The sequence below is a fragment of the Melioribacteraceae bacterium 4301-Me genome (assembly GCA_041538185.1).
Taxonomy (GTDB): Bacteria; Bacteroidota; Ignavibacteria; order Ignavibacteriales; family Melioribacteraceae; genus Pyranulibacter; species Pyranulibacter aquaticus.
Genome location: JBGORM010000007.1, coordinates 57,672 through 115,342 on the forward strand (window position 1 = coordinate 57,672; position 57,671 = coordinate 115,342).

Here is a 57,671-nt window from a genome sequence, read left to right on the forward strand (position 1 = left end):
CTATTCGCTCAGCTTTGTTGAAAGACAGAAAACTTTATGCATTTGCGGGCTGCGGTATTGTTGATGGTTCAGACCCGCAGTCTGAATACTTTGAAACTGAGCTTAAATTAAAACCAATCCTTTCGCTTTTCGATATAGACAAAAACTTTGTTAACTAAAAATGAATGTTTCTGTAAATCGCAATACAATCTGGTGCGAGCTTTTTGTAAATATACTTCAACAAAATTCTATAAAAAATGTTTGTATTTCACCGGGTTCAAGAAGTACGCCTTTAACTTACTCAGTTGCTATAAATAATTACTTTAAAAAGTACGTTTTAACAGATGAACGTAACAGCGGCTTCTTTGCTTTAGGCTTGGCTAAAAGTATTAATTCGACGGTAGCTGTTATTACTACATCAGGTACTGCTGTAGCTGAATTGTATCCTTCCATTATCGAGGCTTTTTACCAGCGCATTCCGCTTTTAATTTGTACTGCAGATAGACCTTTTTATTTGCGAAATACAGGTGCAAATCAAACAATCAACCAGGAAAACATTTTTAAAAATCATATACGTCATTTTTATGATGCTAATTTGCCTAATCTGCAAATGAAAAATTTGATAAGATTTCAGGTTAATCTTCAAAAAGCAATAAAAATTGCATGTGAACAAAAAGGACCTGTCCACATTAACTTCCAGTTTGAAAAGCCTTTTGAGCCTGATAGTTATACTGATATAATAAGCAGCAGAACCATTAAAAAAATTTTTCAATTGAATAATCTTGTACAAAACTCGGCGGGTAAAAGAACAACGCTTAAAAAAGACACACTTAAGCTGATAGAACATGTAGAGAGAGGTTTGATATTTTGCGGCTTTGCTAATTATAGTAAAGATTTTTTTTATCATTGCGTAAGACTGTCAAAATACTTGAACTTTCCAATTGTAGCTGATGGCGCTTCGGGCTTAAGATTTGGTCCCCAAGTAAATGAAAACATAATTGAAAATTTTAATTCACTGTTAAAATCAAAAAAGTTTCTCGAGAACATTAATCCTGAACTAATTATCCAATTTGGCGGTGCACCCACTTCAAATGCAATGCTTGATTTTTTTAAAAATGTTAACGCTGAGAAAATAATTGTAAATGAATTTGGTGATAAGAACGACCCTTCTCTTACAGCTAAACATTTTTTAAAAATTCATCCAGCTGATTTTATTTCTGAAGTGCTTAATAAAATTGAAAAGAAAAACAGTAACTATTGGATAACAAAATTAGAGTTCTTAAATCAACTTGCAGAAACACATAAAGTAAATTTTTTATCACCCATCGAAGAGTTTTTTGAAGGTAAAGTGATAACAGAGTTAATTGATGCCCTGCCAGATAAATGTAATTTAATGGTATCTAATAGTTTGCCAATTAGGGATGTTGATTTCTTTGCACAAAAAACAAAAAAGAAAATAAATATTTTTGTTAACCGCGGTGCAAGCGGCATTGACGGGATTATTTCTACGGCTTTGGGAATTAAAGCTGACAGTAGAAAATTGCCAACATATTTATTGATAGGCGATTTAGCTTTTATGCACGATTTTAATTCGCTTTTTAATTCAATTAAGCTTTCACTGCCAATAACAATAATTTTAATTAATAACAACGGCGGTGGAATTTTTAAATCGCTTCCTATCTCAAGTTATGGTAAGACATTTAAGAATTATTTCTTAACGCCGCATAATATATCTTTTGCACAATTAATAAACGGGCTTGGGTGTAATTATCATCAAATAAAAAATTGGAATGACTTTAAAAAACAAATTTTAACTTCTTCTAAAAAACAAAAGCTTTCCGTTCTTGAACTTAGAACTAATGCCCTTGAATCCAAGCTGATAAGAAATAAATTCTGGAAGTCAGTCGCCAAAGAAATCGATAATCAGTTCGATGAAAATTAAAGTAGGTAAATTAACTTTCAACTTGATAATAGGAAAACGAAGCAAAAAAAATTTAATTCCTGTTATCATGATTCACGGTTTTGGCGGCAATGCAAATGATTGGAATTTTATTTTTAAAAAGCTTCCAGATAATTTTTTTTACGTTGCTGTTGATTTAATTGGACATGGCAAAAGTGCTTCCCCTAAAAACCCAAAATATTATTCCGCTGAGGCAATTGTAAATCAACTAAAAAGTATTTTCGACATTTTACAATTAGATAAATTTATTTTGATAGGATATTCTATGGGGGGACGCGTTGCATTAAGTTATGTTTCTAAATACCCTGATCAAATTATTGCTCTTATCTTAGAAAGTACTTCGCCTGGCATTATTAATAAGAACGAACGAATTAAGAGATTAAATTTCGATAAGCAGCTTTCTAAAAGCATTACAAAAAATAATCTAAAAAACTTTTTTGCTGATTGGTATAAGCAGCCAATTTTTAGTTCACTTGCAAAAAATACAGCAGTTGATTTAAATAAATTGATTAGTGGAAAATTAAAGTCATCTGCTACAGGTTTAAAAAATATTTTAACTGAATTTTCTCCTGGAACAATGCCGAGCTACTGGAGTTTACTAAAAAAAATTAATTTTCCAGTTTTATTATTGAATGGTTCGATCGACAAAAAATATAACTCAATTAATAAGCGTGCTTTGAAATTATTAAAATACGGTACACATAAAGTTATTAAAGGTGCCGGGCACAATTCTCATTTAGAAAAACCTGAGGATTTTATTAAGTTTGTAAACCAATTTTTAAAAAAATATGAAAGAACTAAGAAATGAAATACAAATGGCAAAAAGCAAAAGACTACACCGATATCATCTACGAAAAGATGGATGGTATAGCAAAAATTACTATTAATCGTCCAGAAAAGAGAAATGCCTTCCGGCCTGAAACCGTTTTAGAAATGCACGATGCTTTTAACGATGCACGCGAAGACTCTTCAATTGGTGTGATTTTGCTTACTGGAAAAGGTCCAGCTAAAGATGGCAAATATGCATTTTGTTCGGGTGGTGACCAATCAATCCGGGGTGATAAAGGGTATGTAGGAAAAGATGGCGTGCCAAGACTTAACATACTTGATGTGCAAAAGCAAATACGAAGTATTCCGAAACCAGTTATTGCGTTAGTTGCCGGCTATGCAATTGGAGGCGGACATGTTCTTCACGTTGTATGCGACCTTACTATTGCTGCCGAAAATGCAGTGTTTGGTCAAACCGGTCCAAAGGTTGGAAGCTTCGACGGCGGATTTGGTGCAAGTTATTTGGCTCGGATAGTTGGACAAAAAAAAGCAAGAGAAATTTGGTACTTGTGCCGTCAATATAATGCTCAAGAAGCTTTGGAAATGGGATTGGTAAATAAAGTTGTACCTTTAGAACAATTGGAAGATGAAGGAATTGCCTGGGCAAAAGAAATTTTACAGAAAAGTCCCCTCGCAATTAGACTTCTTAAATCTGCTTTTAATGCAGAATTAGATGGACAAGCAGGCATTCAAGAACTTGCCGGCAATGCAACCTTGTTATATTATATGACTGATGAAGCGCAAGAAGGCAGAAATGCTTACAACGAAAAAAGAAAGCCAGATTTTTCTAAGTTTCCTAGAGTACCTTAAAAATGTTACGTTCAACTGCTAAATCACTTAGTAAACTCGATAGCTGGGTGTTAGCAAGCAGACCCAAAACTTTACCTGCTGCTGTTGTACCTGTGGTTGTTGGTAGTGCACTTGCAATTCACGATGGCAAATTTAACGCCCTCGCTTCTCTAATTGCCTTAACTTGTTCGTTATTAATTCAAATTGGGACTAACTTTGCAAATGACCTTTACGATTTTTTAGCCGGTACTGATAAAAAAGATAGAGTTGGACCAACTCGTGTCCTTGCCTCCGGCCTTATTAAAACTGCTGAAATGAAAATTGCAATAGCCTTAGTTTTTGGTGCTACATTTCTCTTAGGATTATATTTGGTTTATTTGGGCGGCTGGCCGATTCTAATAATTGGTATTTTGTCAATTCTGGCGGGACTTGCATACACGGCCGGGCCATTTCCATTAGCTTATAACGGCTTGGGTGATATCTTTGTGTTCCTCTTTTTTGGGTTCGTCGGTACCGTCGGTACTTATTATGTCCAAACATTAACAGTTACAACCCTTTCTATTCTTTCTTCAATTCCTGTCGGCGCATTAATAACTAATATTCTTGTCGTAAATAACTACAGAGATATCGAAGAAGATTTTAATAACGGGAAATTTACTTTAGCTGTAAAATTTGGTGAAAGATTCTCACGTGTACAATACGTAATTTTTATGATTTTATCTTATGCTGTACTATTTTTTGTTTACTTTTTCCATAAACAAAGTTTAATTGTTTTCCTCCCAGTATTAACCCTGCCAATGTCTTTAAAACTCGTTAGAATGATTTACACACATAAAGGAAAAGAGTTAAATAAAACCTTAGAATTAACTGCCCGCTTATCAGCTATTTATGGATTTTTATTTGCCATCGGAATTTTGATATGAAAATAAAAGAAGTTAAATACACTCAATATTCATTGCCCTTTGCAAAATCGTTCTTGACTGCAAAACAAGAAATTACAAACAGGGAAGGAATAATTTTACAATTAAAAGATGACAACAATAACATTTCTTATGGCGAAGCTGCTCCACTTCCTGAATTCAATAAAGAATCAATTTCACAAGTAATCGACCAAATTTCGTTAATTACAAAAAAAATTAAAAACATAACTTTCGATGAATATTTTTCTAATACTGTTAATTTTATTGATGAATTAAATTTGTTCCCTTCGCTTCGTTTTGCACTTGAACAAGCTCTGCTTGGCTTATATTTCAATATTGAAAAAGACTTAATGATTCACCAGCTGAAAATTAAAAATAATTCCTTAATACCTGTCAACGCTGTTTTTGGAATTGGAAATGCTGAGAGCGTCTTTAAACAAATATCCAAAGACGTTGAATCGGGCTTCGAGACAATAAAATTAAAACTAAGCAAAAATAATTTTAGTGAAGAAGAAAAACTAATTAAAATGATTCGCAATGACTTCGGCGGAAGTATAAAAATTAGATTAGATGCCAATAGTTCTTGGACGTACGACCAGGCTTATGCAAATTTAGAATGCCTTGCCGAATTTGATATTGAGTATATTGAAGAACCCTGCATTAACGTTGAGGATTCACTAAAGTTAATTAAAAATTCACCCATCCCCATAGCATTGGATGAAAACGTAAAATCATTCGACTTGTTAGACTTGTTTGTAAAAGAAGGTAAGGTAAAATTTCTTGTATTAAAACCAATGACGCTTGGCAGTGTTTATAATTTGCTTCAATTTATTCATAAAGCTTCTCAAAACAATGTTGTAGTTATTATTTCCTCTTTGTTCGAAACAGTTGTGGGAAGAAGTGCACTTGTTTTTTTATCTTCTACAATAACACACGAACATGCACATGGAATTGGAATAGCAGAATATTTTGAAAAGGATATTTATCATGATCCTTATGAAATAAAAAATGGCTTGATAAAATTTGATGCTGAATCGTATCCACCGACTTTTAATTTAGAAAATCTTTTTGAATGATTAATATCTGTCCAATATATTTTTTATTTCGTCCCTAAATGGAATCTATTTCTTTGTTCTTTATCCTATAAATATTTTGTCCTGAGGGGACAATAAAGCTTTGATTATCCTTAAACCAATGTAACCCCTTTAGGGATTATATAGTTATAGAATAAATAAATATCAAACTAAAGTTAAAAGTCCCGTATGGACGAGATAGGGTTTGATTTACAAGACAAGTAGAATAGTCCAAAATCATGAAGTTTTCTAAATTTATTTGGCAATTCATCCCTTTGGGATTTGATTTCAAAATTATTTTGGACAGCAGAGTGGAATGATTAATATTACTAACAACAAATTTTGGCTGGAAGAACAAGCTAAATTAGCCGCAAATAATATCGCTGTTGCCACTAATTCAAAAAACCTTACTTATAAAGAACTGCTTGCCAAAGTAAATAAAGTATGCACTTTCCTAAGAGAGATAAAAATCTCACATAACGATAAAGTGGCTCTACTTTATGAAAATAACTTGGACTTTATTCTAATTACCCTTGCATTATGGAAAATTAATGCTGTCCCAGTTCCAATGAATATACGTCTTACCATAAATGAATTAAAAACTCAATTAGATTTTTTAGGCCCGAAGTATGTCCTAATTCAGCCTAAATTGTTTGCTTCTTTCGAGAAATTTCCTAATTCAATTGAATTTAAAGCCGATGAGAATTCACCACTTCGTGGTTTGTATAATCGATTAAACGAAAAAAAATCTCCGCTTGTTTTTAACAAAACTAATACAGCGTTAATTATGTTCACTTCAGGCTCAAGCGGCAGACCAAAAGCAGTTGTTCATACATTTGAGAGTTTGTATAACTCTGCTAAAGCCTCGGATTCAATTATTAATCTTCAACCAGACGATAAGTTCTTAGCATCCCTTCCTTTTTATCACATCGGCGGATTTATGATTTTTGTCCGCACCTTATTAGCAGGCTCCACTGTGGTTCTGCCTAAATCTTTTTCTTCAAATGTTCTCTTAAGATACATAAACAAATTTGGTGTGAACTACCTGTCAATAGTAGGTAAAACCTTAAAAGAATTTGTAGAAAGAAAAGTGAGCTTGCCCAAAAGTCTAAAATATCTTTTTGTAGGCGGGGGACCGGTAGATGAAAATTTATGCTTAGATGCAGTAAAAAAAGGGTGGCCTGTAATTAAAGTCTACGGCTCAACTGAAACCTGTTCAATGTGTACTGCAATTCTGCCGAATGATATATTGTTGAAACCTTCCTCTTCGGGTAAGCCGTTGTTAAAAAATAGAATCGTTATTAAAAAGTACAATCCCTCTGAAGCCTATGGTGAAATTGTTGTTAAAAGCAACAGCCTTTTTAAAGAATATTACAAGAACAAAAAGCTGACACAGATTAAATTGCAAAATAAGTTTTACTTTACTGGAGATTACGGCTATGTAGATGAGGATGGATACGTGTATATTAAATTTAAGCGTGAGGACTTGATTGTTACCGGCGGAGAAAATGTTGACCCGAACGAAGTTAAAACAGCAATTGAAAAAATTAACTGTGTAAAAGAAACCTATGTTTTTGGAATAGATGATAAAAAATGGGGACAAAAAATCTGTGCAGCCGTCGTTTTAAAACGAAATAGTACAATTACACAAGAAGAATTGAAAACATTATTAAGAAAAAAATTAGCAGGCTATAAAATTCCTAAAGAGATTTTTTTCCTTAAAAAATTACCAAAGACTGAACTTGGGAAAGTTATTAAGACTGAACTATTAAATTTGGCAATTCTAAAAATTGTTTAGTTGTCCGTCTTTATGTTAAAGATTGCTTCGTCCCGATAAAAAGCATTGGAACTCGCAAAGACAGTATTTTTTTGTTTTGTCAACCGTGAAAACAGATGAGAGGGCAAGGGGACCTTGCCCCTACATCGATAAAACGGTGAATCAACGGCTGTAGGGTTGAGGTCCCCCCATGAAGTAGTGCATTTGCACCGACCCCACACATGGTTATCAGAGTAATGAATAATGGATGAATCGAACGTTGTAGGGTCGGGGTTTCCCCGACCCCACGTGTGGAAATGCAAACAGAAGAATCAACGGTGTATTTGCATCAACCAATCACGTGGTTAATTGCACGTTAAACAAATTACAGACGAGAGGGCAAGGGGACCTTGCCCCTACATCGATGAAACAGTGATTCAACCGCTGTAGGGTTGGGGTCTCCCCACGAAGTGGTGCATTCGCATCGACCCCACACATGATTAGCAGAGTGATGGATAATGGATTAATCGAAGGTTGTAGGGTCGGGGTTTCCCCGACCCCACTAAAAATTTTGTTAGATAATAAATTCATTTTTTTTATTTTGCCGTAAAAACATTTTTATCAAAATTACAGTATTATGAAACACGAAAGAAAAAGAACACGATTAATTGACTATGACTATTCAAGCCCTCATTATTATTTTGTGACTATTTGTACTAAAAATAAAAAAAATCTCTTTGGAGATGTAATAAATTCAAAGGTTGTATTAAATAAAAATGGGATAGTAGTAAAAGAGTTATGGTTAAGAATAGTTGAACATTTTACAAACGTTGAACTTGATGAATATATTTTAATGCCAAATCATTTTCATGGGATAATAATTATATATGACAAAGTTGGATTGAGGTCTCCTCAGACGGAAATAAAAACTAAGAACTTTTCTTTAAGTCAAATCATAGCATATTTCAAATATCAAACGACGAAGAGGATAAATCTAATAGAAGGGGTTGAAGGAAGGGTTATTTGGCAGAGGTCATTTTATGATAGGATAATACGAAATGAAAAGGAACTTGAGAAAATTCGGCATTACATTCATTACAATGCGATTAAATGGGATGAGGACAAAGGGGATGGAAATTTAGAAATATAATTGGGTTTTCTCCAGTTCATTAATTAAAACAGTGAATAGTAAACAATCGCATCAAAAAACGACATGTGTTATTCCTCAGGTTGTAGGGTCGGGGTCTCCCCACGAAGTGGTGCATTTACACCGACCAATCGTGTTGTAACAGCCGATGAAAACAAATGATTTAAATGATGTAGGGTCGAGGTCTCCTCGACCCTACATGTAAAACTGTAAACAGATGATTCAACGGTTGTAGGGTTGAGGTCCCCCCATGAAGTAGTGCATTTGCACCGACCCCACACATGGTTATCAGAGTAATGAATAATGGATGAATCGAAGGTTGTAGGGTCGGGGTTTCCCCGACCCCACGTGTGGAAATGCAAACAGAAGAATCAACGGTGTATTTGCATCAACCAATCACGTGGTTAATTGCACGTTAAACAAATTACAGACGAGAGGGCAAGGGGACCTTGCCCCTACACTGGTGAATCTGATGGGAGGGCAAGGTAACCTTGCCCCTACATTGGTGAAACCTATGTTTGGACGGGATGACCCCGCCCCTACAAATTTCATATGATTGGTGTCCCTCGACCATTTATGTTGCCTAATATGTAAATACCGTTTTCTACAGGTAATTATTGCCGGTGTGTTAACTTTTAATTACTGCACTTAAATATTTAATAAATTTTTTATTTAGAAAAATCAATCAAATTCATATATTCCTTTTGTTGATAAGGAAAAATTTACTTTTTATTACTTTGGTTCGTTATTTGGTTAGTATTAAACGAGCTTAAGTATGATGAATTTTTCTAGATGATTGTAAAAATTACTTGCTTATATTTAGGAGAAATGTGTGGGACAGCAGCAGCTACTTTTAATTGTATTGGGTGTAATAATTGTAGGAGTAGCCATTGTGGCAGGAATAAATATTTTTAGAGCAAGTGCAATTACATCAAAACGAGATAATGTTCTTAATGAGTGCATTAATTTAGCAGCTATGGCACAACAATATTATATGAAACCAACTTCGCTTGGAGGTGGCGGAAAATCTTTTATAAATTGGACTGTACCTGCTGAACTGCAAATTACCGCTAATGGAAATTATAAAGCAGTTGTCTATTCGGATTCTATTATCATTACAGGCACTGGCAACGAAGTTGTTACTGCTAACGATTCTGTCCAGGTGGAGGTTACTGTTTTACCAACTTCTTTTCGAACTAAAATTATTCATTAATAATAAATGAATTCAGCTTTGCTAATTAATAAAAAAGTGTTCTTGTTATCCTTAAATTAATTAACATTATATAACAACATAGGAGAAATACTATGGGACAACAACAGTTATTACTCATCGTTCTTGGCGTTATCATTGTTGGTATCGCCATTGTAGTTGGTATTAATGTATTTACGGCAAGTTCTGAACAGTCTGCAAAAGATACAATTGTTTCACAAGCAACCAATATTGGCTCAATGGCGCAGCAATACTATAGAAAGCCAAAAGCATTAGGTGGTGGTAATAACTCTTTTGTAGGATTTACAATTCCTGCTAAACTTGCAACAGATTCAGCAGCTCAGGTAACCTTCTCATTAAGCGGCGTTACTGATTCATCTGCAACAATTACTGGTACGCCCTTTCCTTCTACTGGTTATAGTTGGACTACAATAACAACTGTAACTCGAGACAATATTACAACAAAAATCCAGTAGCGGGTTTGTTATAATTTATTATTCTTCATGATTAGGCGGGCAAAACCCGCCTTTTTATTAAACCGAGAGCTTTATTGTGTCGCTAAGGACAACGCCCTCGTAATAGCGTTTTTTCATGCTTGTTAGAGATTGCTTCGGTCGTTCTAATGAAGAATGCCGTGACTCCCTCGCAAGGACAGTGGTTTTTTGTCAACCGATGAAAACAGGTGTGAGGGGCTGGATGACCCAGCCCAAACATCGATTGGCAGTGACGTTTGGGCAAGGAGACCTTGCCCCTACATTGGTGAACCAAATGAATCAACGGTTGTAGGGTCGAGGTCTCCCCACGAAGTGGTGCATTCGCACCGACCCAGCATGTGGTTAATCGCACAGCAAACAACAGATAATTTAATGTGTTAATCACAGATGAGAGGGCAAGGAGACCTTGCCCCTACAGTGGTAAAACAAATGATTCAACCGCTGTAGTGTCGGGGTCTCCCCGACCCCACATGTAGAAATGAAAACAGATGATTCAAAGGCTGTAGGGTCGGGGTTTCCCCGACCATTCACCTGCAATTGCATCAACCAATCACGTGGTTAATTGCACGTTAAACAACGGATGGTTTATTGCGCTAATTACTGACGTTAGGGCAAGGAAACCTTGCCCCTACAGTGGTAAAACAAATGATTCAACCGCTGTAGTGTCGGGGTCTCCCCGACCATCACTGGTAAATCTGACGTTAGGGCAAGGAGACCTTGCCCCTACATCGATAAAATGGTGAATCGAAGGTTGTAGGGTCGGGGTCTCCCCACGAAGTGGTGCATTTGCACCGACCAATCGTGTTGTAACAGCCGATGAAAACAAATGATTTAAATGATGTAGGGTCGAGGTCTCCTCGACCCTACATGTAAAACTGTAAACAGATGATTCAACGGTTGTAGGGTTGAGGTCCCCCCATGAAGTAGTGCATTTGCACCGACCCCACACATGGTTATCAGAGTAATGAATAATGGATGAATCGAAGGTTGTAGGGTCGGGGTCTCCCCACGAAGTGGTGCATTTGCACCAACCATCACACTTGAATTTATATTTTACTTTTTCTATATAATAACTATAATAATAAGGGAGTTGTAAAATGAATTCTAAGAACATTATAAAAGATATACTTAATTTAAGTCCCGCAGAAAAGTTATACATAATAGAAATACTATCCCAGAGTTTAAACGAAGCTGATGAGAAAATAAATAAGTACTGGAAAAAAGAGGTAGAAGAAAGATATGAAGCTTACTTGAAGGGCAAAATAAAAAGTATTCCATATAACGATGTATTAAAGAAATGAAAATAGAATTTCTTCAACCTGCGTATGTCGAATTTCAAGAAGCAGTTGATTACTACAATATGCAAAATGAGAGTTTAGGTAATAAATTCATAGTTGAAGTTGAAAGAACGCTATCGATAATACAAAAGTATCCAGATGCTTTTCCTCAATATACTAAACATTCAAAAAAGGCAGTTGTGATTGCATTCCCTTATAATATAATTTATTCAATTCATAAAGAAAAAATTATTGTTATAGCTGTTGCTCACCAGCATAGAAAGCCGAATTACTGGTTGAAAAGAAAGCATTGAGATTTCAAAAAAAATTAGTAGCGCTTAGAATGTGTAAAAAATTTTGTGGATATTACTTTCATTTAGTATAGTCTATTTACCTCTAATTTATCTGTCAATTTAATTAAAGAATAGACAGCTTCATCAAGTTACTGTCTACTTCAGCTGAGGGATTAACAAAGCACTTCAGCCGCACCTGCTTATCAAAGGCAAATTAAAAATCAAATGAGACCTCAACTTAAAACTGGTTACTCTACGGTAAACAGTAGGGGGTTACTACGTCACGACAGCTTTATTTGTTTTGTCTGTTGATAAAAACAGATCTGAGACTGAATGACTTTGTTTCATACAACTCATCATTGTTATTGCGAACTAAGTAAGCGAAGAATTTCAAACAAAATGATATGATGAATTTCTTATAGTAGGAGATTGCTTCGTGGCTGTCTAATGAGAATTCACCAACTTGTAGAAAGTAATTTTTCTATTATGCAATCATGCTTGCCGAATGAATTCGTTCAGCAGGCATGCAGTGAAAATCTATCTTGGGCAAGGGGACCTTGCCCCTACAGTGGTAAAACAAATGATTCAACCGCTGTAGGGTCGGGGTCTCCCCGACCCAGCATGTGGTTAACCGCGCAGCAAACAACGGATAATTTAATGTGTTAATTACAGACGAGAGGGCAAGGAGACCTTGCCCCTACATTGGTGAAATAAATGATTCAAATGATGTAGGGTCGAGGTCTCCCCGACCATCACTGGTGAACCTGATGTTTGGACTGGAGGACCCAGCCCCTACATCGATTAACAGTAACGTTAGGGCAAGGAGACCTTGCCCCTACATTGGTGAACCAAATGAATCAACGGTTGTAGGGTCGAGGTCTCCCCACGAAGTGGTGCATTCGCACCGACCCCACGTATGGAAATGCAAACAGAAGAATCAACGGTGGATTTGCATTAACCAACCATGTGGTTAATTGGACGTTAAACAATGGATGATTTATTGTGTTAATTACAGACGAAAGGGCAAGGAGACCTTGCCCCTACATCGATGAAACGGTGAATCGAAGGCTGTAGGGTCGGGGTTACCCCGACCCAGCATATGGTTAATCGCACAGCAAACAATGAATGATTTGTTGTGTTGATTACTGATGTTAGGGCAAGAAGACCTTGCCCCTACATTGATGAGAACAAATGTTTCGAATGATGTAGGGTCGGGGTCTCCCCACGAAGTGGTGCATTCGCACCGACCCCACGTATGGAAATGCAAACAGAAGAATCAACGGTGGATTTGCATTAACCAATCATGTGGTTAATTGGACGTTAAACAATGGATGATTTATTGTGTTAATTACAGATGAGAGGGCAAGGAAACCTTGCCCCTACATCGATAAAACGGTGAATCGAATGTTGTAGGGTCGGGGTCTCCCCGACCCTACGTATGGAAATGTAAACGGGTGATTCAAAGGTCGATGTTTCCCCACGAAATGCTGCAATTGCATCAACCAATCACGTGGTTAATTGCATGTTAAACAACGGATGGTTTATTGTGTTAATTACAGATGAGAGGGCAAGGAGACCTTGCCCCTACATCGATAAAACAAATGATTCAACCACTGTAGGGTCGGGGTCTCCCCGACCATCACTGGTAAATCTGACGTTTGGGCAAGGAAACCTTGCCCCTACACTGGTGAGACAAATGATTTAACCGCTGTAGGGTCGGGGTCTCCCCACGAAGTGGTGGATTCCCACCAACCATCACACTGCTATTGTGAACTAAATGATAAATTTTCCCCTTATAAATTCTAATAAGAATTACTTAGTTTTCCATTCAAAAAATTGAACGGTTAGCTTTGAACCTCATTAAAACTTTTTCCTTAGTATTGCTTTTATTTTCATTAAGTGTCGCACAAGAAATTCGCAAGGAATATTATCCTAACGGCAAGTTAAAAGCTGTCGGCCAATATAAAAACGGCGTGCTTGACGGCTATTATAAAGAATACTACCAAAATGGACAATTATGGAAAGATTGGATTTATAAGAACGGAAAAGAAGATGGAGTTTCTGTTTGGTATTTTGAAGATGGCACAAAAAGTATGGAGTGGAATTACATAAACGGCAAATTGCAAGGAATTTCAAAATGGTATTATGAAACTGGCGAACTTTGGGCAGAACCAAATTACGTTAACGATACACTTGAAGGCTTTTGCAAAACATATTATAAAAGCGGTGCACTCGAGGCAATTTGGAACTATCACAAAGGAAAACTTAACGGCATCTCAAAAATTTTTTTCGAAAACGGTAAATTGGAAGTTGAAAGAAATTACGTGGACGATAAATTGGAGGGCATCTCACGTGTTTATTACGACTTCGGTCAAGTCGCACTTGAAGCTAATTATAAAAACGATAAGTTAGACGGAACCTCTTACCTTTATTACCCCGATGGCTCAATTAAGGTGATTGATACTTACAATAACGGTCAAATTGTTAAAAGAATCCGTTACGATATCGCTGGTAAATTTGATAAAGTGGAGGAGAATTTTAACGACTTTTACGATGACGGCATTATGAGGGCAGAACTGAAATTTAAAGAAGGCAAAAAAAACGGAGTTATTAGAAATTATTACCCAAATGGATTCTTGAAATCAGTACTTAATTACGTTGACGACCAAATTGAAGGCACAGCTTATTTCTATTACGATACGGGAATTCTTTCTGAAATTGCAGAATTTAGAAATAATAAAAGAAATGGCCGCGCTGAAGTTTATAATGAGCAGGGAGTAAAAATAAAAGAATTATACTACGAAGACGGAGTGAAAAACGGACCTTTTAAAGAATTTTACGACGAAGCGGTGAATTCTCATGATTACAGCAAAATCAAATCTGAAGGCTTCTACAAAAACGATAAACTTGACGGCAGCGTTAAAAGATTTTATAAAAATGGAAAGCTTTACGCTGAGGAATATTTTTATGAAGGATTAAAAAACGGTATTTCAAAATGGTATTTCCAAAATGGCGAGATTTCAGATTTTGCTGTTTATAAGGATAATATGCTCAATGGGAATTATTACTCTTACTACGAAAACGGAATGATTAAACGCATAGCCGAATATAAAGATGATGATTTAATCAAAGAGACTTTATACGATCAAGAAGGAAGAAAAATTTCGGAAAAATGACCCACCTTTTTTCCCTAAATAATCCTTTCTAAAATAAATTGATTCATGAACGTATGCCCTAATGCATTTGACGGTGTGTAAACTCCGGGTTCAATATTGCTGCTTAAGACTTTTACAACAGCCTCCGCTGCACTAATGGCAGTTAATTCGTATGCTTCTAAAACCCTGTAGGCTTCTTCATAAACTTTTCCGCTTTCGTCTATCGCTCGTCCCCATATAATTGTTCTTGTCTTTCTTCTGCTTTTTTCAGATGGACCATAAGTACTTTTCCGAATAACTGAGTTTATTACTTTCTTAATGTATTTATTGGAAATTATTTTTTTAATTGCAGGAATAATCCATGTCGAATAATACAATATTCTTGGTAAAGCTAAATAAAAACTTATATTTGGAATTTCTGTTGAATAATACGAAGTATAGACATCTCCCCAAGGTATTGAGATGCCGTAAAATTTAATTTTTTCGTTTACCACTTTAATTTTATATTCTCCAATTGGGGAATCAGTTAGAATTCCATCTTTTCTTATTTTTCCATTGCCAGATAAAACTTCAATTGTAGTAAGCAGCGTTCCCCTTGAAATTTTGCCATGCTTATTCAATAAGCCTAACATTAAATGTTCTGCGTTTGGCATCGTTAAAGAAATTTTTTTTGAAAGACAATCAGTTGGAACAACATCAAAACCAATTGCAGGCAAAATTACAATTTTTGATTCCTTTGCCTGCTTATCTTTTTCAAATGCTGTTTGCAGTACTTCAATTTCTCCTGTAATATCTAAATAATTAACGTTAGCTTTTAAGCAGGCTTCAATAAGTTTTTCTGCTGTGTATTTAAAAGGACCCGCACAGTTAAGCAGCGTATGAAATTCTTTGATGTTTTCAACTGTTTTATCTTCGTCATCAAGGTTAAATATTTTGTACGACAGCGGTAAGTTATATTTTTCAATCAGCTTTTTAATAGCAGATTCATTTCTTCCAGAAAGCACAGGCTTAATATTTCGTTTGAGTAACTCGTTGATTATTAAGTTCGCAGTGTAGCCGTTTGCGCCGTAAATCAAAAGACCATTTTTTCCTGAATCCATACATATACGGAAGTTTTATAAACGAAATTATAATTCTTTATAAGAAATTCTCCAAATGCTACAGATAAACAAAACTCGTTGCAAAGCAATCTCCAGCAAAGAATTATTTAATTGTCCATTTTTATGTCAGAGTGACGTTAGGGCAAGGGGACCTTGCCCCTACATTGATGAAATAAATGATTCAAATGATGTAGGGTCGAGGTCTCCCCGACCCCACATGTAGAAATGAAAACAGATGATTCAAAGGCTGTAGGGTCGGGGTTTCCCCGACCATTCACCTGCAATTGTATCAACCAATCACGTGGTTAATTGCACGTTAAACAACGGATGGTTTATTGTGTTAATTACAGATGAGAGGGCAAGGAGACCTTGCCCCTACATTGGTGAAACGGTGATTCAACCGCTGTAGGGTCGGGGTTTCCCCGACCCCACATGTAGAAATGAAAACAGATGATTCAAAGGTTGTAGGGTCGGGGTTTCCCCGACCCTACATCTTATTACACAGAGAAACACCGAGAAATCACAGAGATCAGTCCCTGTCTAGGCACAATAATTGCTTTACATATAAGTTCATTTTTTAATTAAATGAAAAATACTTTTTTAACGCCTTTGCACTTAAACAAATACTAATTTCTTATGAATTGTTACACTGCTTTAAGGTGCGAATTTTTTGTTTTACTGCGAAAGTTTTTCGCGGTGGTAAGTTCTATGTATTTAATGAGTTAATGTGATATATGTTAAGTAAAAATTAAATTGAGTATTAAAAGCAGTTTTTTTGTTGACAAGTTAATGTTAAAACTTTATTTTACTTAAGTATTATTGGAGAAGTAGGGAATTGAAAAAATTGTTACTGCTGCGACACGGAGAAAAGCTTTTCAAGGAAAAAGGAAAAAGTAAAAAGGAAAAAGGAAATAGATAAAAGGGAATAGTAGCAATTAATTTGCTATACATGTTTTTTGAAATTTTGTGAGATACACGGCGCTTATTTTCGCTGGTATGACAGGACAGCCGGCAAGTGTTTCAACTGTCATTCCCGCGCAAGCGGGAATCCAGAAGGAAAGAATGAAAAAGTGGATACCCGCTTTCGCTGGTATGACAGACAGCCGGCAAATGTTTCAACTGTCATTCCCGCGCAAGCGGGAATCTATAAAAAAATAATTTCGCTAAACATATTTATCTGTATTGGCGCTTAGAATCACAAAGAAAAAATTTAACGCAACGTACAGAACAATGAAAAACTTAATTAACAACATTAACAAACAAAACAAGGAGGAACTTTATGCCCAATTTGAAACCACCTTAGGGATGGAGAACAGCAACCCTATTTTTACTTTTTTTACTTTTCTTATAATGAAAAGAAACACAATCTTTTTTAACCAATTTGGAGTTAAACATGAATTTTAAAAACATTTTTGCAAGCATCTTTGGTGTTCTGCTATTTCTTTTATTTGCAGGCACTTCACTTGCACAAACCACGTACTACGTGGACGGCGTAGCCGGTAATGACAACTGGACAGGTACGGCATCTACGTTCCAGTCCGGTAACGTTGGACCGAAAAAAACAATACAAGCTATGCTGAATGATGTTAACGTTGTTGATGGCGATATTATAAGTATAGCCGCAGCTACTTACAATGAAACTGTAACATTGACAAAAAGAGTACAACTTTCACCTTCTGGTGCTGTTACAGTTCAAAATCTTACATTAAATACAAATTCTTCTACAGCTACTACTGTTGGAAATGCTGCTAATAACTTAACCATTACTGGCACATTATTGGTTCAATCGGGTAAATACAGCCTGACTCCTGCTAATGTTATTTTGGCGTCAGGTGGTACGCTTGAAGTTAGAGTAACAGGCTCTCTGGGATTGCAAAATCCTATAACTACCACAAGCGGGGCTTTTACTCTAACATTCTCTAATACTGGTGCAATTACTTATACCCCAGCAAATCTATATACTAGCAACCCAGGTGATGTTAATTTTAATGGCTCTGCAACTGTTACATTAGGTGCTGCAGTGACTGTAGTAGGTAATTTAACTATTGCCTCTGGTGCTTCAGTTAACTTAAACGGAAATAATATTACAGTACAAGGCGGTAGTTTTACAAATAATGGTTCTTATTATGGTAGTGGTGCTGAAAAGGTAAATATGACTACAGCAGGCGGTACTATTTCTGGAAGTGGTACGTTCCAGAACTTAACACTTACAGGTGCCTTTACTTGGAAAATTGGTTCTAATTTAACCTTCAACAACGTAAGTCAATCTGTTGCCAGCTTAATTGATGTAGGTGCTGGAGCTACTTTGGATTTCCAGAACTTTAATATCTCTACTCCAGGTAATGTTACTATTAATGGTGCAGTTGCTTATAGCGGCGCTGGCGCTACTACGCCTGGTACTCTTGAGTTCTCAGGTTCACTTGGTACAATAGGGACAGTTACTTTTACAGTACCTGGTGGTGGCTTAACAATTAAAAATCTTTCTATTACAAAGCCAAGCGGTTCTACAGTAACACTAGCAAGTGGTAATTTAACAGTCGATAAACAATTAAATTTTACAGGTGGTATATTTAATATTGGTGCGAATAATTTAACACTTTCAGATAACCATGGCGGTACTGCTGCTATTGGTGGCAACATTAACGGTACTGGTACATTTACAATTGGTGGTGGTGCTGCTGTTAACGATATTACAGTAAGCGGTGCTGGACAGATAAATGTGCCATTTACAGTAAACATGGGAAGTGGTAAGACTGTCACATTTACACAGCTGACAACAATTGGAAATAATTTTACTTTAACTTCTGGTAATATGACCACAAGCTCGTTACAGCTCATTAATGGTACTGTAACAGTAACAAACGGTATATTAACATTTAATACAAGCAACTTAAGTATTACTAATAACACCACACTTAATGGTGGGCAATTAAAAGGTTCCAGTAACATTACCGTTTCTGGTGCTTTTGCTCAAAATGCTACGTCCATAGTTAATATGACCGGTACGCTTACGGTATCATCGTATACTGGTGGTGGAAATGGTGATTTTACAGCCGGAACAACAACTACAAGCGGTGGTAATTTTACAACTGGTACAGGTAATTACACTGTAAATGGTAATCTGGTGGTTCACGGCAATTTTACAGGCAATACTGGTACAGTGCATGTAACAGGTGATGCTTCATCCGATGGTACTTTTACTGTTAGCTCTGGCAATTTAACAGTAGACGGTAACTTGAATCCTACAGGTGCATTTTCGTTTACTGGTGCTAGTGTGTTAACAGTAGGTGGTTCGTTAACAGGTGGCAGCACAGTTAATTTTACTAATGCAGCAGCTACTGCAGCTATAGGCGGCAATTTATCCTCTGTTGGACATTTAACTATCGGTGCTAATGCTGTAACTGTTGGTGGTAACTTAACAACAACAAGCAGTGGTAACTTAGTAGGCGGCGCAGGTGATTTAACTGTTACTGGAGTTGCAAATATTGCTGGTGATATTCAGGTTAATACTGGTGATATATATTTCCAAGGTAGTGGTTCTCACACTGTAGGTGGAAACCTTCTTACTGCTGTAGCAAGTGCTGGTGCCACTACAGATTTAAGGTTCGGAGGACCTGTTACCATAAGTGGTAACCCTGGTATCCAAATGACAGCCGATCAAGAATGGAGATTTGATGGTGCAGTAACTCTTAATAATGGCACTGCAAATAATATCGATTTAGCTACAACTCCAGCCAATGTTACAATAGATTTCTATGGCAATGTTAGCGCTAGTAACTTGCTTTTGGATAATAGTGCAACACAAACAGTTAATTTCCATGAGGGTTCATCTTTAATATCTCAGTTAAAAAACATTAGTGTTGCAAACACAGGGGCTGCTGCTCCGACAGTAATTACAGTTGGTGGTACAACTTCTGGAAAATCCCATGAGTTAAGAATATCTGGTGATATTACATATAATAACTTATTTACTGCTAGTGCCTTCACAGTAAATACTAACGGCAAATTAGTAATGAATGGCAGTACTGGTGATTTAAAAACAGCTGCTAATCAGCAAGTAATTACTGTTGATGCTGGTGGGCTTAATCTTGGTGCGAGCAGTACTTTAGAAATAAACAATACTCAAACTGACAGTGACCCTTCAACTAATAACTGGGGGCAATCTGCTACTAATGAAGCACAAGAAGCTGTTGCTATAACAGGCGGAACTTTAACGGTTGCAAATTTAATTCTTACTAATAATGGAATCGATGGTACAAACTTAGCTTTAGCAGCTAATGGTACTATTACAAGATCAGCTGGTTTAATTACCCCAGGTACTAATCCTAGTTTTGGTGCTAGAAATCTCGTTTATACAAATTCGTCAGATATAACAACTGGTGTAGAATTCAGTGATGCAGCTGGAATTGATGATATTACATTATCTGGTACTGGAAAAGTAACATTAGAAAGTGGATTAACAACACAATTAGTTACAACAGGTAAGTTAACTATTAATTCGGGTGCAGAATTAGCAAACAACGGTTTGAATTTAACTGTTCAGTCTAATGGAGATCCAACAGGCGATAAGGCAGTTATTAACGGTACATTCAGCGGTACTGGAAAATTAATTATTGATGTTAATGATGCTACGCCTTACAATGTAAAAGGCTCTGGCGGATCAATTTCTAACTTAGAATTTGATTTTGCAGGAGCTGCTGGCACTATAGTATATTCTGGACCAGCCACATTGACGGGTAACTTAACATCTACAGGTGGACAGGGTACAATTACGTATTCTTCAACTGCACCGAGTACAATTGGTGGGAACTTTACAATTAATGTAGGTACATGCACAATAGCACCTGATTTAACAGTTACTGGTAACTTTACTAACACAGCTGGTGCTACAACACTTTCTGGTTCCTTAACTGTAGGTGGTAATTATTCACAAGCTGCAGGAACTGTTACATTAAGTGCAACCAAAAATATAACAATAAATGGCAATTATACCTCTACAGGTGGAACTATTTCGTTTCCAGCCGCAAGTACATCAAGCATAGTTGTTAAGGGCGCTAGTTTATCAACCTCTGGCCCAACGACCTATACATTTGGAGCTGGCGCATCCGGAAGATTCATAGTAAATGGTAGCGCAGCGCAAGCTTTAACTTTAGGTAATAATACAACTATTTCAAGATTTGAATTAAACAACAGCGCTGGCTTAACAATGTCGGGGGCAGCTGTTTCATTAACTGTCAATAATCTTTTGCTAACAAGCGGCACATTCACACATAATGGTTTATTAACAATGCCTGCCGGTACTGATAGAATTATAAGAAATGTTGGTACATTAGCAAGTTTTGCTGCTGCAGGTCCTGGCGAAGTTGAATATATTAGTACATCCAATATAACAACCGGCTATGAATTGCCAAGTACCTTAAACAAGTTAATTGCTAACGCAAGCTCAGGTAATCCTTCATATACATTAGATAAAAATGTAACAGTGCTTTCCGGTGGTGAGTTGAATCTTTCAAGAGGTACTCTTGTAATTGGCTCTAATTCATTAATTGTTCAAAATAACAGTACAATTACAAGAGCAGAAGGGTTCTTAAACGGCACCCCAACTTATGGAACGGGAGAGACTTTACAGTACTTTAATACTGAAAATGATATTACTACAGGTCCTGAATTTACAAATGATGGTAGTATTACAACACTTGTTGTAAATGCTCCTAATAAGCAAGTTATACTTGGTGCAGATGTAACAGTTGCAGGTACCGTAAATGTAAACTTTGGTTCAATAAATCTTAATGGATTTACTTTTACTGAATCTGCTGCTGCTACTTTAACAAATAATGGCAATATTACTGGTACAGGAACTTTAAAGAACACAGGTGCTGGTGCTATCTTTACTGGTACAGCAACAAGCTGGCCTAATATAGTATCGAGTAATAATTTAACTATTAACCCGACAAATGCTGCTACAAATATTACATTAGCTTCACTTTCTCAAACTGCTGGTAACTTCACAGTTGGCAATAACGTTGGCACACTTACTATTACTGGCGACTTTAGTAATGCAGGTACTGGAACATTTAATGATGGCGGTAAAACTATAAACTTCAAGGGAAATGTAACAATAGGTCTTGCTGCTGGTGGTACTTTAACAAATACAGGTACTTTTGTATTAAATGGTACTGCTGCACAAACATTATCTTCTACAAAAGCAATCAACACTTTAACAATTAATAACAGTGCTGGCGTAACCTTAGCTTCCAATATCACAATTGCTAGCAGTGGAACTTTAACGTTAACCAGCGGTGCTGTTACAACGGGTTCAAATTATTTGCAAGTTGGTACTACAGCTGCTGGTACAGTAAATCGTACAAGTGGCTACATAGTTGGAAATATGTATAGATGGGTTGATGTTAATGCATCAGCCACAACAAATACTTTGTTCCCAATGGGTACGGCTGATGGTAAATACAGACCTCTTACTTTAACTTTCGGCGGTGGTGGAGGTAGTACGGGAAGTATTGTACGTGTAAGCCATACTAATGCAGCACCAAATGGCACTGTAGGCATTCCATTTACAACAGGCAGCATTACAATTAATAAATTAGCTCCTGCTTATTGGACAGTTGGAATGTATGACGTAACAAATACAAACTTACAGACACCAACCTTAAATCCAAAAGTAACAGTTGGAATGGGTGGCTTTGCATTCGGCGATATCACAAAGATACGTGCAGTTTACAGGCTAACCAATGATGGTAATACATGGCAATTACCAGGTACTTTTGATGGTGCATTTTATGATATTAATGGTGTTGCTACTGTAATACACAGTGGTGTACAAGGTTGGACTTTAGAGCCTCAGGAATTATTTACAGTAGGTTATCAGTCTAATTTTGCGGTAGCTAATCCAATAGCAGATCAAACACTTACAATTGGCGGAAATCCATTTACAAAAACAATACAAGCCTCACCAGCCGTATTTAGTGGCAATATTGGTGCTTTAACATATACTGTTACCAGTTCAAACACAGCAGTTGCAACAGCTTCGGAAGCTGGCGGTGTATTAACTGTTACTGCAGTTAGTGCTGGTACATCAGTAGTAAAATTGTTGGCAACCGATGTTAATGGTGACACAGTAAGTACATCGTTTAATGTAACTGTAAATGCATACCCGACATTTACAGCTCCGGCATTTAATACAGTTACTTTAAATGAAGGTCAAGATTCAACAATTGCACTTAAAGCAACAGGACAAGGTACAATTACACTCTCGTTGCTCTCTGGTGCTCCTGCATGGGCGACCTTTACAGCAGTTACTTCAGATTCTGGCCATTTAGCTTTAGCTCCAGATTTTGATGCTGCTGCTAACAGTCCATACACAATAACTGTTAGAGCTACAAGCACTAACGGATTGCACACTGACAAAGTATTCACAGTAACTGTAAACAATGTCAATCAAGCACCTGTATGGACTGGCACAGGTACACAAACTCATGCTTCAGATTCAGTAAAGAGCGGTAATACATTATCACTTACTTATCAAGCTAAAGACCTAGATGGCGTGATTGCAAATTATTCGGTTTCAGTAAGCCCGTCAATTGGAAGTCCAAATACATATTCAATAACTAGTCTTGGCGTATTTACATTTACACCTACCTTTGCAGAAGCTGGCAATACATATACATTTACAATAACAGCTACTGATAATGAAGGAGCAACAGCTAATACTACAACTCAAGTTAAAGTATTATATCCATTAGCAAAAGGTGATTTAAGTGGAGATAACGCAATTGATGCAGGTGATGCTTCCTTAGTATTGCAGGCAGTAGTAGGTAAAATAACATTAACTCCAGAACAGCAATATGCTGCTGACGTTGATGGTACGCCTGGCATAACAGCTTATGATGCATATTATATTCTCTTTTATTCTGCTTATGGATATTGGCCATCATCAAGTCCAAAAGCAAGTGCAGTAACTGGTACTGTTGAATTTAACAGCTTATCCAGTGGTGAAAATGGTATAATTAATCTGCCATTGAAGTTGACAAATACAAGCGGTGTATATGCAGTAACTTCAGTAGTTAATATAGATGCTAACGCAATTGATATTGTAAGTGTAAGTAAACATACTCCTGATAACTGGACGATGTTCTACAATGTCGATAACGGTCAATTGAAAGTAGCTATGGCAGGTACTACACCGTTGACAGATGGTGATGTTTTGGTTATCGGCTTAAAGTTAAAGACTCAGGAATCAGTAGTTAACCTTACTGGTAGCGCTCAATTAAACAACGAAATACAAGCTAACTTAATGGCCAATGTAAGAGAAGTACCTACTTCATTCTCTATGAGTCAAAATTATCCGAACCCATTTAACCCAACAACTACCATTAAATATGCAATTCCTGAAAAGGCTCAGGTTAAGTTGACAATTTACAATATGCTCGGTCAACAAATTAAGACCTTAGTTAATACTGAACAGGATGCCGGTTTCTATAAGGTTACTTGGGATGGAACAAATGACTTTGGCAGTAGAGTAGCTTCAGGTATCTATATTTATAGAATTGAAGCAGGTAAGTATGTCTCTACGATGAAGATGAATTTATTGAAGTAGTTAACTTAAAAATGGGGGCGGTTTATTTGCCGCCTCCTAATTTTGAGTTATTGTTATTAAAATGTCAATTCAATAATTAGAGGTGATAATGAGAAGTTTCAAAATAAGCGTTGTAAAGTTTCTGACGATATTCGCTGCAATGCTTATGCTAGGAACGATGAGTACGTTTGCACAGGTTAGTGTATCTTTACCTAATGTATCTGGTTTAGCTGGCTCTGAGAAGTTAGGTGCCATTAATGTTGGTAACTTAACGGGACAAAATGTACACGCGCTACAGTTTACGGTTACATATGACAAGAATATTGTGTATATAACCGGCGTCGACGTTAGTGGGACAATTATGGATGGCAAAACACCAGTCGTTAACGCAGATACAGCAAACGGAACTATTACTGTAGCATGGGCATCTCCAGATAGTGTAGCGTTATCGGGAGAAGGAACTTTACTTAATTTAGTCTTTTTATTTAGGAATCTCGGAACATCCGCATTACAATTGAATAATTCTTTCTTGTTTAATGCGGGGAACCCGTCAGTCTCACCTACAGACGGTCAAGCTATTACAGCTAAAATTATGGTTGCTCAAGCACCAGCTGTCTCGGCTACTGCAGGTGATGCTATTATGATTCCTATTACTGTAACAACAATTGAACCTGCAGATAGTGTTCATGCATATCAATTTTCTGCTACGTTTGATAAAAACGTATTTACTATAAGTGGCTACGACGTTTCTAGTACGATAAGTGATGTTAATGGTGGCTCTGTTGAAGTAAATCCAGATAATACAAACGGAACAGTATCTGTTGCTTTTGCAAGCACTACAGCTGTTTCAGGCAGTGGTAATTTACTTTATCTCACAGGTACAGCTGTAGCTGCAGGTGTAAGTGATTTTAAATTTACTTCATTTATGTTCAATAACGGAACTCCTACAGCTGGTACTATAGATGGACAAGTTGCTGTAGCAGCACAGAATGTTGCTCCAACTTTAACTTTAAGTCCAGCTGATACTGCATATACAATAGCTGAAAATACAAGCATTCAAATTCAGCTAATTGGTAACGATACTCCAGGTGATGTATTAACTTATTCTGCATCTGGAATGCCTGCAGGTGCAACTTTAAGTACTTCAGGGTTGTTCTCTTGGACACCAAATTACGACCAAGGCCGAACCCAGCCTTATGTAATTACATTTAAGGTAACAGACCAAGGCGGATTGTTCGCGACTAAGTCGGTTTCAATTACCGTTACAAATGTTAACAGAGCTCCTTCGTTCACTGCTGAACCCGCGAACAATACAGTTGTGCCTGTACACAACGTACCTGTATATTACACATTCCAGTATCAAGCAAATGACCCAGATGGTGACCCATTAACTTTTAGTTTGGTTTCTGGACCAGGTTCTATAACCACTAATGGTTTATACAAATGGGCACCAGCACCAGTAGATGCTGGACAGTCCTTCATTGTTGTTGTTCAAGTGACTGATGGTACTGCTACTGTTACTTCAACAAGAACTTTGAAGGTATCCGATACAGTTACAGGCGTTGATGGCCAGGCTGAGCTGCCAACAAAGTATGAATTGATGCAAAATTATCCTAACCCATTTAACCCAACAACTACAATTCAATTTGCACTCCCGAAAGAGTCGCACGTTAAATTAACTGTATTTAATGTGCTCGGTCAGGAAGTCGCAGTTCTAATTGACCGTACAATGGGTGCTGGATATCATACGGTTAATTTTAATGCTACTAATTTGAATACTGGAATGTACTTGTATAAGATTGAAGCAGGTAATTTTGTATCGATTAAGAAGATGTTATTAATCAAGTAAAAGCCCACTCCCCAACCCTCTCCCTTAGGGAGAGGGAGGTTTTAAATACCCCTCTTAGAGGGGTATTTTTTTTGTATTTTTGTAGGGTCGAGGTCTCCCCGACCCCACACATGGTTAGCAGAGTGAGGATAATGGATGAATCGAACGTTGTAGGGTCGGGGTTTCCCCGACCATCACTGGTGAATCTGATATTTGGGCTGGATGAGCCGGTTCATACAGCCAATGAAAACAGATGTTAGGGCAAGGAGACCTTGCCCCTACATTAATGAAACAAATGATTCAACCGATGTAGGGTCGGGGTCTCCCCGACCCCCCGTGTGGAAATGTAAACAGATGAATCAACGGTTGTAGGGTTGAGGTCCCCTCAACCACTCACGTGGTTAACAGAGTTACAGATAACAAATGAATCAACGGCTGTAGGGTCGGGGTCTCCCCACGAAGTGGTGCATTCGCACCGACTGATTATGTGGTTAATTGTACGTTAAACAATGGATGATTTATTGTGTTAATTACAGATGTGAGGGCAAGGAGACCTTGCCCCTACATTGATGAATCTGACGCTTGGGCGAGAGGACCTCGCCCCTACATTGTATTAAATAAACATTGGAAAAATTGTATTTTCTGTATCAGCATAATTCAAGCTAATCATATATCCATTTTTTATTTTTAATTTATCACATAAAGATTGTAATCTGCTCAGGTCCTTTTCACTGGATTTCAATTTAACTTCAAATGCTATTTCTTTATTAACTATAAAATCAATTTCAGCGGTATTTCTTTTATTGTAAAATGATAATTCACCGTATGGTTCCAGTTGATTTGCAACTGCATTTTCAAATAACTGTCCTTCATTCACCCTGCCAATAACATTGAGCAAACCAGTATCTGCAAAATATACTTTTTTACCGCCTGCAACAGCCCTGTCAATACTGGCGCTGAACTTTGGTATTAATTTTATAAAAAATACTCCTTGTAAAAATTCAAGGTATCCGTATAACTTGACTCTATTAATGCCTGTTTGTGACGATAGCTTTGTAATATCCAGTATATTGCCTGTCCTCGGCACTAACAACAATATCAAATCTCTTAATTCTCTTATGTCTTTGAAATCCGATAATATCCTGATATCTTTTTCAAAAAAAGAAGCAAAAATATTTCGAAGAATTTCCTTTTTTGTCTTAACATCTTTAGTAACTACAACTTCAGGAAAACCTCCGTATTCCATATAATCCAAATAATCCATTTGATATTTCTTAAACTCAAGCAGGGAATACTTTTTAAGTACAGATTTAATATCAAGTTCTTCATTACTAATCTCGTTTTCAGGCATTTTATCATTAAAAAATAAATATTCCTTAAAACTCATTGGTCGCAGAATAAAAAGGAATTTTCTACCGCTTAATGATTCAGGGAATAGATTTTTCAAATAAAAATTTGAAGAGCCGCTAACGATAAATTTAACCCCATATTTGTCAATCAGATATTTAATGACTTTAGTTATTTCAGGCAGATTTTGAATTTCATCGATAAACAAATAAAGGCGTTCATTCTTTGCGCCGCTTTGCTTATAAAGACTTTGATAAATGGCATCATAGTTTATATTTTCAAAATTTAGCATATCAAGCGGATTGTCAAGATCAAACCATAATTTAGGTGCAGAGACTTCGTCAAATAGCTGCTTCATTAACGTAGTTTTGCCGACCTGACGCATGCCTGTAATTACTAAGGCATTTTTATGTTCCAAATATTTTTTCAGATCATAAAATAAAAATCTCTTTTTCATAAGCGCACATTATGTAAAAATTTATTTACAAAATAATACTTTTTTGTAAAAAAGTGCAAATTAATGTAAAAATTTAGTGATTGTTGTTGGTTTGGCTACGAATGATAAAAACAGATGTTAGGGCAAGGAGACCTTGCCCCTACACTGATGAATCTGATGGGAGGGCAAGGAGACCTTGCCCCTACATCGATAAAACGGTGATTCAACCGTTGTAGGGTCGGGGTCTCCCCGACCCTACGTATGGAAATGTAAACGGGTGATTCAAAGGTCGATGTTTCCCCACGAAATGCTGTATTTGTATCAACCAATCATGTGGTTAATTGTACGTTAAACAATGGATGATTTATTGTGTTAATTACAGACGGGAGGGCAAGAGGACCTTGCCCCTACACTGATAAAATGGATGATTCAAATGCTGTGGTTGATAATTCGCAATTGATAATTAAAGAAAAAATATTACTTTACAAATAAATTTTTTATTTTGTGGTATGAATAATAACAAATCCTAAAGGGGGAATAATGAAAATTAAATCAATTAACTATTTCTACTTATTTATGCTAATGTTTTTTGTTTCTGAATTATCAATAGCACAAATACAAATTACATTACCAAGTACTACTGGTGCGCCTGGTGAAGTTAAGTCTTTGCCAGTTACTGTTAATGATTTAACATCGTACAACATATATTCATATCAAATACAAATTGATTACGATAAAACAATTATGAAAATTAATGGGATTAGTACTACTGGGACTGTTATGACGGGTGCAGGGGACCCTCAAGTAAATCCAGATACAACTAATGGCTTTATTAGAATTGTGTGGGCAACTGGAAATCACCCGCTTAGTGGCTCTGGTGTTTTAGTGTATCTTAATATAAAACTTAAAACTGCCGGCAACTCAAACATTTACCTTGATAGTACTTATAGTAATAAGTTCTATAATGAAAACGTTCAAGCAGTTGCTTTCACTGTTACAAATGGGATTATTACTGTAAATGCTGTTAACAATCCTCCTGTTTTTAATTCAATACCAAACCAAACTGTAAATGAAGGAGATACGTTAACATTTACAGTTAGTGCAACTGACCCAGAGAATGATCCTATAGTTTTAACGCATGGAACTCTTCCGCAGGGTGCAAGTTTTGATTCAACAACTGGTGTATTCACCTGGCAGCCCAATTATGAACAAGCTGGTCAATACGATGTGATTTTTTATGCTAATGACGGCCATTCAACCTCACAAATTACAGTGCATATCACAGTTGTAAATACAAATAGGGCTCCAGTTTTTACAAAAGAGCCTGCAGACAGCACGAGAGTACCCGTTCATAATGTGCCGGTATATTATCAATTCCAGTATGAGGCTCAAGACCCAGACGGAGATCCATTAGTTTTTAGTTTAGTTAGCAATGATCTTGGTAATGCTAGCATGTCTACTACTGGAAAGTTCTTATGGGCGCCAGTACCAGCGCAAGCTGGACTACCGTATAATGTGAAAGTTCAAGTAAGCGATGGAACTGCTAGTACTATCTCTTCGAAAATATTAATAGTTGCTGATACGGTCACAGGTGTTCAAAAAAATGATGGATTACCAAAAATATTTTCTCTAAGCCAAAACTATCCTAATCCTTTTAATCCATCTACTACAATTGAATTTGAAATACCTAAGCAAACGCATGTTACATTGGAAATATATAATATTTTAGGTCAGAAAGTTGCAGAATTGGTTAATAAGGATATGTCACCAGGTCGTTACAGAATTAATTTTGATGCGAATAATTTGCAGAGTGGGATATACTTTTATACTTTAGTTGTGGATGACAGGCAGTTTATTAAAAAAATGATTGTGCTTAAATAGTACCTTATAAGGTTAGAATTAAACTAAGAAAATAAGTTAAGTGTTTTTTAGCAAATAGTTTTCCATGTTTCATCTCTTTTTTATGTGAATTTTTATTCAACCTAACGTATAGAGACCAAGTCTTTTATTATATTTTTGAAATGTTATATTATCAAAATAACATTGGTATAGAAATTGTACTATAATATGGCAAGAAAAGGAAAAAGTGTGAAAGTCTTTATTATTTTTATGATATTATTCTTATTAAAAGTATATGCCCAACAAGGACAAGAGGAATGGCGGGTAGTAGGTACACCTATGAAATTTCCAGTTTCGGCAGCGAGGGTGGTGTACAAGAAAGTGAATGATTTACCGAAGTTTTATGTTCTTGGTGGCTATTCGGATTCATTAAAAGAAGTGGTTGATTGGATACAAGAGTTTGATTTAGTGAGCGGCAAATGGAAAATTGTAGGGCATATGAAAACTGCTAGAAGCTTTTTTGTAACTGCTCTTTTTGATAATAAAATTTTTTCTCTGGGTGGAGTACCGTTAGTAAATGGATATGATAACAGTATAGAAAGCTGGGACATATTAGCCGGAGATTCTTCAATAGTTTATGATTATGAAGACTCTTTTTCAAGGCAATATGCCACTGGACATTTAGTTTCCACCTCAATTTATTTAATTGGAGGGAACAAAATTAATAGTTCTGAAAATATTCCATATATTGTTCAGTATGATCTTATTAATAAAAAAGTTCTTTTTACTTTGGATTTTCCAAGTATGGAAAAGCCCCAGGAACACATGTCGATGTTTGTAAATGATGCTATATATATTTATGGTGGTAATTATAATGTTCCATTAAACTGGATTAGCAAGTTTTCTATTTCTACTAAACAATTAGAAAGATTACCGCAAACACTAATAGAACCAAGAGCTGGGGGTGCTGCTGTTTATAATCAGCAATTGCAAATGGGTTTTATAGTTGGTGGTTACAATGAGGGGAAGAAAAACGGTATGAAAACTACTGAGAAGGTTATATTTAACGGAGATGGTACAGTTTCGGTCTATGAAGGTGCCCCATTAAAATATGCTAGAATAAATCCAATGTTAGTAAGTTACGAAAATACTGTGGTAGTCTTTGGAGGTAAAGGGGAAGATGGTAAAATTGTTCCTTATATAGAGTTGTTGTTTAATCCTCAAAAACCAACACCAGTTATTTCTGAAGACAAAATTCCAACCAACTTTACATTATCTCAAAATTATCCAAATCCTTTTAATCCAACGACAAATATTTCATTTACTTTGCCGCATGTTTCTTATGTAACGTTAAAAGTTTATGATGTACTTGGCAAGGAAATCAGTACATTGTTAAATGGTGAAATCTCGGCAGGTAATCATTCGGTATTATTTAATGCAATTAATTTACCGTCGGGAGTTTATTTTTATAGACTTGAAGCACACAGTAATACTACAGGTAAAGAAACAAATTTCATTTCAACGAAAAAGATGTTGCTAATAAAATAAATGCCCACTCCCCAAGAGGCTGACTAATGAGAATTCACCACCTTGTGGAAAGTAATTGTTCAAATGAAAAATCCTGCTTGCCGAATGAATTCGTTCAGCAGGCAGGCTGTGAAAATCTGTGTTGTCTGTGTTCTATTTTCTAACTTGTCCGCCGCATTCTGGTGGAAAAATCTTACTTTTTAGACAGCCCCAGGTTTTAAATACCACCCTTAGTAGGGTCGGGGTTACCCCGCGAAGTGGTGCATTCGAATCGACCAATCATGTGGTTAGTTGTACGTTAAACAACAGATGGTTTATTGTGTTAATCACAGACGAGAGGGCAAGGGGACCTTGCCCCTACATTGGTGAAACGTGTGATTCAATCGATGTATGGTCGAGGTCTCCTCGACCATCATTGGTGAACCTGATGTTTGGACTGGATGAGCTGATTCATACAGCCAATGAAAACTGATGGGAGGGCAAGGGGACCTTGCCCCTACAGTGATAAAACAAATGATTCAATTGGTGTATGGTCGAGGTCTCCTCGACCTAAATGCTATGATTTAAAAATGTTATTATAAAATATCCCCAATCTTCCCATGATGTTTCTTGTGTCAATTATCAGTTTCGAATTTTTTGCAATTAAGTTGTAATCAATCATATCATGGTCGGTTACAATTAATACAGCGTCAAATTGTTTTAGGTTTTCTTTTGTCAGCGCAATTGATTTCATAACAAATTCATATTTTCTTGTCTTTGGCAATTTTGGAATAAAAGGGTCAAAGTATTTTACTGTAGCATCTTTTTTTTGCAATATGTCAATCAACTTTAATGCTGGGGATTCTCTTAAATCATCCACATTTTTTTTATAAGCTACACCAACAATTAAAATTTTGGATTCTTTTATAGGTTTGTTCCGCTTGTTTAATAATTCGGTTAGCCTTTCGACTACATAATATGGCTGTAGAGTATTAATTTCACCAGCCAATTCAATGAATTTTGTTGTAAAATCATATTCTTTTGCTTTCCAGCTTAAATAAAATGGGTCGATAGGAATACAATGACCACCAAGTCCAGGCCCGGGATAAAAAGCTTGAAAACCGAACGGTTTTGTTTTTGCAGCTTCTATAACTTCCCAAATGTCAATGTTCATTTTGTCGAATATCATTTTCAGTTCGTTTACCAAAGCTATATTTACAGAGCGGTAGATATTCTCAAGCAATTTCGTTGCTTCGGCAGTCTTTGCAGAAGAGACTGGCACTGTTTCAATAGTTATTTTATCGTACAAAGCACAGGTAATTTCAGTGCATTTTTTTGTTATCCCTCCTACTACTTTTGGGATTGTAGAGGTTGTGTATTCTAAATTGTTCGGGTCTTCTCTTTCTGGACTAAAAGCCAAGAAGAAGTCTTTTCCTACTTTATACTTAACATTTGGTCTTGGTCTCTCAAAAAGCGGAAGTAAAATTTCTTCTGTAGTGCCTGGATACGTTGTAGATTCAAGCACAATTAAGTGACCTTTTCTAATATATTTTTGAATAGTCTTTGAAGTATTGATTACAAATGTTAAGTCTGGTTCCCGGTGTACATTAAGCGGAGTTGGTACGCAAATAATTATTACATCAGTTTCAGCTAATCGTGTAAAGTCAGATTCAGCAATAAATTTTTGAGTATCTAACACAGATTTAATTTTTTCGCTTTCTATATGTTTTATATAAGATTCGCCTTTACGAAGTTTTTCTATTTTGATATTATCAATGTCAAATGCTAATACAACAAATTCCTTTTTTGCAAATTCTAATGCTAATGGTAGACCGACGTAACCAAGGCCAATAATTCCAATCTTAGCCGATTTGCTGTGTATTTTTTTCAGTAGATCCATCTCAACTCCGTAAAATGTTATTACCTTGGCATTAAATTAATAATTTTCTTTTTCAAAAAAATTTATGAGTTAATTTTATAATATATATCCCAATTTATGCAATAAATTATGAAAATTAAGTGTGTTCATGTATATAAAAGAAAAATAGAAATCAGATTCTCATGCTTCTAATGTATAAATCGGTTAGATAACATTAACAACTAAGTTTAGCTTACTCTGTTATTGGCTTTATCAATAAGCTAATAAGGTTTGGTTTCTTTTTCTTTGTTTAGGTTACTAAGGTAGCAAAGAAAAAGGCATGGTATTTAGAGAGTTCATCCATGATGAGAATTCACCACCCACCCACGAAGTGGCGAATTTCTACGAGTGGCGTATTCGCATCGACCCCACATGTAGAAATGTAAACGGATGATTCAAAGGTTGTAGGGTCGGGGTTTCCCCACGAAGTGGTGCATTTGCACATCACTTTTAAAAAATTCCTTGAAACTTACAGAATCACTTAATATATTAAAATTACATTTCCTCAATATTGAATTAATGACTTCTTTTCTTAACAAGGGCGCACGTAAATCTTAATTAAAGTTAATTTAATTAAAGAGGTAAGACGTGAAATGTTTACGGCTCTTTTTAGTCTTTTTGCTTCTAATAAATTTTTTTGCAGCTCTCTGTTATAGTCAATCTGCGTTAGTAATTAATGAAATATTAGCCGACCCGCCATCTGATTCAACGGGTGATGCAAATGGTGATGGAGCAGCTGATTTACATAAGGACGAATTTGTAGAATTGGTTAATGCAGGCAGCATAGCGTTAGACATTAGTGGTTGGACGCTTTCAGATTCAACTGCTTTAAGGCATATATTCCCCACAGGTACAATTCTTTTACCAGGAAGAGCTATTGTCGTTTTCGGAGGTGGTACACCAACAGGTACATTTGGTGGTGCAATTATACAAACAGCATCCACTGGATCATTGTTATTAAATAACTCAAATGAAGCCGTTATAATTAAAAATTCTTTAGGAACTGTAGTAGCACGTTATACTTACGGTTCTGAAGGTAATTATGATCAATCATTAGCGCGTAATCCAGATATAACAGGCGCTTTTGTAAAACATACTGAAATTTTAGGAGGCGGTTCTAAATTTTCTCCCGGTGTTGGCAATGTAACTGGTCAGCCGTTCTTACCTGAAATTGATATTAAAGGAAATGGAATTGCTATCTTAAATGGCGATTCTTCACCACGAATAAATAATAATACGGATTTCGGCAACGTCAACATAGTAACAGACGCAATTGAGAAAGAATTTGTAATAGAAAATACTGGATTAGCATTATTAAGTTTGACTGGAACTTCACCATACATAACTATTACCGGCGATTCATTAGATTTTACAGTAACTCAAATTCCTTTTCAAACTATCTTATCAAGAGACTCAACTATTTTTAAAATTACTTTTAATCCTACCGCATTAGGTACAAGAAGCGCAACTATTTCAATAGCAAATGATGACAATGATGAAAATCCCTATTCTTTTGCCATTAAAGGTGAGGGTTATAAGACAATACCTTCTTTATACAATATAGAGAACTTACCTTTGGAATACACTGAAAGAGAAGGCGGCAGGCAAATTACTAATTCTATAATGTTAAACGATCTGTACAATATTCCTCAAGCAAGTGCAATTATAAAAATTACAGAAAATTATGTTAGCGGAGAAGATAAATTACTTTTTACAAATCAAAATGGAATTAGTGGAACTTGGGATGAATTAACAGGTACGTTATATTTGACTGGCAATGCAAGTCAAGCAGATTACCAAACAGCTCTGCGCTCCGTCGAATACCAAAATACCAGCGATAGTCCTACAATTGCACAGCGGATAGTCAGTTTTACAATTAATGATGGAATAGATAACAGTAATACCGTAACGAGAACAATTAACATAACAAGTGTTAATGATTCTCCGTTATTATCAAATGTTGAAAGTACATTACTAAGTTATGAGGAAAATTCACAGCCGCTTCAGATTACAGACAGCATTGAATTAAGTGACCCGGACAATTTATTTTTAACAGACGCTGCTGTACAAATAGTCGATAATTATATTGTTGGTGAAGATTTTTTAATGTTTGCAGATCAAAATGGTATAATTGGGAATTGGGATGAATTAGCTGGGAAGTTAAATTTAATTGGAGCAGCAAGTTTAAGTAATTATCAAACTGCCCTTCGCTCTGTAAAATATTTTAATAATAGCGATAACCCCAACACAACTTCAAGAACAATTAGTTTTACAGTTAATGATGGAAAAGATTACAGCAATACAGTAACTAGAACAGTCAAAATAATATCGGTAAATGACTCGCCGGTTTTATCAAACATTGAAGTAGAAGAATTAATTTACACAGAAAACGATTCACTTATTCAAATAACAGATTCTATAAAAATTAGTGATGTTGATAATCAGACAATGAGTCATGCAGAAGTGCAAATAGCAGAAGGTTATCGAGCTGGAGAGGATACTTTAAGCTGCTTGGCAACAAATGAAATAATGGCAAATTGGGATGAATTAAACGGTAAGTTAATCTTAAGCGGTGTTTCAGCTATTGAAAATTACATTAGTGTATTAAGAAGTGTGAGATATTATAATAAAAGTCAAAATCCCAGTGTTACAGAAAGAAAAATAAATTTTATGGTAAATGATGGAGAAACAAACAGTAATTTATTGGGGAGAAAATTAACAGTAGTAAGCGTAAATAATCCTCCTGAATTAACAGACATAGAAGATGAGGAGATAAATTATTATGAAAATGATTTTCCTGTGCAGTTGACTAAGAGCTTAAGAGTAAAAGATGCTGACAACGAGAACATTGTGGGAGCTGTAGTTCAAATAAGTAGAAATTATACGGAGGGAGAAGATTTTCTATATTTTAATCAAGAAGATGAGATTAAGGGTACGTGGGATTCAAAAAATGGAAGTTTAATACTAAGCGGAATTTCCAATACAACAAATTATGAAAATGCACTAAGAAGTGTAAGTTATTACAATTCATCAGATAATCCGTCAACTAAACAACGTGAAGTAAGTTTTCAGGTAGATGATGGCATAAGTGGAAATTTATCAGTGCAAAAAAATCAATTTGGTACTAACAAAAAATTACAATCATTTGGGAATAAATTAGTTAGAAGAATAAACATAATAGTTGTAAATGACTCACCTGAACTTCGGGGTATAGAAAAATCAGTAAAGGAAATAAACGAGGGAGAGGAATTAAATATTTCAGATAGCATAAAAATAATTGATAGAGATGACAGCACATTAGCAAAGGCAGAAATATGGATAGCTGGAGGCACTTATGCGAAAGGAGAAGATAAATTGATTAGTAATTTTGGGGTATGGGATTCACTTAGCGGGAAGTTAGTTATCGAGAAGGAATTATCAGTTAAAGAGTACAAAGATGTATTGAGAACTGTTAAATACAGTAACACAAATAAATTTCACAAAAAAGTAACAGAGAGAGCAATTAAATTTAAGGTATATGATTATCAATCTAACAGTGAAGAAGGAATGAGAGTAGTAAGAGTAGGATTAGTGAATCATTCACCGGAACTAAGGGATTTAGAAACGTCAATATTAAGATATAATTTATTGGGCGATGCTGTTGGAATTACCGATTCAATAACAATTGAAGATTATGATGACGAAGAGATTACATCTGCTGCTGTACAAATATCAATTAACTACGACTCAAAAAGCGATACGTTACTGTTCGATGATTTTTCTAATATTAAAGGAATTTACTATAAAGATTTAGGCAGACTTACACTATTTGGAAAAGACACAAAAGAAAATTATCAAACTGCACTGAGATCTGTAAAATTTTATTTAAAGAACAAAAATATGCCAAGTTCACTTAGGCGAGCAGTTCAATTCATAGTAGGTGATGGGAAAGCTTCAAGTAAAATTCTACAGAGAGAAGTGGAAATAATTTTACCTACCGATACTCCATCAATCTCAAACCTGCCAGATAGTTTTAGCATAAAGCAAAATGAATCTATTAAATTAAATCTTTGGGAATATGTGGAGGATAGAACTACACCGGATTCATTATTGGATTTTAGCTTCAAAGAAAAAACTGGTAAAATAAATTATAGCTTTGACAAAGCTAATGGGAATTTAGAAATAAAACCGAAAGAGAACAATTACGGCAAGGCGGAGATACAAATAACAATTACAAATAAATATGGTGCATCAGCAAAAACAAGCATTTTTATTGAAATTATTGATGAGCCCTTATCTGTTGATAATCAGAGAAGTGAAATACCGAAGGAATTTATTTTATATCAAAATTATCCTAATCCATTTAATCCAGCAACAAAAATTAGCTATGGGCTTCCGGTTGATAGTTATGTAAAAGTAACAGCTTACAATTTGTTAGGAGAAGAGGTAGTAGTTTTAGTTAACAGATTGGAGAATGCGGGATATCATTCAGTTACGTTCAATGCAGCAAATTTATCCTCAGGAGTTTATTTGGTAAGAATTCAGGCGGAAGGTTTGTCTGGCAGTAAGAGATGGCAATATAATGGGGCAAGAAAGATGATATTGCTCAGATAAATAAACATCGAATCTGATGTTACAAGATTTATAAAACTTAACGGTTTGTCTGGAAAAGCAAATAGAACTGGTGAATTAGGAATTAGGAATTAATAATTAGGAATTGTTAAAGGGGAATTAGAAATAGCAGTTCAATTCCTAATTTCTAATTTTTAATTGATAATTTATGAAGGCTTTCATAATAATGGAGCTTCCAAGGTCGGTATTTTTTAGTATACTTAGATTTACCAGCGTTGTGGAATTTGAGTCGTTTTTCTAAATCAGAAGTAGAACCTTTATAATACGTACCGTTAAATTGGCTTTTTAAGATATAAGTGTAATACATTGCGGAGAGGGAGGGATTCTCACGAAGTGATCACTACGTGAGAACCCCCGGTAGCCTCGCGACTACAACGGTTTTTCACGAAGTGACCGCTTCGCGGCCACGAAGTGACCGCTTCGCGGCAAGACCGCCGCATTCAACCTATCAAAGGTTCAGTTGTTTTTTAGATTATTCCATTTTGCTTTAGCCAGAAATGACCTTCTACGCTCTTAAAAAATAATTCTCGTTTTATGGCCTCAGTTTTCGTTTCGAAAGATTCATAATAATGGAGCTTCCAAGGTCGGTATTTTTTAGTGTATTTGGATTTACCGGCGTTGTGGAATTTGAGTCGTTTTTCTAAATCAGAAGTAGAACCTTTATAATATGTACCGTTAAATTGACTTTTTAAGATATAAGTGTAATACATTGCGGAGAGGGAGGGATTCGAACCCCCGGTAGCCTCGCGACTACAACGGTTTTCAAGACCGCCGCATTCAACCACTCTGCCACCTCTCCAAATTAAGATGACTGATTTGCTAAACAAAGATGTCTTCTAAGAACAGTTATTAGTAAAAATATTAGAAAAACGGTTACAAGAATAGTAAAAAAAACAGATTTTCTCCATTTGAATGCATATATTCATAAATGATGAAAAATATTGAATGGGCATGATTCTCCCTTGTAAATACATTATTTAATTAATTATGCAAAACGAAAAGGTAGCCGAAGAATTAATAGAAAAAATATCTCTTCTGCTGAAAAATAATTTTTTTAATCCTTCTGCAATTGAAAAAAAGGATTACAATTTTGAATTAACTGTGGAAAAGAATCATCAAAAAGTTAAGGTACAAGTCTACTTTGGGAAAAAAGGCATCAAAGTTATTTTACAGGGGAATGCTGAAAATGAGCTTTATAAAGAAGTTGAAAGAATAATAGCTGATGAACCTAAGTTTCAATTTACCGAAGAAAAGATACTTGAGCCTGATGAGTATATAGGAAGTGATGAATCTGGCAAAGGTGATTTTTTTGGTCCTTTAGTTACGGCAGCTTTTTATGTTAATGAATTATCCAAAAAAGAATTATTAAAACTTGGTGTAAGAGATAGTAAAGATGTTTCAGATACTCAAATTTCATTTATTGCTAATCAAATTAAGAAGAGATTTTCTGATGACTTTGAAATAGTAATTATCACCCCCTTAAAATATAACGAGCTTTACAAAAGTTTTAAGAACCTAAACAAAATTTTAAACTGGTCACATTCAAAAGCAATTGAAAATCTTTTGAAAAGGAAAAAATGTAGTTATATAATTACTGACAAGTTTAGCAATGAAAACTTACAACTATCATTTTCCAATGAGTTCAATAACATAGAATTCTTTCAATTTCAGAAAGCAGAAAAATATATTGGTGTTGCTGCTGCTTCAATATTGGCTAGAAACAGAGTTAACAGCTGGTTTGAAGAACAAAAAAAGAATGGCTTAGAATTACCAAAGGGTTCTTCTGAATCAGTAGAGAAAATTGCGAAGGATATTGTATTAAAATATGGTAAGGATAAACTATCCGAATTGGCTAAGGAACACTTTAAAATAACAAGTAAAGTTTAGTATTTGCAATTAGCTGAATAAATTTCTTTTCAAAGTATTAATTTTGTAATATAATATTAAATTTTCTGGAATAGTAAATGAAAAAAGTAAAACGTATTGGCATTTTAACTGGTGGTGGTGATTGTCCTGGACTAAACGCAGTAATTAGAGGTGTAACAAAACCTGCCCACGACCACGGATTAACAGTACTTGGCATACTAGATGGATTTGAAGGATTGGTAGAAGGTAAAGCAATGGAATTATATAATAAAGATGTTTCCGGCATTCTTGCTACTGGTGGAACTATTTTAGGTTCTTCAAATAAGGGTGACCCATTCCATTGGCCGGAAGAATTTGATGGGAAAATCAAAATTATTGATCGCTCGAAAGATGCTCTTAAAAATTATGAAGCTTGGGGACTTGATGTGTTAATAGCAATTGGCGGTGATGGAACGATGCACATTACTCATCAACTTTCTCAAATGGGAATAAATGTAGTTGGAGTTCCTAAAACTATCGATAATGATTTAGAAGCCACCGACCAAACATTTGGGCATGATTCTGCTGTATTTGTAGTTTCCGAAGCACTTGACAGATTGCATACTACAGCCTCTTCACATCATCGTGTAATGGTAATTGAGGTGATGGGAAGATATGCAGGTTGGATTGCCCTTCATGGCGGATTAGCCGGAGGAGCAGATATAATTTTAATTCCAGAAATCCCATTTGATTGGGAATTTGTTTATGATAAAGTGATTCAAAGAAATATGATGGGTAAAAGATTTAGTTTAGTTTGTGTTGCAGAGGGTGCAAAACCAAAAGATGGAAATATAGTTATAAAAGGAAAAGACCCTAAACGTACTGATCCAGTCCAACTTGGTGGAATAGGAGAGTTGGTTTCAAGAAAAATTTCTGAAAATACAGGTTTAGAAACACGATACGCTGTTTTGGGTCATTTGCAACGGGGAGGCAGTCCTACTCCATTTGACAGAATTTTAGCCACGAAATTTGGGACTAGTGCAATTGAGTTAGCCATAAAAAAACAATTTGGTAAAATGGTGGCATTAAGAGGATGGGAAATAAAAAGTGTTAAAATTGAAGATGCTATTTCGCGTCAAAAACTTGTTAAAGCAACTGACCAAGCTGTCTTAGCAGCTCATGCAGTCGGAGTAAGTTTTGGCACGGAAAAATTATAGAACGCTTGTTTGGATTCACTAATATTGCTAATTTAGTCCGCCTTAATTGATAATTGTTCATTGCAAATTGTTAATTAATTCCCGGGGTCGTAGTTCAGTTGGTTAGAACGCCTGCCTGTCACGCAGGAGGTCGCGAGTTCGAGTCTCGTCGGCCCCGCAGAATAAAGAGCCTGATTTAGAAATCAGGTTTTTTATTTCATTGAGTAAGTTAAAGAGTCACGCAGGAGGTCGTCCCGCCGAAGGCGGGAAGTCTCGTCGGCCCCGCTCGATAGCCTTGTAAGTAAAGAATTTACAGGGCTTTTTTAGTTTAAAGGAAAATCAACTGAAGTAGAAACTGAAGTAGTTTGATGATAATTCATCACTTCGTGGAATGCATCTACAGCCTCTGTAAGATCACTGCTGTTCAAAATAAATTACAAATGATTATACATTAATCAAAAGCAAGCTAGGTTGGACAGATTTTTCTTTTTTCAAATTTAATCCCCTAGTTAAAAATAAATTTGTTTGTAAGTTTTTCGGCTCAAACTTATCTCTTGGTTCAAATGGATTATGCAGCCATTCATTAAGACTTATTTTGTTAAATAAATTTATTTGCAGAAAAGCTATCAAATTAGATAAACTCCAGGGGAATTTTGCTATTTCCTTAAGAAACTTTAGAATAAGCAATGTTATCAAAGCTGTCCAAACTTGCCTGATGCAAGCAGGTTTGAATCCAAATAGTATTCTCATTAGTTCCAATAAAAGACTTAATTTTCAAGTGATTTTTTAATTGCTTAATGAATATTTCTATCTATGAAGTGGTTGATTCCCAATAAAATTTGTTGGGTTAGACATTACAACCAAAAAGGCTGATTAATAAAGTGTTAGATGAAGAAGCAAAAAGGAGATAAGGGAAAGAAGTGTGAAATTTGTTTGTGAATATATTATGTTGTACTGAAGTTTAAATTCTACTTGTTATTGATAGTCTGGGGGACAGGTGAAAGGTCTTACCGTTACACACTTAAAAAATATCTTTTGAAGTATTTATGCTAATTAAATATATAATATGTTTTATGGTGTTGTTATTTCTATTTAATAGTTGTAATGAAAATCCAACTCAACCAGTGTCTGCAGAACAGTTTTATCCACTTAAGGTTGGCAATAAATGGTACTATAAATATTATCATACAAATGGGGATACGATAAAATATGATTATTCTGATAGTGAGTATGAACTATATCGAGAAGTAATTGGGGTGAAAAAAATAAACGGGAAAAATTACTCAATAATGGAATCGAAGAATAGTAATCCTTTACTTGTAAATCATTCTGATACGACATATCTAAGAACAGATAGATATAAACTATACTTTGCTTATAAAGATGCAACAACAAACCAATATATTGAGAGAATGTTTGCTGATTTTAGTCTAGAAAAAGCAGATACATTTCATATTGTTAAAGATGCATATGAATGGGTAGTAACAGTTAAAGAGAAGACAACAAATATTATAAAATTTCATTATGAAATACCAAATGCAGCTGATGAGGAATATGAAGAAACATATGTTAAAAATGTTGGTCTTAAAAGTTCTTATTCTACAGACTGGCATATGGGGATAATGTTAGTTAATTACGAGCTAAAATAAATAGATAAAATATATAACCAGTAAATCGATCTAATCACAGAACAAATGCGTTTTAGTGATAAGTTTTTGTTTGGTAACTTAATTAGAACTTGCGGTTTGACATTGTTAAGTATTTAATAATGATCAGCAAACAATACTTACAATTAAAATTAAGCATTGTTTTCATGATTCTTTAGCTTGAGCAAGTAAGTTCTACTTTGTCGTTATGGTTGTCTAATTACTCGGGGTAGTTTGAAAAGTTGAGAATAACAATTGAGTAATAGCAGAACAATACAAATAAACAGAAATTTGATAAGATATAAAAAGAAGGACATGAAGAATTTACTATCACATTTGGGAAAAAGCTAAGGAAAAAGCGAGAGGTAGAAACAGTATTTGGAGATATAAAACATAATCAACTATTTAAGAGATTTTATTTAAGGGGTATTGAAAAAGTTAATGCAGAATTAGGATTAGTAGCTATGTCACATAACATTAAAAAGCTGAGACTGATGATCAACTGGACATACTGACAATCATTTATAGTAACTAACCACGAAGTGGTGACTTCTCATTTCATCGTTTTTATAAAGTATTTTTGATAGCGATGCTGCCATTAAAACATTTTCCTCTATGAAATTCTAATAATTAAGCTTATCTTAAGCTTGGGAAATGATTTTTATTTGTCTAAATCAAATTAATAAGGTGACTAAATAATTAAATCCTTCCCACTAAACACAAACCCGAAAGTTTTTATTTACTGCTTATAGAGAAATAAGCTTCAGTGTTTTTATTAATTATTGACATTTCTTTATGAGAATTCTCAATTCTTTGAATGCATTTACTCAGTAAACAAAAATTATTTTGGGAAAAACAAACACATAATTTTAAGGAGTATTAGATGAACATTTACATTGGCAATCTTTCACCTCAAGTAACTGACCAAGAGTTAAAAGACCTTTTTAATGAATATGGTTTAACTCAGAACGTAAAAATAATACGAGATATTTTTACTGGCGATTCCAAAGGTTTTGGTTTCGTTGAGATGAATGATAAATCAGCTGCATTAAAAGCTATTGAGGCATTGAATGCTAAAGAATTAAAGGGTAAAAAGATTGTAGTCAACGAAGCTCGCCCTAAAAATGATAAAAAACGCGGTGGCGGTAGAGGAGGTAACTATGGCAGTAATAAAAGACGATGGTAATTTTAGTTAATTTTCTCACCATTAAAAATTATTACCCTTTTAAAAAAATAGATATTATTTTTAGACCGTCACTCTAAATTATTTCTATAATAATATTTCCACACTACTTGCAATCCCGCCTTGTGCGGGATTTTTTATATATATGAACTTAATGGGAATCAGCTGAAATTGTGAGTTAACTAAATGACAAAATTTGTATTAAACATAGTTCTGATAAAAAAGAAGATTTTAATAGTTAGAGAAATCGAACTAAAATAATATTCTTCCGTCTAATGTTGTAAAATGATTTGTTGAATGATAAAATTACTTTTGTGGTTAATTCTGTTAATAACCTGTTGGCCCTTAGCTTTGTTTATTTTACTGCTTTATCCAATAGTTTGGCTGATTGTTTTGCCTTTTAGAATTGTTGGAATAACGGTCGAATTTCTTTTTGATATAATTAGAACTCTTATTAAACTTCCCTTTAAAATGCTTCAGAAGTAAATACTCATCTTTTAACACAAAGACAAGATGAAACAGAATTTGAAAAAGTCATTAAATAAGTTTATACTTCAAGTAAGATAAATAAAAAAAAGAGTCTTAGGAAAAATGAGAGAGTCACTGCCATTCTTAATCGATTTAATGGATGATGAATCCCAAGAAGTAAAAGAAGAAGTATTAAAAGCATTTAATAATTATGGATTCAATTTAGAGAGCGATATAAAAGAATTTTCTGATTTGTTAGATCAAGAAAAAATGGAAATTCTAATGCCAATTATTTTTATGAACCGCTTTATATGGCTTAAACAAAATTGGAATAGTTGGTTTTCAATCTTTGATGATTATCAAAAGTTAGAAACAGCAATGGCTCTTTTAACTAAATTTTTATATGGACTTGATTATAAAGTAGACTTATCACATTTACTTGATGAATTAGCTGAAGAGTTTATGAATAAATATCCGTATGGAAATGAATTGGATCTTTCTTATTTCTTGTTCCACTTAAAAAATATTAAAGGCGAAAAAGAAAATTATTACAATCCTCTTAATAGCAGTTTAGTTTATGCAATAAATAACAAACGAGGTATACCCATTACTTTGTGTATGCTTTATATGTTGGTCGGTGACAGAGCAGGTTTTCACATAGAAGGTTGTAACTTTCCTGGCCATTTTCTAAGTAAAATAGTGCAAGATGATGAAATATTATTTGTAGATTGTTACAACGATGGTAGGGTAATCTACGAAAGTGAATTAGAGTCGTTAAAAATTCAAAGTGGAAGGCGATTTGTAAATTTAACAGATAGCAGCACTTCTCCAGAAGTTATTATTCGGAGGGTACTAAATAATCTTCTCAGTGCATTTAAAAAAAATGATGATATAAATAACTCAATGCATATTCAAAAAATAATTGAACTAACACCTACTGATTCAGATAAAGAAAAGTATTCACTTATTTAACTAATTGAGTTTTGTTTTGAGAAAATGATAGAAAGTTTTACAAATGACTATAAATAGAAGGAAGCCTAACAAACTTATCAATGAAAAAAGTCCCTACCTTCTGCAACATGCTTATAACCCTGTAAATTGGTTCCCATGGTCATCTGAAGCATTTGAAATAGCTGAAAAAGAAAACAAACCAATATTTCTTTCAATTGGTTATTCAACATGCCATTGGTGCCATGTAATGGAAAAAGAGTCTTTCGAAGATGAGGAGATTGCTGATATTCTCAATAAAAATTTTATTTCGGTTAAAGTCGATAGAGAAGAGCGACCCGATATAGATAATATTTATATGACTGTATGTCAGATGATTACTGGCAGTGGCGGCTGGCCGCTTTCGATATTTATGACTTCTGATAAAAAGCCTTTCTTTGCTGGTACTTACTTTCCTAAGGAAGATAAATACGGTAGAATCGGCTTTAAAAATTTACTTGTAAATATTATTAAAGCATGGCAGGAAAAAAAAGAAGAAATAGAACTAAGTGCTAATGAAATTACAAGTTATTTAAAGCAATCATTTGAACAAAATACTTTTGGTTTACTGGACGAAAAGGTTTTTCATCAAGCGTTTCAATATTTTGAAAAGAAATTTGATAATGAATACGGTGGATTTGGCAGCGCACCTAAATTTCCGTCACCGCATAATCTAATGTTTCTATTAAGATATTATTATAAATATAAAAATGAAGCTGCCTTAGTAATGGTGGAAAAAACTTTAACGCAAATGCGTCTCGGCGGGATTTTTGATCAGATAGGCTACGGATTCCATAGATATTCAACTGATAGGAAATGGTTAATTCCACATTTCGAAAAAATGCTTTATGACCAGGCTTTACTTATTCATGCTTATGCTGAGATTTTTCAGCTAACTAAAAATAATTTCTATAAAAAAGTAGTTGACGAAATTGTTGATTACGTTGCAAGAGATATGTCATCTATAGATGGTGGATTTTTTTCTGCTGAAGATGCAGATAGTGAGGGAGTTGAAGGTAAATTTTATTTGTGGACAAAAAATGAGATCATTGAAACTTTAGGTAAAGAACAAGGCGAATTTTTTTCAAGGTTATTAAATGTTGAACTTGACGGCAACTTTTGCGATGAAATATCAAAGCAAAATAACGGTAAAAATATTTTGCACTTGAAAAATGTTGATGAATTTCTCGCCAATGAAATTCCTATTAATGAACTAAGAAAAAAATTGTTTGAACAACGCAATCAGAGAATCAAGCCACATAAAGATGATAAAATATTAACAGATTGGAATGGATTAATGATTTCTGCGCTTGCTAAAGCCAGCAGGGTTTTCAATAGAAACGAATATATGAGTTATGCCCTTAAATCAGCTGATTTTGTTATTGATAATCTAATGGATAATAATGGTAATTTATATCACCGTTATAGGCAAGGTGAAAAAAGTATTGCCGGAAACCTTGATGATTATGCATTTTTTATTTGGGGATTACTAGAAATTTTTGCCTCATCCTTTGAACCAAGTTATGTGAAGACGGCTATTAAATTAATTGATTTGACTATTGAAAAATTTTGGGATTCTGAAAATGGCGGTTTTTTCTTTACCGAATTAAATAACGATATATTAGTAAGAACTAAAGAAATTTATGATGGTGCTATACCTTCAGGAAATGCTGTAATGATGCAAAACTTGATTAAAGTCTCTAGAATTGCTGGCGAAAATAAGTACGAAGAAATAGCACAAAAAGCGCTAAACAGCTTTGCTGCGTTAATTAATAATTCTCCCCATGCTTTCACTCAATCACTTATAGCATTAAAATTATTAATCAGCACTTCTTACGAAATTGTAATTGTAAACGAATCAGGCAATAATGAATCTTATAAAAAGCTGTTTGAAACTTTTTTGCCTAATATCATAATTATTGAATTGAATAGGACTAACAAACAGGAATTGGCCAACAGTTTTGAATTTTTTAAGAACTTTAAAAGCACAAATGATAAACCCACATTTTACTTATGTGAAAATTATCAATGTCAGCAACCCACAAATGATATAGAAATAATATATCATAAACTTGGAATAAAAAATTCAAGTTGAACAAATGAAATTAAATCCACATTATAAAGACCGTAACAAGATGAAAGCTTTTCCAATAATAATATTGAATTAACCGCTCTGCAGATACCGCTGATGAAAAAACCCGCTGTAATAGACATCACAATATATTGACACGTATTTATAACTTTATTATTATCTTTGATAGTAAAAAGATTATTAGCAGCAAATGAACAGCTTGAATCAGAAGAATAAATATTTTTGGGGCAGCTTTAAGAATGTTTTGTTTCTTTTTTTGTTTGTAACAATCCTTCTGTCAGTAGCCGGAGTTTATTACTACAACACTCAAAAAACAAAAATTATTAATGACAGGTTCGAGTATTTAAAGTCAATCTCAGATTTTAGATTGGTGCAATTAAACGAATGGCTTAAAAAAAATTACTCTGAACTTGAAGTTTTAAAAAACAGTAACATGCTGATCAGCACTAATCGTCGAAATTTTTTGACAAGTAATAACATAGATGCCTATAAGAAATTGTTCGATGTTTTGAAATCAAATTATAATTATAATGCTATCAGTTTGCTTGACAATAATTTTAACGAAATTATTTCGACGTCTAATTCAAATATAACTTCAGAGGATTCATTACTTGGAAAAGCATCATTAGATTCAAACAAAATAATTTTTTCCGATGCCAATTTGCAAACATCACAACAAAATGAAATAAAATTTTATGTACCGTTAAAAGAAAATTATTCCTCCCCAAAATCTGCCGTTTTAATTATAAGTTACTTTCCGCGTGAGATTTTCAATCCAATTCTAAACAATTATTTTGATAGGTCTCCTACAATGGAAACACTTTTAGTTAAGCCTTACGGTGACAGTGTTTTTTATTTGAACAATCTTAGATTTGCTTCAGGTAAAAATACTGACGCGAAAAACAGCAGAAGGGCTTTAATACAAACTAAAGAAATAAAAGGGCGGAATAGTTTTTTTGATGGGATTGATTATAAAAACGATGAGGTAATTGCTAGAATTAAGAAAGTACCGGCTACTGTTTGGTTTCTTATAACAAAAATAAATAAATCTGAATTTTATGAACCTGCCAACCGATTAGCTGAGTTGGTCTTCTTGACGGTATTTTCTTTATCTCTTCTGTTTGCAGTGATTTTAGTATTTCTGTGGAGAAAGAATATTGCTGCTAATATAAAAAAGGCTTACCAAGCAGAAATCGAAAAATATAAAGTAGAAAACCGATTACAGTCCGTAATAAATGAAGTAAAAGATATAGCAATTTTTATTATTGATAATCATGGGAAAGTTACTTCTTGGAATGAAGGGGCAAAAAAAATTAAAGGCTATTCAGAGGATGAAATTATAGGCAAACATTTCTCTGTTTTTTATTCAAAGGAAGACTTGATGACTAATAAGCCGAATAGAGTTCTTCAAGATGCTCTTCTTAATGGTCATGCACGCCATGAAGGGTGGATAGTTAGAAAAGACGGTAGCACTTTTTGGGCAAATACTGTAATTACTTCATTAGTCGATGAAAAAGGTGAAACTTACGGTTTCTTGAATATTACACATGATTTAACAGAAAAACGAAAAGCTGAAGAAGAAATTATAAGGTCACGTGATTTCTATTTGAAGCTGCTCAACGATTTTCCAAATCCAGTCTGGCGTTCCGATACACAAGGAAAGTTTAACTATTGTAATAAGGCATGGCTTAATTTTACCGGCCGCCAAATTGAAATGGAAATAGGTGATGGTTGGTTGGAAAATGTGTTTATTGAAGATAAAGAAAAATTGTTAAGGGATTACTCAGATTCCTTTAATAAGCAAAAAAGTTTTGTAACAGAATTCAGGCTTAAAACTTCAAGCGGTGAATACAAATGGGTATTAGCTTTTGGAATTCCGTATTATGACCTGGAAAATAAATTTTTGGGATACATTGGCTCTTGCTACGATATTGATGATAGAAAAAAATATGAAGAAACAATAAATACATTACTGATTATTAGTGAAAAATTATACTCGTCTTTAGAAGTGGATCAAATTTCAGATTCATTAATAACGGAATCCTTAAAATTAATTGATGCTGAAGGTGGTTTTGCAGCCGTAAAAAATGATAGTGAGTTTGTTGCAAAGAGGTATTATTATTTGGATCACTGGGAATATTTAGATTCTAAATGGTCAGTAGATAATCCTTATTTGCAAAAATTTGTTAAAGAAAAAGACAGCTATATTTCTAATAATCTTTCACATGAACATTTGTTGAGTCGAGATTTAGTCTTTAAATATAAAGTAAGAAATGTACTGACAACACCATTGTATGACTCAGCCGGTGAATTAATCGGATTTTTTGAACTTCACAATAAGAAAAAGAATAAAACGTTTACGATTGAAGATGTAAATCTTTTGCGGGGAGTTGCACGAAATGCCTCAATTTCAATTTCAAAATCTCTTGTTTATGAAAAGCTAAGAAAAACTGAGCACAGATTACGAAATTCTGAATCAGAATTGAGAAAATTGGCTGCTCAAATTCAATATGCCAGAGAAACAGAGAGGCAGCATATAGCACGGGAAATTCATGATGAACTAGGTCAGTTGCTTACAGGAATTAATCTTAATATTTCTCTTCTTACTGAAATGCTCGAACAGCATGAAAGACCAACTACTAATGAAATTTTAACAGAATTATATTCAGTGCAAGATTTTGTAAACAAAGGTATTCAAACTGTTAAAGACATTTCAAGCAGTTTGCGACCTTATGTATTGGATCATTTAGGTCTTATTCCAGCTGTAGCAGAATATTGCAGAGAAATTGAGAGAGTTAGTAATGTTAAATGTAATTTTGTCTCAGATTTTGACACGCTAAGTTTTAATGATGAAGAAAATCTAGCGATATTTCGTATAATTCAAGAGGCTTTAACTAATGTGGTAAGACATGCAGAAGCTACTAAAATTAACATCAGTGTTTCTGAAATTGGAGAAAACTTAGAAATAAAAATATCTGATAATGGAAAGGGCATGAATTTTAACGATGAATTACAAGTTGACTCAATGGGAATTTTAGGTATGAAAGAAAGAGCAATCTTTCTTGGTGGCAAATTAAATATTGAAAGCACTAAAGAGAAAGGAACTAAAGTCCAACTTATATTACCACTTAAACAAAAGGAAAGAAAATTATGAACATTGTAATAACAGACGATCATGAGATAATTAGAGAAGGACTTAAAAAAATTTTTGCAAAATATAGTGATTTGAACATTGTGGCTGAAGCGTCTGATGTTAAAGAACTTGCAATAGCTCTACAAAATAATCCGACTGATTTAATAATATTGGATGTTTCATTACCTTCGAAAAGCGGATTAGATTTTATAAAAGATATAAGACAAAAATTCCCTGAAATTAAAATTCTTGTTTTTTCAATCTTCCCAGAGGAAAAATTTGCTAAAAGAGCAATTGACATGGGTGCGGACGGTTATTTAAGTAAAAATGCAAAACCAAGCGAAATTATTAGTGCTATAAGAAAAATTGAAAGCGGCGGTAAATATATTAAATCTGAATTGCTAGAAAAGATTTTTTTATATTCACCTAAAAACAATACAGAAAAAGCTCATGAAATTCTTTCTGATAGAGAATTTGAAGTACTTAGGCTCTTAGCTAAAGGCAATAAATTAACACAAATTGCAGAACTGCTTGGGCTAAGTGTTAATACAATTGCCTCATACAAAAGTAGAATTCAAGAAAAATTAAATATAAAATCAACAGCTGAATTGATTAGATATGCAATCGATAATGATTTAGTGGAGAAGTATTAGTCTGTTTTTTATAATAAAATTTTTTTATGCCAACCAAAAGTACTCACAGATTCGTAATAAATTACACGCTTACCCTTGTCATTTAGAATTACTTTAAAATAAGCTCAAATTTTCGATTAATAACAGTATTAAAAAAAGTGCTTTTGTTATCAGTGTCATTATAATAAGGCTATAGATAAAGTGAAAGTATATTTTTCTTAGAGCTATAATGTAGCTTGCATGTAGTAAAACTGACCACATTATTTTCCAATAAATTGCTACATATAATTTCATCTCGGTTAATTAATTTATCGCCAGCATAAATCATTTTATAAAGATGACAATATTAATTGTAGACGGTCACGATGTACTTAGAGAGAAACTAATCCAATATCTTGAACTAAAAAGTTACTTTGCAAAAGTATTTGATGCGGATTCCGTTAGCAAAGCAAAAATAATTATACAAAAAGAAAAGATAGACATTGTTATACTTGATATTCAGTTGCCGGATAGTTCGGGTTTAGATTTAGTAAAGTTTTGTCAAAAATGGTTCTACAAACCTGTCATTATCCTTTGCTCTAACTATGCATTGCCTCAATACATAAATGTTTATGATAAATTTTCTGTTGATTATTTTTTTAATAAATTTTCTCAATTAGTCGAGTTGAAAAATCTTATTAAACAGTTAGCAAGGAATGAAATAATTGATAAGGGGTTATCAGAAAAATTAAAGTCAAATTAATAATAAGGTTTTAAAATGAAAAAATGTATTGTTGTTTCTTTGCAGCTAATTGTAATATCATTTAAGTCAAAGATTAAAAGGTTAATTAAATACAAGAAGTTCCCTAATTCAGAAAATAATTCACTTAATTGGGAAGTAGCAGGCATCTCCTTTGCTGCAGGGGGGACGGAAGGAGATGCCACAGCTATTGAAAAAGTTACTTTAATAACACCTGATAGTTCTGCAATAATAATTGATGATCCTAACGCTTACTTTTTTGATGCGGGTAAAGATAAAGATGAAAAATTTGGTAAGGAAGTAAAGAATAAAAATTTGGACGGTATTTATTTAGATTCAAATGCTTGGTTTAAACTGTTGCATCATAAATGGCGGGAAATATATACATGGTTTGGCAAGTATCAAAAAGTTAAACTTACGGTAGAAATTTTTAACATTTTGGAAGAGTCGGATATTTTAACTTTGACTTAAGGAGCCTCTATGAATAGCCGTTTCAAGACAAAAGTAAGATTTAACTTTATATCTTCAACACAAGAAGGAACCTTTAAAAAAATATATAAAACATTTTTATATACAGATTCGTTTGGAGGTAAAATCATGCAGTAATTAATGCGTTGGCTTGTTATTCGATTTATGAAACAGATAGTCTTTTCGAAGAAAAAATTTTGGGAATTCCATACAAAATTCAATAATTAACGTAGGAGGCAATATGCAGCTGATAAACAAAATGTCTTTAAAAAACTTACTCTTGCCTGTTTTGTCAATAGCTTTGATATTTATGTTTACAAATATTAAGGCTGACTCTTCAGTAGAACTGAAAGGTTCTATTCAAGTAAAGTCGGATTCAAGTATTACTGTAAATAATGTAGAAATTTTAGTAACAGCTTCAACTAAATTCGAGGGTGAAGAACATAGTAATTTAACATTCGATTCTCTTAGAGTTGGCGATTTTGTGGAAGTGGAAGCAGAAATAAATTTCAACGGTAAACTTGTCGCATCTTCGATCCATTTAATTAACTCACACGTAATTACTTATATAGAAATTGAAGGCAAGATCACATCCATAACATCGAATTCAATATTTGTAAATGAAACGGAAGTGTTTGTTGACTTAAATACAGTAATATCAACTCAGTTTCACTCGGCTATCAAATTCACCGACCTAAAAGTAAATGACAATGTCAAGGTTAAGGCAATTCAGAAAAATGATGGAACTTACTTGGCCATATCTATAAAAGTGGAGACTGAAAATTCTCGGCGCGAGGTAGAAGTAGAAGGTAAAATTGAGGCTTTGTCTGATAGTTCATTAACAGTAAATGGTACTGTCTTTTTGGTAACAAATGGTACAATTATAATGTCTGAGAAGCATGGCATAATTGCATTTAGTAATTTGATAATTGGCGAGAATGTAAGTGTACGTGGGTTTTTAAAAGAGGATTCAACATATACAGCAATTTTAATAAAAGTTGAAGACGAAAAACTTACAACAACAGAACTTGAACTACACGGTAAAGTTACTGCTGTTGACTCGAATAGTCTTACTGTTAATAACATTTTGTGTTTTGTTGATTCAAGTACTGTTATCTTTACACACAATGGGAACCTGTTAAATTTATCCGATATTAAAATTGGTGTTGTTGTTGAAGTAAAAGCTGTTTTGCAGAACGATGGGACCTATAAAGCACAACGGATTAAGTTATTAAACGAAATGGAGGACGATAAGGAAATTGAAATAGAGGGTGTTATTAATGCCACAACTGTAAATAGTATTACAATAGGCGGGTATGAAATTTTTATTAATGATTCAACTAGAATTTATTCGGAAACAGGTTTGAAATTATCGATTACTGATTTAATAGTGGGTACCAATGTAAAAGTACATGCTTATTTGCAAATGGGAGTGTATTATGCATCTAAGATAAAAGTGAAAGAGCATAATAAAACCGAAATCAAAATAACAGGTGCTGTAGACAAAATTGAAGGCAATACAATTACAGTAAAAGGAGTAACTTTTATAACGGATGAAAAGACTGAGTTTTTAAGTAGTGATCGCACACGAATAACCTTAAATGATTTGAAAGCCGGTCAAATTGTAAGTATTAGAGCAATTATTCAGAATGATGGTGCTAAATATGCTTTTCAGGTTAAAATAGATAGTTATTGGCATTCTGCAGTAATTGTAGAGGGACCAATTGATAGTTTGAGCGCTAATTCAATTAGTGTTGCAGGCAGAACTTTTTTCGTTGATTCTTTAACTGTTGTATTAGCCAGCGAAAGCGGAAAAATTGATTTTTCAAATCTTGTAATAGGACAAAAAGTTGAGATCAAAGGAACTTTCGATTCAAATGGTATACTGAAAGCAAGATTAATTAAAGTTCATGAAAACAATGAGTACGAGGTATATGGCACAATTGATTCAGTTGGCACTTCTTTTATTGTTGTTGCAAATTTAACCATAAATGTTAACCAAAATACAGTTTATTATAATGAATTTGATAACCTTGTTACTTTTGACAGCTTGATGGTTGGTCAAGTTGTAGAGGTTAATTATATGAAGATTAACACTAATGAAAATCTTGCTACTAAAATTGAGATAGAAAAACAACCTAACTCATTTGAATTTTCTGGTGTAGTTGTATCTCATTCAACAAATAAAATTGATTTTTCAGCACTGTCTTTGTCGTACAACAGCAGTACAGTTTTTATCAATTCTTTATATCAACCAATTTCTTCTTCTGAAATAAATATGGGTCAATCCCTTTACGTTTGGGCAGCTGAAACTCAAAATGGTACAATTCAAGCACTGCAAGTACAAGTCTTAGGTGAAGTTACGTCTGTCAATCAAGGTGTGGGTAATCAAATTCCAACGACGTTTGAGCTTTTCCAGAATTATCCTAACCCGTTCAATCCATCTACAATTATCAGCTTTCGATTGTCGGTTGGCAGTTTTGTAACGTTGAAAGTTTATGACATTCTTGGAAGAGAAATTTCAACTTTGATAAATGAATATAAACCTGCTGGAGAATACAAAGTAAGATTTAATGCGGCAAGTTTGCCCACAGGCGTTTACCTTTACAAACTTAATGCCGGTACTCAAACTTCTGTAAGAAAGATGTTGCTACTTAAGTAAAAAAATACTTTTCACTGTTAACAATTAAAGGGGATTTCATCATTTCGAAAGTTGAAATCCCTTTCTGTTAAAGTAAACCTCAAAAGTTTGTTGCTAATGAAAAATTTGTAGTAAATGAAATTTTTTTAACACTTTTTCATTTTGTGCATTGACTTATGGAATTTTTAAAATTCACAGAAAAAGAAATTTACCTATATAAAATTCAGCTTAACAAGCTGTCAATAATCATTTCTAACCGTCTTGCAAGCAGAACATTGTGTCAAGTGGGACTTGATTTACTGAAAGAAGACTTAATTAGTTATTTGCCAGGCTTTTTTGAAGCTGTCCATATTAAACTGCAGAAACAGATTGATGAATGGTTTAGTTCTTCGAACAGCAATTGCGATTTACATAATTATAGTGAACAACTAACAAAGTAAATGTACCCTTCAATTGATGAAAAGAAACAAAAATAAGACCATATTTCTTAACTAATACTCCCGTTACAAGTATGTTTTTTAACAATAAAAAAGTTATAAGTGTACTTTACATTTTTTTCGTTTTATTGTTTGTTGTCTCTTGTTCATATAATCTTTCAAAAAATATAATTAATGGAAGTTTTGAAGAAGTAGTAGATAATGAACCATCTGGCTGGGTTTCTAATGCGTCTTTAAGTGTAGATAATAATGTTTATTTCGAAGTTGATAAAAATGTTTTCCACAGCGGCAGTAATTCTATCCTAATAGAACTTACAGGCGGAAAGGCTCCTAGGCAAGAAGTTTATAAATTTATAAGAGCTTTAGCTCAATTTGAAACTGAGAAAAAATATAAATTGAGTGGATGGATAAAAGTTTACAAAATAAAAAACTCGCCTTACTTAGAAGCTGAATGTTGGAATAAGAACAAAATGATTGGCTATGCTTCTACAGATAAAATAGCTAAGGTAGTTGGCAACACTAAATGGGAAAATGTTGAAACAATATTTCAAATACCTAAAGAGACCACAAAAGTTCTGATTTTGTTGTGTGTCCCTAGTAAAAATAACATTTACGGCAAAGTTTGGTTTGATGATATTCAAGTCGAAAAAATTGATTGATATTAATTTGCAGAAATCTTAAAAGGAAAAACTCTTTGTAAAAATTTGAGTCAGAGATTTTAAGATTTTTAATTTAATACATAATTCATCTATCGAAAGCATAACATTCTAAAGGATTTTTTGATCTTCCTCATCCCCTTATTTCATGAACAAAAAATAATTAACAACTATATTTTATAATTAACTTAGACGATTCTATTCCAAATGATTTTTTGGGGATTAATAAGCCGTAGTAATAAAATATTCGAAAAAGTAAACATAACATAACTAAATAAAATTCAAAATAATTCGATAATAAAGTTGAATAATTGTCGGAATTTTTAATTAAGCCAAAATAAAAATGCAGAACGAACTTTCTTCATTGGATATAAATCATGGTGATTACAACATTGATGTAGATGAGAATTTAATACTGAAGTTTAACAGTATCGCAAAAAAAATTTTATTATACGAAGGTGAGCAATCAAAAGCAGAATTAATTAAAAAAGCTAACAAGTATTACTCGTTAACTAGAGGATATGGCGATGACGAGTACTTCCTAGAAATTGATAATGCATACATTTTTTGGCAGTTCAATTCTTCCTTAAATAAAGCAATTAAAGATTCGCTCAAGCTTAACAATAAAGCTCATTCCGAAGACAGTGCACTTTATGGTTTGTACGAATTATTTACAAAGTGGACGTTAGCAAAAGATATAAAGGAAAGGGAAGTTTTAGCTAAATTAATATTAGAATTGACCGAAAAGAAAAGGTATTTAAAGAATTTTTTGAGTTTAGTGTTTCAATCTGCAATTTACACCTATAGTGAGCTTTATTTTGATGGGGTTACAGCAGTAGAACTTTTATTTCAAGCAGCAGACTACATTCAAAAGTTGAATTTATCTGCAGAACAGAAAGAAGAATTGAGTTACTACCTTCAAATATTTAGGGGATTTGCTCAATATTACGACAAACAGTATGAAGCTGCATCACAAGAATTTGAAAAAGCATCCTTAAATAAAAGGTTTGCTTTGAATGCTAAATTTTACCAAGCACTTGCTGAAGTTAAGTTACTCAATTATGATTCAGCTGCTAACTTAGTTAAGAGTTTGTTTGATTTTGAAATGGAAAAAATTAATAATGCTATTAAAAATAAGAACTTACCTCTTTTTAGATTCCTTCTTGAAGAAAACACAATAAGAAGCTTTTTTAAATACAAAGAATTCACTCACATTATCGACTATTTGGAGTTTGAGATAAAAAACAGGAGTGAGTTTGCTGATGAATTATATAGAACGCTAAAAAGCAAGCTTGTCGATTTTGGAAATATCGATTTTACAACTAAACCCGATGAAAAGCTTCTCTCGGGCATTATCTTTATTAAAAATGCTATTGTGGACTTTAATAAAGCTGACCCAGTTTTTAGTATGACTTTGAAATTGTTTGAAGATTTTTTTAATGAAGAAATAAATTCCATTATTAATTACATTGAGCAAAGGTATGAGTCTAAC

Annotated in this window: 39 protein-coding genes and 2 tRNA genes (2 of these 41 cut by a window edge); 34 read left to right on the forward strand and 7 right to left on the reverse strand. The window is 34.2% G+C overall.

The window, feature by feature from the left end:
- The 13 genes from ABRY23_11970 to ABRY23_12030 form a co-directional block, all read left to right on the forward strand.
- Positions 1-158, forward strand: partial view of an isochorismate synthase MenF gene (locus ABRY23_11970; protein ID MFA3783769.1) — the end only. It extends 1,249 nt beyond the left edge of the window; the window shows 158 of its 1,407 coding nt (coding positions 1,250-1,407); its start codon lies beyond the left edge, outside the window; it ends in the stop codon at positions 156-158.
- Positions 159-160: 2 nt separating this feature from the next.
- Complete coding sequence (gene menD / locus ABRY23_11975; GenBank protein MFA3783770.1) at positions 161-1,921, forward strand: 2-succinyl-5-enolpyruvyl-6-hydroxy-3-cyclohexene-1-carboxylic-acid synthase; 1,761 nt, start codon at positions 161-163, stop codon at positions 1,919-1,921.
- Complete coding sequence (gene menH, locus ABRY23_11980; GenBank protein ID MFA3783771.1) at positions 1,911-2,747, forward strand: 2-succinyl-6-hydroxy-2,4-cyclohexadiene-1-carboxylate synthase; 837 nt, start codon at positions 1,911-1,913, stop codon at positions 2,745-2,747. The genes menD and menH overlap by 11 nt, the downstream gene beginning before the upstream one ends.
- Positions 2,744-3,577, forward strand: a complete 834-nt coding sequence (gene menB / locus ABRY23_11985) for a 1,4-dihydroxy-2-naphthoyl-CoA synthase (protein MFA3783772.1) — start codon at positions 2,744-2,746, stop codon at positions 3,575-3,577. Before menH ends, menB begins: the two co-directional genes overlap by 4 nt.
- A gap of 2 nt (positions 3,578-3,579) precedes the next feature.
- Complete coding sequence (locus ABRY23_11990; GenBank protein MFA3783773.1) at positions 3,580-4,479, forward strand: 1,4-dihydroxy-2-naphthoate polyprenyltransferase; 900 nt, start codon at positions 3,580-3,582, stop codon at positions 4,477-4,479.
- Entirely contained in the window at positions 4,476-5,552 is a 1,077-nt protein-coding gene (gene menC, locus ABRY23_11995; protein MFA3783774.1) for an o-succinylbenzoate synthase, read from the forward strand. Before ABRY23_11990 ends, menC begins: the two co-directional genes overlap by 4 nt.
- Positions 5,553-5,865: 313 nt before the next feature.
- Positions 5,866-7,347, forward strand: coding sequence for an o-succinylbenzoate--CoA ligase (gene menE, locus ABRY23_12000; protein ID MFA3783775.1), 1,482 nt, complete (start codon positions 5,866-5,868; stop codon positions 7,345-7,347).
- A 595-nt stretch (positions 7,348-7,942) separates the two neighbouring features.
- Positions 7,943-8,455 carry a transposase gene (locus ABRY23_12005; protein ID MFA3783776.1) on the forward strand — a complete coding sequence of 171 codons (513 nt, stop codon included), beginning with the start codon at positions 7,943-7,945 and terminating at the stop codon, positions 8,453-8,455.
- 829 nt (positions 8,456-9,284) lie between these two features.
- Complete coding sequence (locus ABRY23_12010; protein ID MFA3783777.1) at positions 9,285-9,665, forward strand: hypothetical protein; 381 nt, start codon at positions 9,285-9,287, stop codon at positions 9,663-9,665.
- A 92-nt stretch (positions 9,666-9,757) separates the two neighbouring features.
- On the forward strand, positions 9,758-10,138 hold the full coding sequence (locus ABRY23_12015) for a hypothetical protein (protein MFA3783778.1): 381 nt from the start codon (positions 9,758-9,760) through the stop codon (positions 10,136-10,138).
- Between the two features lie 1,115 nt (positions 10,139-11,253).
- Positions 11,254-11,457, forward strand: coding sequence for an addiction module protein (locus ABRY23_12020; protein MFA3783779.1), 204 nt, complete (start codon positions 11,254-11,256; stop codon positions 11,455-11,457).
- Complete coding sequence (locus tag ABRY23_12025; GenBank protein ID MFA3783780.1) at positions 11,454-11,747, forward strand: type II toxin-antitoxin system RelE/ParE family toxin; 294 nt, start codon at positions 11,454-11,456, stop codon at positions 11,745-11,747. The genes ABRY23_12020 and ABRY23_12025 overlap by 4 nt, the downstream gene beginning before the upstream one ends.
- Positions 11,748-13,576: 1,829 nt before the next feature.
- Positions 13,577-14,902 (forward strand): toxin-antitoxin system YwqK family antitoxin, encoded by a 1,326-nt coding sequence (locus ABRY23_12030; protein ID MFA3783781.1) that lies wholly within the window; start codon positions 13,577-13,579, stop codon positions 14,900-14,902.
- Positions 14,903-14,916: 14 nt separating this feature from the next.
- Here ABRY23_12030 and ABRY23_12035 read toward each other — a convergent pair whose 3' ends face one another.
- Positions 14,917-15,981 (reverse strand): trans-acting enoyl reductase family protein, encoded by a 1,065-nt coding sequence (locus ABRY23_12035; protein MFA3783782.1) that lies wholly within the window; start codon positions 15,979-15,981, stop codon positions 14,917-14,919.
- 1,393 nt (positions 15,982-17,374) lie between these two features.
- Between ABRY23_12035 and ABRY23_12040 the strand changes: the two genes are divergently transcribed.
- A complete protein-coding gene (locus tag ABRY23_12040; GenBank protein ID MFA3783783.1) occupies positions 17,375-24,592 on the forward strand; it encodes a FlgD immunoglobulin-like domain containing protein in 7,218 nt (2,405 codons plus the stop codon).
- 88 nt (positions 24,593-24,680) lie between these two features.
- Complete coding sequence (locus tag ABRY23_12045; GenBank protein ID MFA3783784.1) at positions 24,681-26,420, forward strand: cohesin domain-containing protein; 1,740 nt, start codon at positions 24,681-24,683, stop codon at positions 26,418-26,420.
- A gap of 592 nt (positions 26,421-27,012) precedes the next feature.
- On the opposite strand, the gene ABRY23_12050 is transcribed toward ABRY23_12045, so the two are convergent.
- Positions 27,013-28,203, reverse strand: a complete 1,191-nt coding sequence (locus tag ABRY23_12050; GenBank protein ID MFA3783785.1) for an ATP-binding protein — start codon at positions 28,201-28,203, stop codon at positions 27,013-27,015.
- Positions 28,204-28,722: 519 nt separating this feature from the next.
- On the opposite strand from ABRY23_12050, the gene ABRY23_12055 reads away from it, so the two are divergent.
- Together ABRY23_12055 and ABRY23_12060 are read left to right on the forward strand one after the other, a co-directional pair.
- A complete protein-coding gene (locus ABRY23_12055) occupies positions 28,723-30,063 on the forward strand; it encodes a cohesin domain-containing protein (protein ID MFA3783786.1) in 1,341 nt (446 codons plus the stop codon).
- A gap of 207 nt (positions 30,064-30,270) precedes the next feature.
- Positions 30,271-31,569 carry a T9SS type A sorting domain-containing protein gene (locus tag ABRY23_12060; GenBank protein MFA3783787.1) on the forward strand — a complete coding sequence of 433 codons (1,299 nt, stop codon included), beginning with the start codon at positions 30,271-30,273 and terminating at the stop codon, positions 31,567-31,569.
- Positions 31,570-32,104: 535 nt separating this feature from the next.
- On the opposite strand, the gene ABRY23_12065 is transcribed toward ABRY23_12060, so the two are convergent.
- Complete coding sequence (locus tag ABRY23_12065; protein ID MFA3783788.1) at positions 32,105-33,427, reverse strand: nucleotide sugar dehydrogenase; 1,323 nt, start codon at positions 33,425-33,427, stop codon at positions 32,105-32,107.
- 606 nt (positions 33,428-34,033) lie between these two features.
- Between ABRY23_12065 and ABRY23_12070 the strand changes: the two genes are divergently transcribed.
- Positions 34,034-38,038 carry a choice-of-anchor D domain-containing protein gene (locus ABRY23_12070; protein MFA3783789.1) on the forward strand — a complete coding sequence of 1,335 codons (4,005 nt, stop codon included), beginning with the start codon at positions 34,034-34,036 and terminating at the stop codon, positions 38,036-38,038.
- A 145-nt stretch (positions 38,039-38,183) separates the two neighbouring features.
- Here ABRY23_12070 and ABRY23_12075 read toward each other — a convergent pair whose 3' ends face one another.
- From ABRY23_12075 to ABRY23_12085, 3 genes are all read right to left on the reverse strand, one after another.
- Positions 38,184-38,363, reverse strand: a complete 180-nt coding sequence (locus ABRY23_12075; protein MFA3783790.1) for a GIY-YIG nuclease family protein — start codon at positions 38,361-38,363, stop codon at positions 38,184-38,186.
- Between the two features lie 160 nt (positions 38,364-38,523).
- Positions 38,524-38,766, reverse strand: coding sequence for a GIY-YIG nuclease family protein (locus ABRY23_12080; protein ID MFA3783791.1), 243 nt, complete (start codon positions 38,764-38,766; stop codon positions 38,524-38,526).
- Positions 38,767-38,768: 2 nt separating this feature from the next.
- Positions 38,769-38,855: transfer RNA gene (locus ABRY23_12085), tRNA-Ser, on the reverse strand.
- A 188-nt stretch (positions 38,856-39,043) separates the two neighbouring features.
- Here ABRY23_12085 and rnhC point away from each other — a divergent pair.
- The 3 genes from rnhC to ABRY23_12100 all read left to right on the forward strand — a co-directional run bounded on the left by rnhC (position 39,044) and on the right by ABRY23_12100 (position 41,275).
- The gene (gene rnhC / locus ABRY23_12090) at positions 39,044-39,943 is read left to right on the forward strand and encodes a ribonuclease HIII (GenBank protein ID MFA3783792.1); all 900 of its coding nucleotides are present in this window, start codon (positions 39,044-39,046) and stop codon (positions 39,941-39,943) included.
- A gap of 77 nt (positions 39,944-40,020) precedes the next feature.
- Positions 40,021-41,118, forward strand: coding sequence for a 6-phosphofructokinase (locus tag ABRY23_12095; protein MFA3783793.1), 1,098 nt, complete (start codon positions 40,021-40,023; stop codon positions 41,116-41,118).
- Between the two features lie 83 nt (positions 41,119-41,201).
- Positions 41,202-41,275: transfer RNA gene (locus ABRY23_12100), tRNA-Asp, on the forward strand.
- A 266-nt stretch (positions 41,276-41,541) separates the two neighbouring features.
- Here ABRY23_12100 and ABRY23_12105 read toward each other — a convergent pair.
- On the reverse strand, positions 41,542-41,847 hold the full coding sequence (locus ABRY23_12105; GenBank protein ID MFA3783794.1) for a hypothetical protein: 306 nt from the start codon (positions 41,845-41,847) through the stop codon (positions 41,542-41,544).
- Between the two features lie 296 nt (positions 41,848-42,143).
- Between ABRY23_12105 and ABRY23_12110 the strand changes: the two genes are divergently transcribed.
- From ABRY23_12110 to ABRY23_12170, 13 genes are all read left to right on the forward strand, one after another.
- Positions 42,144-42,746 carry a hypothetical protein gene (locus ABRY23_12110; protein ID MFA3783795.1) on the forward strand — a complete coding sequence of 201 codons (603 nt, stop codon included), beginning with the start codon at positions 42,144-42,146 and terminating at the stop codon, positions 42,744-42,746.
- Between the two features lie 326 nt (positions 42,747-43,072).
- Complete coding sequence (locus tag ABRY23_12115) at positions 43,073-43,258, forward strand: transposase (protein MFA3783796.1); 186 nt, start codon at positions 43,073-43,075, stop codon at positions 43,256-43,258.
- A gap of 368 nt (positions 43,259-43,626) precedes the next feature.
- Positions 43,627-43,929 (forward strand): RNA recognition motif domain-containing protein, encoded by a 303-nt coding sequence (locus ABRY23_12120; protein ID MFA3783797.1) that lies wholly within the window; start codon positions 43,627-43,629, stop codon positions 43,927-43,929.
- A gap of 588 nt (positions 43,930-44,517) precedes the next feature.
- Positions 44,518-45,366, forward strand: a complete 849-nt coding sequence (locus ABRY23_12125) for a transglutaminase-like domain-containing protein (protein MFA3783798.1) — start codon at positions 44,518-44,520, stop codon at positions 45,364-45,366.
- Positions 45,367-45,409: 43 nt separating this feature from the next.
- Positions 45,410-47,476, forward strand: a complete 2,067-nt coding sequence (locus ABRY23_12130) for a thioredoxin domain-containing protein (GenBank protein ID MFA3783799.1) — start codon at positions 45,410-45,412, stop codon at positions 47,474-47,476.
- Between the two features lie 187 nt (positions 47,477-47,663).
- The gene (locus ABRY23_12135) at positions 47,664-50,627 is read left to right on the forward strand and encodes a PAS domain S-box protein (GenBank protein MFA3783800.1); all 2,964 of its coding nucleotides are present in this window, start codon (positions 47,664-47,666) and stop codon (positions 50,625-50,627) included.
- Entirely contained in the window at positions 50,624-51,259 is a 636-nt protein-coding gene (locus tag ABRY23_12140; GenBank protein MFA3783801.1) for a response regulator, read from the forward strand. Before ABRY23_12135 ends, ABRY23_12140 begins: the two co-directional genes overlap by 4 nt.
- Before the next feature lie 316 nt (positions 51,260-51,575).
- On the forward strand, positions 51,576-51,980 hold the full coding sequence (locus ABRY23_12145; GenBank protein ID MFA3783802.1) for a response regulator: 405 nt from the start codon (positions 51,576-51,578) through the stop codon (positions 51,978-51,980).
- A gap of 15 nt (positions 51,981-51,995) precedes the next feature.
- Complete coding sequence (locus ABRY23_12150; GenBank protein MFA3783803.1) at positions 51,996-52,448, forward strand: hypothetical protein; 453 nt, start codon at positions 51,996-51,998, stop codon at positions 52,446-52,448.
- A 238-nt stretch (positions 52,449-52,686) separates the two neighbouring features.
- Positions 52,687-55,107 (forward strand): DUF5666 domain-containing protein, encoded by a 2,421-nt coding sequence (locus ABRY23_12155; GenBank protein MFA3783804.1) that lies wholly within the window; start codon positions 52,687-52,689, stop codon positions 55,105-55,107.
- A 155-nt stretch (positions 55,108-55,262) separates the two neighbouring features.
- Positions 55,263-55,526, forward strand: coding sequence for a hypothetical protein (locus ABRY23_12160; protein MFA3783805.1), 264 nt, complete (start codon positions 55,263-55,265; stop codon positions 55,524-55,526).
- A gap of 71 nt (positions 55,527-55,597) precedes the next feature.
- Positions 55,598-56,182: a carbohydrate binding domain-containing protein gene (locus ABRY23_12165; protein ID MFA3783806.1), complete on the forward strand. Its 585-nt coding sequence runs from the start codon at positions 55,598-55,600 to the stop codon at positions 56,180-56,182.
- Positions 56,183-56,522: 340 nt separating this feature from the next.
- Positions 56,523-57,671, forward strand: partial view of a hypothetical protein gene (locus tag ABRY23_12170; protein ID MFA3783807.1) — the 5' portion only. Its footprint extends 702 nt past the window's final position; the window shows 1,149 of its 1,851 coding nt (coding positions 1-1,149); its start codon is at positions 56,523-56,525; the stop codon falls past the right edge of the window.

Excerpts from the sequence above, each read along its gene's own strand:
- menD (MFA3783770.1), top strand. The coding sequence starts at position 161 with ATGAATGTTTCTGTAAATCGCAATACAATCTGGTGCGAGCTTTTTGTA.
- menH (MFA3783771.1), top strand. The coding sequence starts at position 1,911 with ATGAAAATTAAAGTAGGTAAATTAACTTTCAACTTGATAATAGGAAAA.
- menB (MFA3783772.1), top strand. The coding sequence starts at position 2,744 with ATGAAATACAAATGGCAAAAAGCAAAAGACTACACCGATATCATCTAC.
- ABRY23_11990 (MFA3783773.1), top strand. The coding sequence starts at position 3,580 with ATGTTACGTTCAACTGCTAAATCACTTAGTAAACTCGATAGCTGGGTG.
- menC (MFA3783774.1), top strand. The coding sequence starts at position 4,476 with ATGAAAATAAAAGAAGTTAAATACACTCAATATTCATTGCCCTTTGCA.
- menE (MFA3783775.1), top strand. The coding sequence starts at position 5,866 with ATGATTAATATTACTAACAACAAATTTTGGCTGGAAGAACAAGCTAAA.
- ABRY23_12005 (MFA3783776.1), top strand. The coding sequence starts at position 7,943 with ATGAAACACGAAAGAAAAAGAACACGATTAATTGACTATGACTATTCA.
- ABRY23_12015 (MFA3783778.1), top strand. The coding sequence starts at position 9,758 with ATGGGACAACAACAGTTATTACTCATCGTTCTTGGCGTTATCATTGTT.
- ABRY23_12020 (MFA3783779.1), top strand. The coding sequence starts at position 11,254 with ATGAATTCTAAGAACATTATAAAAGATATACTTAATTTAAGTCCCGCA.
- ABRY23_12025 (MFA3783780.1), top strand. The coding sequence starts at position 11,454 with ATGAAAATAGAATTTCTTCAACCTGCGTATGTCGAATTTCAAGAAGCA.
- ABRY23_12035 (MFA3783782.1), bottom strand. The coding sequence starts at position 15,981 with ATGGATTCAGGAAAAAATGGTCTTTTGATTTACGGCGCAAACGGCTAC.
- ABRY23_12040 (MFA3783783.1), top strand. The coding sequence starts at position 17,375 with ATGAATTTTAAAAACATTTTTGCAAGCATCTTTGGTGTTCTGCTATTT.
- ABRY23_12045 (MFA3783784.1), top strand. The coding sequence starts at position 24,681 with ATGAGAAGTTTCAAAATAAGCGTTGTAAAGTTTCTGACGATATTCGCT.
- ABRY23_12050 (MFA3783785.1), bottom strand. The coding sequence starts at position 28,203 with ATGAAAAAGAGATTTTTATTTTATGATCTGAAAAAATATTTGGAACAT.
- ABRY23_12055 (MFA3783786.1), top strand. The coding sequence starts at position 28,723 with ATGAAAATTAAATCAATTAACTATTTCTACTTATTTATGCTAATGTTT.
- ABRY23_12065 (MFA3783788.1), bottom strand. The coding sequence starts at position 33,427 with ATGGATCTACTGAAAAAAATACACAGCAAATCGGCTAAGATTGGAATT.
- ABRY23_12075 (MFA3783790.1), bottom strand. The coding sequence starts at position 38,363 with ATGTATTACACTTATATCTTAAAAAGCCAATTTAACGGTACGTATTAT.
- ABRY23_12080 (MFA3783791.1), bottom strand. The coding sequence starts at position 38,766 with ATGTATTACACTTATATCTTAAAAAGTCAATTTAACGGTACATATTAT.
- rnhC (MFA3783792.1), top strand. The coding sequence starts at position 39,044 with ATGCAAAACGAAAAGGTAGCCGAAGAATTAATAGAAAAAATATCTCTT.
- ABRY23_12095 (MFA3783793.1), top strand. The coding sequence starts at position 40,021 with ATGAAAAAAGTAAAACGTATTGGCATTTTAACTGGTGGTGGTGATTGT.
- ABRY23_12105 (MFA3783794.1), bottom strand. The coding sequence starts at position 41,847 with ATGAGAATACTATTTGGATTCAAACCTGCTTGCATCAGGCAAGTTTGG.
- ABRY23_12110 (MFA3783795.1), top strand. The coding sequence starts at position 42,144 with ATGCTAATTAAATATATAATATGTTTTATGGTGTTGTTATTTCTATTT.
- ABRY23_12120 (MFA3783797.1), top strand. The coding sequence starts at position 43,627 with ATGAACATTTACATTGGCAATCTTTCACCTCAAGTAACTGACCAAGAG.
- ABRY23_12125 (MFA3783798.1), top strand. The coding sequence starts at position 44,518 with ATGAGAGAGTCACTGCCATTCTTAATCGATTTAATGGATGATGAATCC.
- ABRY23_12130 (MFA3783799.1), top strand. The coding sequence starts at position 45,410 with ATGACTATAAATAGAAGGAAGCCTAACAAACTTATCAATGAAAAAAGT.
- ABRY23_12135 (MFA3783800.1), top strand. The coding sequence starts at position 47,664 with ATGAACAGCTTGAATCAGAAGAATAAATATTTTTGGGGCAGCTTTAAG.
- ABRY23_12140 (MFA3783801.1), top strand. The coding sequence starts at position 50,624 with ATGAACATTGTAATAACAGACGATCATGAGATAATTAGAGAAGGACTT.
- ABRY23_12145 (MFA3783802.1), top strand. The coding sequence starts at position 51,576 with ATGACAATATTAATTGTAGACGGTCACGATGTACTTAGAGAGAAACTA.
- ABRY23_12150 (MFA3783803.1), top strand. The coding sequence starts at position 51,996 with ATGAAAAAATGTATTGTTGTTTCTTTGCAGCTAATTGTAATATCATTT.
- ABRY23_12155 (MFA3783804.1), top strand. The coding sequence starts at position 52,687 with ATGCAGCTGATAAACAAAATGTCTTTAAAAAACTTACTCTTGCCTGTT.
- ABRY23_12160 (MFA3783805.1), top strand. The coding sequence starts at position 55,263 with ATGGAATTTTTAAAATTCACAGAAAAAGAAATTTACCTATATAAAATT.
- ABRY23_12165 (MFA3783806.1), top strand. The coding sequence starts at position 55,598 with ATGTTTTTTAACAATAAAAAAGTTATAAGTGTACTTTACATTTTTTTC.